Annotated in this window: 58 protein-coding genes and 1 pseudogene; 21 read left to right on the top strand and 38 right to left on the bottom strand. The window is 73.1% G+C overall.

Annotation, left to right across the window (positions count from 1 at the left end; all coding sequences use genetic code 11):
• On the top strand, window positions 1–290 hold a 290-nt coding region (locus KME75_RS10280; protein WP_219414355.1), incomplete at its 5' end, for an alkyl sulfatase dimerization domain-containing protein.
• A 193-nt stretch (window positions 291–483) separates the two neighbouring features.
• The gene (locus KME75_RS10275; RefSeq protein WP_219414354.1) at window positions 484–1,188 is read left to right on the top strand and encodes a nitroreductase family protein; all 705 of its coding nucleotides are present in this window, start codon (window positions 484–486) and stop codon (window positions 1,186–1,188) included.
• Window positions 1,189–1,192: 4 nt separating this feature from the next.
• Here KME75_RS10275 and KME75_RS10270 read toward each other — a convergent pair whose 3' ends face one another.
• On the bottom strand, window positions 1,193–1,471 hold the full coding sequence (locus KME75_RS10270; RefSeq protein ID WP_219414353.1) for a dihydrofolate reductase family protein: 279 nt from the start codon (window positions 1,469–1,471) through the stop codon (window positions 1,193–1,195).
• A gap of 119 nt (window positions 1,472–1,590) precedes the next feature.
• On the opposite strand from KME75_RS10270, the gene KME75_RS10265 reads away from it, so the two are divergent.
• Both KME75_RS10265 and KME75_RS10260 read left to right on the top strand, forming a co-directional pair.
• Complete coding sequence (locus KME75_RS10265) at window positions 1,591–2,607, top strand: methyltransferase (RefSeq protein WP_219414352.1); 1,017 nt, start codon at window positions 1,591–1,593, stop codon at window positions 2,605–2,607.
• Window positions 2,608–2,716: 109 nt separating this feature from the next.
• Complete coding sequence (locus KME75_RS10260; RefSeq protein ID WP_219414351.1) at window positions 2,717–3,079, top strand: TfoX/Sxy family protein; 363 nt, start codon at window positions 2,717–2,719, stop codon at window positions 3,077–3,079.
• 169 nt (window positions 3,080–3,248) lie between these two features.
• Here the strand turns inward: KME75_RS10260 and KME75_RS10255 are convergent, their stop codons facing one another.
• The 9 genes and pseudogenes from KME75_RS10255 to KME75_RS46675 all read right to left on the bottom strand — a co-directional run.
• Window positions 3,249–5,360 (bottom strand): iron ABC transporter permease, encoded by a 2,112-nt coding sequence (locus KME75_RS10255; RefSeq protein WP_219414350.1) that lies wholly within the window; start codon window positions 5,358–5,360, stop codon window positions 3,249–3,251.
• On the bottom strand, window positions 5,357–6,124 hold the full coding sequence (locus tag KME75_RS10250; RefSeq protein WP_246631818.1) for an iron-siderophore ABC transporter substrate-binding protein: 768 nt from the start codon (window positions 6,122–6,124) through the stop codon (window positions 5,357–5,359). Before KME75_RS10250 ends, KME75_RS10255 begins: the two co-directional genes overlap by 4 nt.
• 264 nt (window positions 6,125–6,388) lie before the next feature.
• Complete coding sequence (locus KME75_RS10245) at window positions 6,389–7,186, bottom strand: ABC transporter ATP-binding protein (protein ID WP_219414362.1); 798 nt, start codon at window positions 7,184–7,186, stop codon at window positions 6,389–6,391.
• Complete coding sequence (locus KME75_RS46680) at window positions 7,093–7,635, bottom strand: alpha/beta hydrolase (RefSeq protein ID WP_219414349.1); 543 nt, start codon at window positions 7,633–7,635, stop codon at window positions 7,093–7,095. Before KME75_RS46680 ends, KME75_RS10245 begins: the two co-directional genes overlap by 94 nt.
• 27 nt (window positions 7,636–7,662) lie before the next feature.
• Window positions 7,663–8,193: an alpha/beta hydrolase fold domain-containing protein gene (locus KME75_RS10235; protein ID WP_219414348.1), complete on the bottom strand. Its 531-nt coding sequence runs from the start codon at window positions 8,191–8,193 to the stop codon at window positions 7,663–7,665.
• 308 nt (window positions 8,194–8,501) lie between these two features.
• Window positions 8,502–9,137 carry a DUF6518 family protein gene (locus KME75_RS10230; protein WP_219414347.1) on the bottom strand — a complete coding sequence of 212 codons (636 nt, stop codon included), beginning with the start codon at window positions 9,135–9,137 and terminating at the stop codon, window positions 8,502–8,504.
• 689 nt (window positions 9,138–9,826) lie between these two features.
• Window positions 9,827–9,985, bottom strand: coding sequence for a hypothetical protein (locus tag KME75_RS10225; RefSeq protein WP_219414363.1), 159 nt, complete (start codon window positions 9,983–9,985; stop codon window positions 9,827–9,829).
• A 23-nt stretch (window positions 9,986–10,008) separates the two neighbouring features.
• Complete coding sequence (locus KME75_RS42965; RefSeq protein ID WP_246631816.1) at window positions 10,009–10,356, bottom strand: hypothetical protein; 348 nt, start codon at window positions 10,354–10,356, stop codon at window positions 10,009–10,011.
• Window positions 10,357–10,385: 29 nt separating this feature from the next.
• Window positions 10,386–10,532, bottom strand: a pseudogene (locus KME75_RS46675) (GYD domain-containing protein); the annotation flags it as partial.
• A 38-nt stretch (window positions 10,533–10,570) separates the two neighbouring features.
• Here KME75_RS46675 and KME75_RS10215 point away from each other — a divergent pair.
• The gene (locus KME75_RS10215) at window positions 10,571–10,783 is read left to right on the top strand and encodes a hypothetical protein (RefSeq protein ID WP_219414345.1); all 213 of its coding nucleotides are present in this window, start codon (window positions 10,571–10,573) and stop codon (window positions 10,781–10,783) included.
• Window positions 10,784–10,822: 39 nt separating this feature from the next.
• Here the strand turns inward: KME75_RS10215 and KME75_RS44865 are convergent, their stop codons facing one another.
• Window positions 10,823–10,957 carry a hypothetical protein gene (locus KME75_RS44865; RefSeq protein WP_281424485.1) on the bottom strand — a complete coding sequence of 45 codons (135 nt, stop codon included), beginning with the start codon at window positions 10,955–10,957 and terminating at the stop codon, window positions 10,823–10,825.
• Between the two features lie 36 nt (window positions 10,958–10,993).
• Window positions 10,994–11,218 (bottom strand): methyltransferase domain-containing protein, encoded by a 225-nt coding sequence (locus KME75_RS10210; RefSeq protein WP_219414344.1) that lies wholly within the window; start codon window positions 11,216–11,218, stop codon window positions 10,994–10,996.
• 17 nt (window positions 11,219–11,235) lie between these two features.
• On the opposite strand from KME75_RS10210, the gene KME75_RS10205 reads away from it, so the two are divergent.
• Window positions 11,236–11,928, top strand: coding sequence for an ArsR/SmtB family transcription factor (locus tag KME75_RS10205; RefSeq protein WP_219414343.1), 693 nt, complete (start codon window positions 11,236–11,238; stop codon window positions 11,926–11,928).
• A gap of 232 nt (window positions 11,929–12,160) precedes the next feature.
• On the opposite strand, the gene KME75_RS10200 is transcribed toward KME75_RS10205, so the two are convergent.
• From KME75_RS10200 to KME75_RS10180, 5 genes are all read right to left on the bottom strand, one after another.
• Complete coding sequence (locus tag KME75_RS10200; RefSeq protein WP_219414342.1) at window positions 12,161–12,727, bottom strand: GMC oxidoreductase; 567 nt, start codon at window positions 12,725–12,727, stop codon at window positions 12,161–12,163.
• Entirely contained in the window at window positions 12,724–13,854 is a 1,131-nt protein-coding gene (locus tag KME75_RS10195; RefSeq protein ID WP_219414341.1) for a GMC family oxidoreductase, read from the bottom strand. Before KME75_RS10195 ends, KME75_RS10200 begins: the two co-directional genes overlap by 4 nt.
• A gap of 331 nt (window positions 13,855–14,185) precedes the next feature.
• Window positions 14,186–16,378, bottom strand: coding sequence for a catalase/peroxidase HPI (gene katG, locus KME75_RS10190; RefSeq protein ID WP_219414340.1), 2,193 nt, complete (start codon window positions 16,376–16,378; stop codon window positions 14,186–14,188).
• A gap of 111 nt (window positions 16,379–16,489) precedes the next feature.
• Window positions 16,490–16,933, bottom strand: a complete 444-nt coding sequence (locus KME75_RS10185) for a Fur family transcriptional regulator (protein WP_219414361.1) — start codon at window positions 16,931–16,933, stop codon at window positions 16,490–16,492.
• Window positions 16,934–17,668: 735 nt separating this feature from the next.
• On the bottom strand, window positions 17,669–18,607 hold the full coding sequence (locus KME75_RS10180) for a LysR family transcriptional regulator (RefSeq protein ID WP_219414339.1): 939 nt from the start codon (window positions 18,605–18,607) through the stop codon (window positions 17,669–17,671).
• Window positions 18,608–18,688: 81 nt separating this feature from the next.
• Here KME75_RS10180 and KME75_RS10175 point away from each other — a divergent pair, with 81 nt between their 5' ends.
• Together KME75_RS10175 and KME75_RS10170 are read left to right on the top strand one after the other, a co-directional pair.
• Complete coding sequence (locus tag KME75_RS10175) at window positions 18,689–19,711, top strand: threonine ammonia-lyase (protein WP_219414338.1); 1,023 nt, start codon at window positions 18,689–18,691, stop codon at window positions 19,709–19,711.
• Window positions 19,712–19,774: 63 nt separating this feature from the next.
• Window positions 19,775–20,482, top strand: a complete 708-nt coding sequence (locus KME75_RS10170; RefSeq protein WP_308282678.1) for a Pr6Pr family membrane protein — start codon at window positions 19,775–19,777, stop codon at window positions 20,480–20,482.
• On the opposite strand, the gene KME75_RS10165 is transcribed toward KME75_RS10170, so the two are convergent.
• Genes KME75_RS10165 through KME75_RS10150 form a run of 4 tightly spaced genes read right to left on the bottom strand, consistent with a single transcriptional unit; the run spans window position 20,448 to window position 24,485 of the window.
• Window positions 20,448–20,843: a hypothetical protein gene (locus tag KME75_RS10165; protein WP_219414336.1), complete on the bottom strand. Its 396-nt coding sequence runs from the start codon at window positions 20,841–20,843 to the stop codon at window positions 20,448–20,450. The two genes, KME75_RS10170 and KME75_RS10165, sit on opposite strands and share 35 nt — an antisense overlap.
• A gap of 22 nt (window positions 20,844–20,865) precedes the next feature.
• On the bottom strand, window positions 20,866–21,867 hold the full coding sequence (locus KME75_RS10160; protein ID WP_219414335.1) for an ABC transporter ATP-binding protein: 1,002 nt from the start codon (window positions 21,865–21,867) through the stop codon (window positions 20,866–20,868).
• Window positions 21,851–23,941, bottom strand: coding sequence for a dipeptide/oligopeptide/nickel ABC transporter permease/ATP-binding protein (locus KME75_RS42960; protein ID WP_308282677.1), 2,091 nt, complete (start codon window positions 23,939–23,941; stop codon window positions 21,851–21,853). The genes KME75_RS10160 and KME75_RS42960 overlap by 17 nt, the downstream gene beginning before the upstream one ends.
• Window positions 23,928–24,485, bottom strand: a complete 558-nt coding sequence (locus KME75_RS10150; protein ID WP_219414334.1) for an ABC transporter permease — start codon at window positions 24,483–24,485, stop codon at window positions 23,928–23,930. The genes KME75_RS42960 and KME75_RS10150 overlap by 14 nt, the downstream gene beginning before the upstream one ends.
• 122 nt (window positions 24,486–24,607) lie before the next feature.
• Between KME75_RS10150 and KME75_RS10145 the strand changes: the two genes are divergently transcribed.
• Window positions 24,608–25,492, top strand: coding sequence for a helix-turn-helix transcriptional regulator (locus KME75_RS10145; RefSeq protein WP_219414333.1), 885 nt, complete (start codon window positions 24,608–24,610; stop codon window positions 25,490–25,492).
• A 49-nt stretch (window positions 25,493–25,541) separates the two neighbouring features.
• Window positions 25,542–25,736, top strand: coding sequence for a hypothetical protein (locus KME75_RS10140; protein ID WP_219414332.1), 195 nt, complete (start codon window positions 25,542–25,544; stop codon window positions 25,734–25,736).
• Window positions 25,737–25,772: 36 nt separating this feature from the next.
• On the opposite strand, the gene KME75_RS10135 is transcribed toward KME75_RS10140, so the two are convergent.
• Genes KME75_RS10135 through KME75_RS10105 form a run of 7 tightly spaced genes read right to left on the bottom strand, consistent with a single transcriptional unit; the run spans window position 25,773 to window position 33,102 of the window.
• Window positions 25,773–26,792, bottom strand: coding sequence for a LacI family DNA-binding transcriptional regulator (locus KME75_RS10135; protein WP_308282679.1), 1,020 nt, complete (start codon window positions 26,790–26,792; stop codon window positions 25,773–25,775).
• Between the two features lie 15 nt (window positions 26,793–26,807).
• Window positions 26,808–28,187: a GH1 family beta-glucosidase gene (locus KME75_RS10130; RefSeq protein ID WP_308282676.1), complete on the bottom strand. Its 1,380-nt coding sequence runs from the start codon at window positions 28,185–28,187 to the stop codon at window positions 26,808–26,810.
• Complete coding sequence (locus tag KME75_RS10125; RefSeq protein ID WP_219414331.1) at window positions 28,184–29,140, bottom strand: aldo/keto reductase; 957 nt, start codon at window positions 29,138–29,140, stop codon at window positions 28,184–28,186. Before KME75_RS10125 ends, KME75_RS10130 begins: the two co-directional genes overlap by 4 nt.
• The gene (locus KME75_RS45755) at window positions 29,137–29,958 is read right to left on the bottom strand and encodes a VOC family protein (RefSeq protein WP_219414330.1); all 822 of its coding nucleotides are present in this window, start codon (window positions 29,956–29,958) and stop codon (window positions 29,137–29,139) included. The genes KME75_RS10125 and KME75_RS45755 overlap by 4 nt, the downstream gene beginning before the upstream one ends.
• A 31-nt stretch (window positions 29,959–29,989) precedes the next feature.
• Window positions 29,990–30,883, bottom strand: coding sequence for a carbohydrate ABC transporter permease (locus tag KME75_RS10115; protein WP_219414329.1), 894 nt, complete (start codon window positions 30,881–30,883; stop codon window positions 29,990–29,992).
• The gene (locus tag KME75_RS10110) at window positions 30,873–31,805 is read right to left on the bottom strand and encodes a carbohydrate ABC transporter permease (protein ID WP_219414328.1); all 933 of its coding nucleotides are present in this window, start codon (window positions 31,803–31,805) and stop codon (window positions 30,873–30,875) included. Before KME75_RS10110 ends, KME75_RS10115 begins: the two co-directional genes overlap by 11 nt.
• 7 nt (window positions 31,806–31,812) lie before the next feature.
• Entirely contained in the window at window positions 31,813–33,102 is a 1,290-nt protein-coding gene (locus KME75_RS10105) for an ABC transporter substrate-binding protein (RefSeq protein ID WP_219414327.1), read from the bottom strand.
• A gap of 1,041 nt (window positions 33,103–34,143) precedes the next feature.
• On the opposite strand from KME75_RS10105, the gene KME75_RS42950 reads away from it, so the two are divergent.
• The 7 genes from KME75_RS42950 to KME75_RS10070 all read left to right on the top strand — a co-directional run bounded on the left by KME75_RS42950 (window position 34,144) and on the right by KME75_RS10070 (window position 40,509).
• Complete coding sequence (locus tag KME75_RS42950; protein WP_246631815.1) at window positions 34,144–34,335, top strand: hypothetical protein; 192 nt, start codon at window positions 34,144–34,146, stop codon at window positions 34,333–34,335.
• A 161-nt stretch (window positions 34,336–34,496) separates the two neighbouring features.
• Window positions 34,497–35,513: a LacI family DNA-binding transcriptional regulator gene (locus KME75_RS10095; protein ID WP_219414326.1), complete on the top strand. Its 1,017-nt coding sequence runs from the start codon at window positions 34,497–34,499 to the stop codon at window positions 35,511–35,513.
• A 73-nt stretch (window positions 35,514–35,586) separates the two neighbouring features.
• Entirely contained in the window at window positions 35,587–36,825 is a 1,239-nt protein-coding gene (locus tag KME75_RS10090) for a sugar ABC transporter substrate-binding protein (RefSeq protein WP_219414325.1), read from the top strand.
• On the top strand, window positions 36,818–37,807 hold the full coding sequence (locus KME75_RS10085) for a carbohydrate ABC transporter permease (RefSeq protein WP_219414324.1): 990 nt from the start codon (window positions 36,818–36,820) through the stop codon (window positions 37,805–37,807). The genes KME75_RS10090 and KME75_RS10085 overlap by 8 nt, the downstream gene beginning before the upstream one ends.
• Window positions 37,808–37,812: 5 nt before the next feature.
• Complete coding sequence (locus tag KME75_RS10080; RefSeq protein ID WP_219414323.1) at window positions 37,813–38,622, top strand: carbohydrate ABC transporter permease; 810 nt, start codon at window positions 37,813–37,815, stop codon at window positions 38,620–38,622.
• A gap of 38 nt (window positions 38,623–38,660) precedes the next feature.
• Window positions 38,661–39,416: a ThuA domain-containing protein gene (locus KME75_RS10075; RefSeq protein ID WP_308282675.1), complete on the top strand. Its 756-nt coding sequence runs from the start codon at window positions 38,661–38,663 to the stop codon at window positions 39,414–39,416.
• A complete protein-coding gene (locus KME75_RS10070) occupies window positions 39,409–40,509 on the top strand; it encodes a Gfo/Idh/MocA family protein (protein WP_219414321.1) in 1,101 nt (366 codons plus the stop codon). Before KME75_RS10075 ends, KME75_RS10070 begins: the two co-directional genes overlap by 8 nt.
• Before the next feature lie 94 nt (window positions 40,510–40,603).
• Here the strand turns inward: KME75_RS10070 and KME75_RS10065 are convergent, their stop codons facing one another.
• Window positions 40,604–42,169, bottom strand: a complete 1,566-nt coding sequence (locus tag KME75_RS10065; RefSeq protein WP_219414320.1) for an alpha/beta hydrolase fold domain-containing protein — start codon at window positions 42,167–42,169, stop codon at window positions 40,604–40,606.
• A 32-nt stretch (window positions 42,170–42,201) separates the two neighbouring features.
• A complete protein-coding gene (locus KME75_RS10060; RefSeq protein WP_219414319.1) occupies window positions 42,202–42,612 on the bottom strand; it encodes a four-helix bundle copper-binding protein in 411 nt (136 codons plus the stop codon).
• A 148-nt stretch (window positions 42,613–42,760) separates the two neighbouring features.
• On the opposite strand from KME75_RS10060, the gene KME75_RS10055 reads away from it, so the two are divergent.
• A complete protein-coding gene (locus tag KME75_RS10055) occupies window positions 42,761–43,747 on the top strand; it encodes an ion channel (RefSeq protein ID WP_219414318.1) in 987 nt (328 codons plus the stop codon).
• On the opposite strand, the gene KME75_RS10050 is transcribed toward KME75_RS10055, so the two are convergent.
• From KME75_RS10050 to KME75_RS10030, 5 genes are all read right to left on the bottom strand, one after another.
• Window positions 43,744–45,942 (bottom strand): glycoside hydrolase family 15 protein, encoded by a 2,199-nt coding sequence (locus tag KME75_RS10050; RefSeq protein WP_219414317.1) that lies wholly within the window; start codon window positions 45,940–45,942, stop codon window positions 43,744–43,746. The genes KME75_RS10055 and KME75_RS10050 overlap by 4 nt on opposite strands.
• Before the next feature lie 126 nt (window positions 45,943–46,068).
• Window positions 46,069–46,251 (bottom strand): hypothetical protein, encoded by a 183-nt coding sequence (locus tag KME75_RS10045; protein WP_219414316.1) that lies wholly within the window; start codon window positions 46,249–46,251, stop codon window positions 46,069–46,071.
• A complete protein-coding gene (ku, locus tag KME75_RS10040; RefSeq protein ID WP_219414315.1) occupies window positions 46,248–47,243 on the bottom strand; it encodes a non-homologous end joining protein Ku in 996 nt (331 codons plus the stop codon). The genes KME75_RS10045 and ku overlap by 4 nt, the downstream gene beginning before the upstream one ends.
• Window positions 47,244–47,295: 52 nt before the next feature.
• Window positions 47,296–48,117: a hypothetical protein gene (locus tag KME75_RS10035; RefSeq protein WP_219414314.1), complete on the bottom strand. Its 822-nt coding sequence runs from the start codon at window positions 48,115–48,117 to the stop codon at window positions 47,296–47,298.
• Between the two features lie 155 nt (window positions 48,118–48,272).
• On the bottom strand, window positions 48,273–48,668 hold the full coding sequence (locus tag KME75_RS10030) for a hypothetical protein (RefSeq protein ID WP_219414313.1): 396 nt from the start codon (window positions 48,666–48,668) through the stop codon (window positions 48,273–48,275).
• 140 nt (window positions 48,669–48,808) lie between these two features.
• Between KME75_RS10030 and KME75_RS10025 the strand changes: the two genes are divergently transcribed.
• Window positions 48,809–49,180 (top strand): Rossmann-fold NAD(P)-binding domain-containing protein, encoded by a 372-nt coding sequence (locus KME75_RS10025; protein WP_219414312.1) that lies wholly within the window; start codon window positions 48,809–48,811, stop codon window positions 49,178–49,180.
• 60 nt (window positions 49,181–49,240) lie between these two features.
• Entirely contained in the window at window positions 49,241–50,791 is a 1,551-nt protein-coding gene (hutH, locus tag KME75_RS10020; protein ID WP_219414311.1) for a histidine ammonia-lyase, read from the top strand.
• Window positions 50,792–50,795: 4 nt separating this feature from the next.
• On the opposite strand, the gene KME75_RS10015 is transcribed toward hutH, so the two are convergent.
• Genes KME75_RS10015 through KME75_RS10005 form a run of 3 tightly spaced genes read right to left on the bottom strand, consistent with a single transcriptional unit; the run spans window position 50,796 to window position 53,265 of the window.
• Window positions 50,796–51,554 (bottom strand): SDR family NAD(P)-dependent oxidoreductase, encoded by a 759-nt coding sequence (locus tag KME75_RS10015; RefSeq protein WP_219414310.1) that lies wholly within the window; start codon window positions 51,552–51,554, stop codon window positions 50,796–50,798.
• Window positions 51,555–51,563: 9 nt separating this feature from the next.
• Entirely contained in the window at window positions 51,564–52,106 is a 543-nt protein-coding gene (locus tag KME75_RS10010) for a GNAT family N-acetyltransferase (protein WP_308282674.1), read from the bottom strand.
• Window positions 52,107–52,113: 7 nt separating this feature from the next.
• A complete protein-coding gene (locus tag KME75_RS10005; protein WP_219414356.1) occupies window positions 52,114–53,265 on the bottom strand; it encodes an acyl-CoA dehydrogenase family protein in 1,152 nt (383 codons plus the stop codon).
• A gap of 53 nt (window positions 53,266–53,318) precedes the next feature.
• On the opposite strand from KME75_RS10005, the gene KME75_RS10000 reads away from it, so the two are divergent.
• A complete protein-coding gene (locus KME75_RS10000) occupies window positions 53,319–53,900 on the top strand; it encodes a TetR/AcrR family transcriptional regulator (protein ID WP_219414309.1) in 582 nt (193 codons plus the stop codon).
• Window positions 53,901–54,075 lie beyond the last annotated feature (175 nt).

The following is a 54,075-nucleotide window of genomic DNA, read 5'->3' as shown; positions in this document are numbered from 1 at the left end:
CCCGCCCCACCCCGCCGCCCGACGCCGCCGTCGCCGCGCAGGTGGCCGCCCTCGCCGGCGGCGTCGGGGCGCTGCTCGAGCGGGCCGAGGCCCTGGCCGAGGGCGGGGACCTGCGGCTGGCCTGCCAGGTGGTCGAGTGGGCGGCCGGGGCGGCGCCAGACGACCCCGAGGTGCACCGCGTGCGCGCCCGCGTCTACCGGCAGCGCAAGGACACCGAGCGGTCGCTGATGGCGAAGGGGATCTTCAGCGCGGCAGCCAAGGCGTCGGACCGGCAGTCCGGGCAGGGGTGAGGGCGCTGACTGCCCGGCGCGGGGTGGAAACCCGCTGATCAAGGCGCTGATGTCGTCCCGGATCGATCCAGGAGGGACGTTTGCGCCTTGATCGCCGGGGTCGCGGCCGCGTGGGGACGCGATTGCGTCGGCGCGCGTGGACCGTAGGCGTCGGTTGCAGCAGTCGGCGAGCGCGCCTGGCGACAATGCCTCCATGACCGACCCTCACCCCGCCACCTGGACCCCCATCCACGGCCGGCCGTACCGCCCCGTGCCCTACCGCCCGGCCCGGATGGCGCCGGAGGAGTCCCTGCGCCGCTCGGCCGAGCTGCGCCGGCAGATGGAGACCCGCCGCACCGTCCGGATGTTCTCCACCGACCCCGTCCCGGAGCAGGTGGTGCTGGACGCGATCTCGGTCGCGGCCACCGCCCCGAGCGGCGCGCACCAGCAGCCGTGGACGTTCGTGCTGGTCTCGGACGCGGAGATGCGGCAGCGGATCCGAGCCGCGGCCGAGCAGGAGGAACAGATCTCCTACGACGGCCGGCTGGGGGAGGAGTGGCTGGCCGCCCTGCGGCCGCTCGGGACGGACGCGGTCAAGGCGCATCTCACCGAGGCGCCCTACCTGATCGTGGTGTTCCAGCAGCGGTTCCAGCTCGACGACGACGGCAGCACGCACAAGCACTACTACGTGGACGAGTCGGTGGGGATCGCCGTCGGCATGCTGCTCACCGCCCTGCACCTGGCCGGGCTCGCCGCGCTCACCCACACCCCGTCGCCGATGGGGTTCCTGCGCGAGGTGCTCGGCAGGCCGCGCAACGAGAAGGCGTTCGCGGTCATCCCCGTCGGCTATCCCGCCGACGACTGCGTGGTGCCGGACCTGCGCCGCAAGTCGCTCGAGCAGGTGCTCGTCCGGCTGTGAGCCCCTACGCCGGGCTACTGGTGCGGTAGGACAGCAGGAGGATGCCCGTGGCGCTGCGCTCGACGTCGAGCAGTTCGAGCCTGCGGAGGGTGCCGTCCTCGAAGAGTCGTCGGCCGCGACCGGCGATCGCCGGCGAGATGACGAGCCGCAGCTCGTCCACGAGTCCGGCGCGCAGCAGCGACTGGGCCAGCCGGATGCTGCCGTGCACGCCGATGTCACCGCCGCTCTGCTGCTTGAGGGCGCTGACGTACTCCGCGGCGGGCGGTGGTCTCTCCCTCCACACTTCGGGAGCGCAGATCCTTCGCCGATCGGGCGTCCTGCACCACTCGCTTGCCCGATCGTCGAAACGACGCGGCCGAAGGGGGTGGCGCGGGCGCGGTCGTGACCGGCAGGGTCGGGATCATGCACGACACACCGCCGCCGGAGTTCGTGGAGCTGCTCGACGTCGTTCGCGGGTACCAACGGTCGCGGGCACTGACGGTGGCCGCCGAGCTCGGCATCGCCGACCTGCTCGCCGACGGGCCACGGCCGGCCGACGACCTCGCCGCCGCCACGGGCACCCACGCTCCGACGTTGTACCGCGTGCTGCGTGCGTTGGCGTCGATCGGTGTCTTCTCCGAGGACGCCGACCGGCGCTTCGCGCTGACGGCGATGGGCGAGTACCTGCGCCGGGACCATCCGCTCTCGGTCGACCCGGCCGCGCGCATGTTCGGCGCCGAGTACGAGTGGCGGGCGTGGGGCGAGCTGGCGCACAGCGTACGGACGGGGGAGACCGCCGCGGTCCATGCCCTGGGCACCGACGTGTGGGAGTACCGGCGCCGGCACCCCGAGCACGGGGAGATCTTCGACGCGACGATGCGGACGTTCTCGCGGGCGGACAACGCCGGGCTGCTCGCCGCCCACGACTTCGGCCGGTACGGCACGGTCGCGGACATCGGCGGCGGTACCGGAGCCGTGCTCGCGGCGGTGCTGTCGGCCCACCCGGCCACCCGGGGGATCCTGTTCGACCAGGAACAGGTCGTCGCGGACGCGGGGCCCGTGCTTCGCCGGGCAGGTGTGGCCGACCGCGTCGACGTGGTGCCCGGCGACTTCTTCGACACGATCCCCGAGGGTGCGGACGCCTACCTCCTCGTCCGCATCCTGCACGACTGGATGGACGAGGAAGCGGCGCGCATCCTGCGCGGCGTCCGCGCGGCGATGGCTCCCGGCGCCCGCGTGCTCGTCGTCGACGCCGTGGTGGGGCCGCCGAACGAGGACCCGGCCGCGAAGTCCCTCGACCTGATGATGCTCGTCTCGGTGGGCGGCCGGGAACGCACCGAGGCGGAGTGGACGACGTTGCTCACGGCCGCCGGGCTCGATCTCGTCGCAGTGACGCGGGCGACGCCGAACAAACACGTGATCGAGGCTGTCCGCGTCTGACCGCCATACCGACGGTGTCGATCCGCCACGGGCCCGTTCGTCGTCACGACGAGCGGTCGCGCCCCGGCGGGGCGACGGGGAGCCGCCACCGACGAGCGGAGGAGAACCGATGCCCACCATGCCCAAGCCCACCGACGGCGACCGCGAGTACTTCCGCGCGCTCCTCCCCGATGACGCCCGCGTCGAGGTGAAGCCGATGTTCGGCAGCCTCGGCGCGTTCGTGAACGGGAACATGTTCCTCGGCCTCTACGGCCGCGACGTCGGGGTCAAGCTCGACGACGCGGCGCGGGCCGAGTTGCTGGCCGAGCCCGGCGCCGGCCCGTTCGGTCCCGCGGAACGCCCGATGGGCGGGTACGTGGCGCTTCCGCCCGCGTGGCGTTCGGAGCCCGAGCGGGCGGCGCCATGGGTCGGTCGCGCGCTCGAGCACGTCGGTTCGCTGCCGCCGAAGCGACCGAAGGCGAAACGGGCCTGAGCCGCGCTCGCTCACCCGGCGGCGGGATCCTCCAGGCACACGACCGGGGCGGGCGGCGTTCCGGCCGTCGCCGTACGGGTGGTTCCCCTGGCCAGGTGCGGTCATCCGTCGTCCTCATCGATCACGAGTCCCGCGGAACTCGCGGGCTACCCCGGCGCGCAGGAGGTGATCAGCGCGACCCGGTCCGCGAGCGCCACAGCAGCCAGACGAAGTACGGGGTGCCGACGACGGCGGTGAGCAGCCCGGCCGGCAGCTGGGCCGGGGCGATCACGGTGCGGCCGAGGATGTCGGCGAGGCAGACGAGCAGCCCGCCCAGCAGGGCCGCCACCGGCAGCGCCCGCGCGTGCCTGCTCCCGACCAGCGCCCGCGCCGCGTGCGGGGCCACCAGCCCGACGAACGAGATCACGCCGACGGCGGCCACCGCGGTGGCGGTGAGCAGTGCCGCGAGTCCGAGCAGCAGCAGCCGGGTGGGGCCGAGCCGGATGCCGAGCACGCGCGGTGTGTCCTCGTCGAGCGCCATCACGTCCAGCTCGCCGCGCGCCCCGACGAGCACCGGCACCGTGAGCAGCAGCGCGACGGCCACCGGCAGCAGCTGCGGCAGCGTGCGCCCGTATGTCGAGCCGGAGAGCCAGGTGAGCGCCTTCGTCGAGTTCCACGGGTCGGTCAGCACGATCAGCACGGTGATCACCGCCATCGCGCCGTGCGAGACCCCGACGCCGATCAGCACGAGCCGGTCCGACGCCAGCCAGCCGCGGGCGGCGAGCCCGAACACCAGTGCGCAGGCGACCAGTGCGCCGAGGCCGGCGGCCCCGGTGATCATCCAGATCCCGGCCGCCGGGACGACCGTGATGACCAGGACCGCGCCGATGCCCGCGCCGCCGCTCACGCCCAGCAGGCCGGGCTCCGCCAGCGGGTTGCGGCAGACGGCCTGCACCGCGGTGCCCGCGACGGCGAGCGCGCCGCCGGCCAGGAGCGCGGCGAGCACCCGCGGGAACCGGGCGTCCAGCACGTAGGTGACGACCGGGCCGGAGCGGCCCGCCACCCAGTTGGCGACGTCGCCGGTGAGCAGGAGCGCGTCGCCCAGCAGCATCCCGGCCACGGCGGCGGCCACCGTCAGCGCCAGCGAGGTGCAGGCGACGAGCGTGAACGCCCGCCGGGTGCGCAGCCTGCCGGGCCGTGCGGCCGGCGCCTCGCGGACGGGGCCGGAGTCGCGGAAGCGGTAGGCGAGCGCGACGAGGACGACGGCGCCGAACACCGTGGTGATCACGCCCGTCGGGACCTCGACGCCGGCGTTGGCCCCGAGCGCGAACCGCACCAGCACGTCGGCACCGAGGACGACGAGCACGCCGGCCACCGCGGAGACCGGCACCAGCGCGCGGTGCCGGTGCAGGCCCGGCACCCGCGACGCGACGAGCCGCACCAGCGCCGGTGCGCAGAGCCCGACGAACGCGACCGGCCCCGCGACGGTGACGGCCGCCGCGGACAACAGCACCGCGAGCAGGACGACGAGCAGCCGCGTGCGGCGCACCGGCATGCCGAGCACGGCGGCGGTGTCGTCGCCGAGCCCGAGGATGTCCAGGCGGCGGGCGAGCAGGAGCAGGCCCGCGACGGCCAGCAGCACGACCGGCCCCATCCGGGTCACGGCGTCCAGGCCGATCTGCCCGAGTGCGCCGCTGCCCCAGGCGTAGAGGCCGGTGGTCTCCTGGGCGAAGAGCAGCAGCAGGACGGTGACCAGCGCGTAGAGCGCCAGCGAGATCGCCGATCCGGCCAGCACGAGCCGGGTCGGCCCCGCGCCGGCCCCGGACGAGAGCGCGAGCACCAGCCCGGCGGCCAGCAGCCCGCCGAGGAACGCGAGCGCGCCCGAGGCGAAGATCGGGAGCGAGATCCCGAACGCGGCCGCCGTCACCACCGCGAGGAAGGCACCGGCGTTCACGCCGAGCGTGTCGGGGGAGGCGAGGGTGTTGCGCGCGATCGACTGCAGCGCCGCCCCGGCCGCGCCCAGCGCGACGCCGACCAGCACGCCGGCGAGCAGCCGCGGGATCCGGGAGGCGATCACCACGGCGGCGGCCTGGTCGGTGCCGCCGCCGAGCGCGAGCCGCCACAGGTCGGCGGCGTCGACGTCGGCCGTGCCCTGGGTGACGTGCACGGCGGCGAGCAGGACGACCGCCAGTGCGCCGGCGAGCGCGACGAGGGCGAGCCGCCCCTTGGCGACCGGTTCGGCCAATGCCACGGCAGGCGCCACCGGGGGCGCCTGCCGGGCGGTCGGGTGGACCTGGGTCATCCCGCGGGCGGCGCGGTGAGCGCCGCGACGACGGCGTCGACGTACCGGGTCATCGAGCTCGGCCCGCCGAACATCCAGATGCCGTCCGGCAGCCGGTGCACGTTGCCGTTCTGCACGAACGGCAGCGACTGCCACACCGCATTGCCCGCCAACGCGTCGCCGAACGGGTCGGGGCCCTCGGCGTCGTTGGTGTAGTAGAAGAACTCGACGTCGCCCAGCACGGTCAGGCTCTCCACGTCGGTGGACGCGAGCCCGTAGGCGGGGTCGCCCGGCTCCGGCCAGGCGTTGGTAAGCCCGAGCTGCTCGGTGACGTCGGAGACCAGCGAGCCCTCGGCGAACGGGCGGATCGAGAGCTGGCTGCCGTCGAGGTAGGCGTCGGCGAAGGCGAACGGGCGCCCCGCCAGGTCGGCGGCGGCGACGGCCTCCGCGCCCTCGGCGAGCTTCGCGTCGAACGCGGCGAGCTGCTCCTGCGCCTCCGCCTCCTTCCCGGTGGCCGTCGCGACGAGCTGCAGGTTCTCCCGCATCTGCCCCATGCCCTTCGCGGTGTCGGCCGGTGTCACGAGCAGCACCGGGGCGAACGCCTCGATCTGCGACACCGCCGCGGCGGGCAGGTCCTCGGTGGCGAGCACGAGGTCGGGCCGCAGCGCGGCGATCGCGTCGATGCTCGGCTCGCCGCGCACCCCGACGTCGGTGACCGAGTCGTCGAGCGGCTCGGCCTGCACCCAGTTGCCGTAGCCCTCGACGTCGGCGACCCCGACCGGCATCACCCCGAGCGAGACGAGGTGCTCGACGACGTTCCACTCCAGACCGACCGTCCGGGTCGCCGCGCCGTCGAGGACGATCTCGGTGCCGCGCGCGTCGGTGAGCGTGATCTGCTCGCCGGACGGGGCCGCGCCCTCCGGGGCGGCCGCCGGCTCGGTGGGTACCGCACGCGCCGAGCAGCAGCGCGGCCGCCACCCCGATCGCCGCGATGATCCTGAGCCGTCTCATGGTGCTTCTCCTGGTGGTCGGGGTTCTCGGGTGCCGTCTCAGCGACGGACGGTGTGCCTGCCGACGGCGCGTGTGCGCAGGCCGCCGGTGTGGGGGTCGTGGTCGACCTCGACGCGGATTCCGTAGACCTCGGTGAGCAGCTCGGCCGTCAGCACCTCCGCGGGGCGCCCGCACGCCCGGACCCGCCCGTCCGCCAGCAACGCGACCTCGTCGGCAACGGCGGCGGCGTGGTCGAGGTCGTGCAGGACGACGCCGACCGCGACCAGCCGCTCGTCGGCGAGCTCACGGACCAGGTCGAGGATCTCCACCTGGTAGCGCAGGTCGAGGTGGTTGGTCGGCTCGTCCAGCAGCAGCACGCCGGTGTCCTGGGCGAGGCAGGTGGCGAGCCAGACGCGCTGCAGTTGGCCGCCGGACAGCTCGTCGACGGCGCGGTCGGCCAGCTCCTGCACGCGGGTGGCGACCATCGCGGTGGTGACGGCGGCGGGCCCGTCCGGGTCGTCGCCCCGCCAGCGGCCGCGGTGGGGGTGGCGGCCGAACCCGACGACCTCGCGGACGCTGAGCCCCGTCGGCGTCGGCCTGCTCTGCGCGAGCAGCGTGACCCGGCGGGCGAAGTCGCGGCTCATGAGCGCGAGGGCGTCGAGGTCGGCATCCCCGTCGGCGAGCCGGACCCCGCCGCCCATCGGCGGGTGCAGCCGCGCGAGTGCCCGCAGCAGGGTGGACTTGCCGCTCCCGTTGGGCCCGATCAGCGCGGTGACGCGCCCGGGGACCAGTCCCACGCTCGCGCCGTGGACGACGGCGGTGCCGTGGTACCCCAGCCGGAGGTCGAGCCCTCGCAGACTGTGGGAGGTCTCACCGGCTGTGCGCACGGCGCAGGATAGCCACGCCTGGGTGAGTGAAGGCAAGCCTCACTTCCGGGAAGGTGGGTGACCCACACCGCAATGCGCTCCAGGAAAGTGCTGGCCGTGGCGAGGTGGTCCGCCACGGGGAACAGCACGGCGGCGTGGAACGCGTGCGGCATCTCCTCGTAGACGTCGAGCTGCAGGGCGACGCCCGCCGCGGCGGCGGCCTCGGCGAACCGTCGGGTGTCGCGGAGGAGCACCTCGTCGCCGCCCACGGCCAGCAGGAGCGGCGGGAGGCCGCGGAGGTCGCCGTGGAAGGGTGACTGCGGCGCCTGGTCGGGCCGTGCGCCCGCGAGGTACTGCTCGTCGCAGTCGGGGGGCTCCGCCCCGACGCCCCCCGAAACTGCATCGACCGCCTTCGGCGGGCCGGCCTCATCCCCGAGCACGCTCGGGGCCCATCACGGCCGGGTCGATCACGTCGTTGCCGGCCTCCGGCGGGGCCTCGGCGGCGAAGTCGGTGACCGGCGACACCGCCACGGCCCCGCCGGCAGCGGGTCGCCCGCCGCGGCCAGGACCAGCAGCGCGGAGAGCGCGAGGGTGCCGCCCGCCGACTCCCCGGCGAACAGGATGCGGCTCGCCGGGACGCCCTGCTCGAGAAGGCTCCGATGGACCGCCACGACGTCCTCGACCGCCGCCGGGAACGGGTGCGCCGGGGCCAGCCGGTAGTCGACGGCGAAGGCGGGGCGGCCGGTGGCGAGCGACAGCCGGTGGGCCATGATCCGCTCCATCGGCGGGTTGCTGTGGGCGAACCCGCCGCCGTGGACGTAGAGCGTGACGCCGGTGTCGGTCACCGGTCGCGGTCCCGGGCGCGCGCGCACCCAGGTGCCGGGGACGCCCCCGGTGCGGTCGAGGGGCGTCGACAGGTCGGCGTCGGCGTCGAGGACGGGTGGGTTCGTGAACACCGCCATCTGGGAGTTGCGCACCGCGGTGCTTTCTCCGGGCATGGCGGGAATGTGCGTGAGCTGCATGAGGAATGCCTTTCGGGCCGCGATGTGGGCGCGGTGCGGAATGCGGGAAAATGCACGGGGAGTTCGCCGGCAACCGGTGCCGGTGCCAGGAGAGGCGGCGCCCCCGCGCAGGTCAGCGAGGCGACGCGCCGCGAGGTGTCAGATCGTTCCCATGCAGCGTGGAATCACGGCACACCCTCGGGTAGCTGTGCCGCCCACTCGCCGCCGTCCACCTGGCGCCGTCACGCGACACCGCGCCATTCGATCCCCGGGACGGACGGTTGCCAAGCAGCGGCGGCTCGAGGTCAGCCGAACAACGCGAGCAGGTCCCGGCTGTAGACGACCACGAACGCGGCGGCGGTGACCGCCGCGACCGCGACCGACAGCGCGACGGCCCGGAGGTGGCGCAGCCGGCGCGCGCCCACCCACACCAGGACGAGCACCCCGGCGAGGATCGAGCCCCACCAGTACGGCGGGTACGTAGTGTCGGCGATGTAGAGGAGCCCGTAGGCGCCCTCGCCGACGAGCAGGCCGGCCATCCCGCCGGCCCCGACGGCCGCCGCCGTGGCGGTGCCGGCCCGCACGGCGTGCGCCGCCAGTCCGATGAAGGGGCCCACCACCACCGCGGCGAGGCCCCAGAACACGATCATCCTCGTCGACGAGGCGTCACCGCGCACCGCCGCGGCGAGGACGTAGCCGGCGAGGAGTGCCAGCAGCGACAGCGGGCCGACGACCACCGCAGCGGTTCTGCGGGGGGCCGCCGTGGCGAGCGCGAAGGCCACGAGGCTCCACGAACCCGCCGAGTTCGCGACCGAGCGCAGGGCGTCGGGGAGCCACTCCTGGCCGTATGCGGTGAGTGCGCCGAGCAGCAGGCCGCACACGGCGGCTACCGCCGGTACGAGCACGGCGGCCGCGCGCTGGCCGGACAGGAGATGCAGCACCCCCGGAACCGTAGTGCGGCCGGGACGTCAGGCCGTCGGTGCCCATCGGTCCGGCGTCCCCGCGAACTGACGTCGTGAGATGTGCGTCCGCGTGCTCGCGGCCGCAGGAATTTCCCTCTCGCAGCGATCACAAACGGCGTGATCGCCGTGCGATGTGTGTCCGTGAAGTCAGGACCGCGGAAACCGCAACCTCGTGAAGATCATGCCCGTCGGGACGGGTCGTCGCGAACTGATCGTCGTGAGATGCGCGTCCGCGTGCTCGCGGCCGCAGGAACTGCTCTCTGGCAGCGATCACCGACGGGGCGAACCCCGCCCGGCCACCGTCGTCGAGGTGACCCGGACCTCGTGGGGCAAGGCGGACCGCGCCACTCTCGCCGTCGCGAGTGGTGGCCCCGCCGTGCCGGTGACCACGCCTCGGAAGGATCTCGACGTCGGGGACACCGTAGAGGCGATCGTCGACCCACGGGCGCCGCAGCGGGCCGCCCTGGCGGGCGACGGCTGGCCCTGGCGACAGGTGCTGATACCCCTGTGGGGGCTCCCGTTGGTGGCCCTGTTCGGCGCGCGGTACGGACGCCGGCGAAAGAGCAAGCCACCGCACCCGCCTGCCGGGCGTTCGAGCCCCGGCTCGGCGCGCCCGGAATGGGGACGGTCTCGCGTTCGGGGTGCTGGGGAAGATCGGCGATCCAGGCTCAGCGAGCGGCGTGGAGCCAGGGTTGCTTGAGGTCGAAGAATTCCGGCTCTCCGATGCTGAGCTTGTTCATCTCTTCCATCTGTGCCGCCAGCTCAGGTGGCACTTCCTTGCGTTCGCCTTCGCGGGCGTCGGCCTCGGAGGTGAAGTAGATGGCCATGGTGTAGGCGCCGCCTTCGTGTCCTACGGCCACACTGCCGAGAATGTCGGGCCGGAACTCTGCCCACCGTCCTGTGACATGAGTTCGCTAGCACGTTCCGGGTCGGTGCTGCGGCCGTGCATGACCTGGACGAAGCCTGCCTGGTCGGGGTCACCGCTGAGGTCGACCGTGACGTCGCTGCTGTCGCGGAAGGTGACCTCACCTTCGAGCAGCTTGGCGGTTTCGGACCACCAGCGGTCTTGCTCGGGCCGGTCGCTGTTTCGGCGGGCCGCCTCCTCGGACTCGAACCGGGCCAACGCGATGAACCGGCCGTCGTCGGTGATCCCGCCGGTGGATCCGAGCCAGCCGGTGGCGCGACATCCCGCGCCCACCGGTATTCGCGTCCACGGTAGGCGTCGTACTCGCCGAACGCGTACCAGAAGCCGTGCAACTTCCCGCCGACCGCCTCGATGTACGTGCGGGCCGCGTCGCGTCGATCCTCCGGCTTCTGCGCCAGCCTTGCCCAGGTTTCGGGTGTGTAGCTGAATCGGGTCAGATAGAGCGCCACGCCGACCGCCGGCCCCTCGTGTAGCTCGGCCCCGACCTGTGACGAGAGTAGACCCGGAACGGCAGCTGATGGAGACCTGCGCGGACTTTCCGCTGGGCACCACGGACGCGCCGATCGTCGCGCTCGCACAGCGCTTGTCGAGCTCCGCCCCAGCCCGCGCGGCCGCGCCTGCTTCGGCGGAGATCGTGCAGGGCGACGCCGGCATCACGACCGCTGGCCCCGGCGCCGCACCCGCCGACGTGCTGCTGTAGGTGCGCGTCCCCGACGGGAGCGGGTCCCGGAACCGTCGCTCACCTCGACAGCCGCGCGAGGAACGGATAGCCGAAGACGTCGAAGGTCCGCGCCTTGGCCTCGCCTGAGGCACCGGCGAAGGTGTCGCACGGGGGCCCGATCACGATGTCGATGAACCCGCTCTGCTCGAGCATCGTCTGCCAGCCCGCACGGGGCAGCCCGCCGGCAATTCAACCGGTCCAGAGGTTGATGTCCCGCATCGCTTCGACCGGGACCGGCCTGCCGTTGGCGATGTCGGCGAACTGCAACCATCCGTCGGGGCGCAGCACGCGGCGGATCTCGGCGAACACGGCCGCCTTGTCCGCGCAGAGGTTGATCACGCCGTTGGAGATCACGACGTCGGCCCAGCCGTCGGGTACCGGGAGCGCCTCGGCAAACCCGTCGCGGATCTCCACCTGCCAACGATCTCCGTATGGGTGATCGCGCCGCGAAGGACGCGCTGTTCTCGGCGTTCGCCGAGGTGGCGGCGGCGCTCGGGTCCGGGCGCCGCGCCGAGATCGTCGATCTTCTCGCGCAGGGCGAGCGTTCGGTCGAGGAGATCGCCGAGCAGATCGCCCAGACCGTCGCCAACACCTCCCATCACCTGCGCACCCTCGCTCGCGCGGGGCTGGTCACCACCCGCCGGGACGGCACCCGCATCTACTACGCGCTCGCCGGCGAGCGTGTCGAGCACCTGTGGGCGGCGATCCGGACGGTGGGGGAGCAGCACGCCGGCGGCCTCGACCGGCTCGCGCGGGCGTATCTCGGCGACCGCTCGGAGCTGGAGGCCGTCGACCGGCACACCCTCCTCCGGCGGATGCGCCGCGGTGACGTGGTCGTGCTCGATGTCCGGCCGGCAGCCGAGTTCGCGGCAGGCCACATCGCCGGCGCCCGCTCGCTCCCGATCACCGAGCTGCGCAGGCGGATTCGCACGCTGCCCGACGACGTCGAGATCGTCGCGTACTGCCGCGGCCCGTACTGCGTGTACGCCGACGACGCCGTCCGCCAGCTGCGCGGCGAGGGCTTTCACGCCCTGCGGCTGGAGGAGGGGTTCCCGGAGTGGCGGCAGGAGGGCCTGCCGGTCGCGTCTGGTGCCGGGGACGTCCCGGACCCGCAACGGAGCTGACCCGGTCATCCCCCTGCCAGACGGCCAGCTTCGCGGCCAGGGGTGTGGGTCGCGACAAGGCCTTCACGGCCGCCGAGGTGGATCTCGCCGAAGCTCGGCGTGTCGGGCCGCGTGTCCGCCGTTCTCCTGACCCGGCGAACGGGCGTGCTTCCGGCCGAGTAGCCCGGCGGGAACCTGCTCGCGGGTTCGGGGCACCGCGTCCGGGTCGTCGTGATGCAGAACGCCGGAGTCGTCATATCGGCAGCGCTGCCGCCACCTGCGCGGCCAGGGTGAGGCCCGTGAGCACCGGGTTCGCCGAGCCCACCGTCGGGAAGATGGACTGGTCGCACGCGTAGGCGTTGGAGACGTGGTGGAACCGGCCGGTGGGGTCGGTGATCGACATGTTCGGGTCATCGCCCATCCAGAGAGTGCCGGCCTCGTGGTAGGTCGTCCCCAGCCCGCGGTGCCATTCGGGGAACGGCCGGTCCAGCGGGGGCGGGTCGGCGCGCCACTGGCCGTCCCACAGGTACTGGATGCGATCCGGCGCACCCGCGACGTCCTGGGCGAGCCGGAGCGCGGCGGCGTCCATGGCCGCCCAGGTCGCGAGATCCTCGGGGCGGGCGACGAGATGCACGTAGGCGCGCGGCACGCCGAACTCGTCGTCCTCGAAGGGGCTGAGGTCAATCCAGCTGCGGGCCGGGTCGGGCACCGGGGTCGTGCGATCGCCCACCATCTCGCCGATGCCACGAAGGGTGACCGGCACCCAGTCGGGGTCGACGGCGGTGGTGTGCGCGGCGAGCTCCTCGATGTCGGGGATCATGCGGAACAGCAGGTCGTCGGAGTCCTTCCGGCTGGTTGACGCGGTGAGCTGCAGGTGGAACCGCCCGGCCGGGGCCTGGCCGCGTACGAGCATCGCGGCGGTCTGCACCGGGCCGGGGAGCTGGGCAGGGCCGACCGGGCGATGCGCACGGCGAAGTCGGTGCGGACGTGCGCCATGAGGTTGCGGCCCATCAGCGGTGTCGGGAACGAGTGCAGCGCGAGCCGGGTCGACTCGATCGCGCTGGCGGCGAGCACCACCTGACAGCCGGGGGCGATGCCGAGGAACTTGCGGGCGCCCGCGACATCCAGCTCGATCGTGTGGACGGTGCCGCCGCTGGTGTGGAGCGCGACGACGTGTGCTCTCGGCGCGAGGAAGAGCTTGCGAGCGGTGTCCGAACGGTGGGATGCGCGCACGTCGCGGCGGATGGCGTCGGCGAGCAGCGGGAGGCTCGAGTACTTGTCGAAGCTGAAGAGCCCCGAGACCGGCGCGGCGCCCTGCACCGCGAGCGGCAGAGCCTCGACGCCGGTGAGTCCCGGCACCCCCGCCGCGGCCGCCGTGACGGCCGGCAGGAGCGCGGCCTGCAGGTCACCGAAGATGAAGTCGGTGGCGGGGACGACGCCCGTCTCGCTCTCGACGAGGCTGTAGTGCGTTGCGAGCCAGGCCCGGGTGGCGGCGGGCCAGGCCGCGAGGTCGGAGGCGGTGAGCCGCGGGCACCAGCCACCCCAGTAGATCGATTTGCCGCCGAGGCAGTAGGCCAGCCCGGGAAACTCCACGTTGCCCCGCCACGGGATGCCCCAGACGAGCTCGCGCGCTGTGCCCGGGTCGGCGCTGGGCATGATCGGCGACGGCACGTTCAGCCCCATCGCCCCGAGGTTCTGCACGTGTTCACCGACGAGCAGGCTGCCGGCGTCGAGGACGAGCACGCGCGCGTCGGGGTGCACCCGGCGGATCTGCACCGCGCAGTAGGCGCCGTAGGCCCCCGCGCCGATGACGACGGCGGAGAACAGCCCGCTGCTCGTGGCCTCCTCCCAGGTGTTGGCGACGAACCGGCCGAGCGCGTCCGTGGCGAAGCTCGTCGACTGAACGGCGACGTGGTCCTCGGCAGGCACCAACCGGGGCAATGGCACGTCCGGAGATGCTCCCGGGCCGGGCGGCCGCTGAACAGGTCCGAACGACGGCATCGGGACGGCGGGATCACGTCCGGTCGGGACCCGGACGCGCTGGCCCGCTACCTCAACGCGTGATCGGCGGGATGCGGGTCGCGGGTCAGGGTGGCGCCGACCACGCAGTCCTGCAGGCCATCGCCGACACCGCCATGGACGCGCTCACGAGCTGACCCACGCCGCTGGCCGGCGCCGCTTCCGTACGGCCGGCCGAGTGGGGCGGGATCACGGCACCCGCCGTCGTGCTGCTGTCCGGTGCCAGGACGGCTGGCCGTCCTGGCACCGAACGTCGGAATCAGGCGAGGTCGAACCGGTCGAGGTTCATGACCTTGTTCCAGGCGGCGACGAAGTCGCGGACGAACTTCTCCTTCGCGTCGTCGCTCGCGTAGACCTCCGCGAGTGCCCGCAGCACGGAGTTCGACCCGAAGACGAGGTCGACGGCGGTCGCCGTCCACTTGACCTCGCCCGTGGCGCGGTCCCGACCCTCGTACACGTTCTCCGACTCGGAGACCTTCCACTCGGTGCCCATGTCGAGCAGGTTCGTGAAGAAGTCGTTGGTCAACGTCTCGGGCCGGTCGGTGAAGACGCGGTGCGGGGACTGCCCGAAGTTGGTGCCCAAGGCCCGCATGCCGCCGACCAGAACCGTCATCTCAGGAGCGCTCAGGTTCAGCATGTACGCCCGATCCACCAGCAGGGTCTCCGGCGGCAGCTTCACCCCGGCCCGCAGGTAGTTGCGGAACCCGTCCGCCCTCGGCTCCAGCACGGCGAACGACTCCACGTCGGTCTGCTCCTGCGAGGCGTCGGTGCGCCCCGGCGTGAACGGGACCGTGATGTCGTGCCCGGCGTCCTTCGCCGCCTTCTCGACGGCCGCGCACCCGGCCAGGACGATCAGGTCGGCGAGCGAGACCAACTTCGCGCCGGACTGCGAGCTGTTGAACTCCTGCTGGATCTGCTCGAGGGTCTCCAGCACCGTGCCCAGTTCGGCCGGGTTGTTGACCTCCCAGTCCTTCTGCGGCGCGAGGCGGATCCGCGCCCCGTTGGCCCCGCCGCGCTTGTCGGTGCCGCGGAAGCTGGCCGCCGACGCCCAGGCGGTGGAGACGAGCTGGGAGACGGACAGTCCCGAGGCGAGGACCCTCTCCTTGAGGGCGGCGATGTCCGCGTCGCCGATCAGCTCGTGGTCCACCGCGGGGACGGGGTCCTGCCAGATCTGCGGCTCCGGAACCCACGGGCCGAGGTAGCGCGAGACGGGTCCCATGTCGCGGTGCAGCAGCTTGTACCAGGCCTTGGCGAACGCGTCCGCGAGCTGGTCCGGGTTCTCGAGGAAGCGCTTGGTGATCGGCCCGTAGATCGGGTCGACCTTCAGCGCGATGTCCGAGGTCAGCATCATCGGGGCGTGCCGCTTCGACGGGTCGTGGGCATCCGGCACCGTGCCCTGGGCCTCGGAATTCTTCGGCGTCCACTGCTTCGCGCCTGCCGGGCTCTCCGTCAGCTCCCAGTCGTACTTGTAGAGGTTCTCCAGGTACCCGTTGTCCCACTTCGTCGGCTCGGTGGTCCAGGCGCCCTCGAGCCCGCTGGTGAGCGCGTGGAGGCCCACGCCGGTGCCGTACGTGTTCTTCCAGCCGAGGCCCTGGTGCTCGACCGGGCAGCCCTCGGGCTCCGAGCCGATGTACTCCGAACTGACCGCGCCGTGGCACTTGCCGAACGTGTGGCCGCCGACGATGAGTGCGACGGTCTCCTCGTCGTTCATCGCCATCCGGCCGAACGTGTCCCGGATGTCACGGGCCGACGCGAGCGGGTCCGGGTTGCCGTTGGGCCCCTCCGGGTTCACGTAGATCAGACCCAGCTGCACGGCGCCGAAAGGTTCGGCGAGCTCTCGGTCGCCGCTGTAGCGCTCGTCCCCGAGCCACGTGTCCTCGGGTCCCCAGAAGATCTCCTCGGGCGTCCAGACGTCCTCCCGCCCGAAGGCGAAGCCGAACGTCGGAAGCCCCATGTCCTCGATGGCCACGTTGCCGGCGAGGACCAGCAGGTCGGCCCAGGAGATCTTCCGGCCGTACTTCTGCTTGACCGGCCAGAGCAACCGGCGCGCCTTGTCGAGGCTCGCGTTGTCGGGCCAGCTGTTGAGCGGGGCGAAGCGCTGGGCGCCCTGGCCGCCACCGCCTCGACCGTCGTGGATGCGGTACGTCCCCGCGGCGTGCCAGCTCATCCGGATGAAGAGTGGCCCGTAGTGGCCGTAGTCGGCCGGCCACCAGTCCTGCGAGGTCCTCATCACCTCGACGAGGTCGCGCTTCAGTGCGTCGACGTCGAGGGTCTTGAACTCCTCGGCGTAGTCGAAGTCCTCGCCCATCGGGTTGGACCGGGGCGAGTGCTGTTGGAGGACCTGCAGGTCCAGCTGGTTCGGCCACCAGTCCTGGTTCGTGCGGGGCCGAGTCACCTTGGGGGTGGGGGAGGGGATTGCCGGGTTCTCGCTCTCGCTGATGCTCTCAGACACGTCGGTCCTTCTCCTGAATCGCAGTTTCTTGGATGGCTGGTAGCTACTGACGTTGTGCGCTCGATCCGAGGCTGTGTTGCTCTGCTGGTGGCGAGCACCTCGTGTCTGTGATCAGCCGCCGGACGCGGCGGACGTTGCCGCGACACAGTCGGGACATCGGCCCCAGTAGATGACCTCGGCTTCGTCGATGTCGTAGCCCGAGTCGTCGGAGGCCGTCAGGCAGGGGGCGTTGCCGACCGCGCAGTCGACATCGGTGATGGCGCCGCACGACCGGCACACGACGTGGTGGTGGTTGTCCCCGACCCGCGCCTCGTAGCGCGCGACGGAACCGGGCGGCTGGATGCGCCGCACCAGACGCGCGGCAGTCAGCGCGCGCAGCACGTCGTAGACGGCCTGGTGGGACACCTCACCGAGATCCTCGCGCACGAGGCCGATGATCGAGTCCGTGTCGGCGTGCGGATGGTCGTGCACCGCGGACATCACCGCTACCCGCGGGCGTGTCACGCGCAGAGCGGCCTTGCGCAACATGCGCTCGAAGTCCGACGTCGTTGGCACGCGCCGAAGTGTGGCGCAGTTACTGGAACCAATCAAGTATCGGGCGTCGGTCTCGACCGGTCCAGATAGCGATCTACGCCGCGCTCGCACGTTGTCTGTCCCCGGAGCGGGACAGCCGCTGCATGCGCCGTCAGTAGTGCCGCGGCCGAAGAGGCCCGCGATCGGCCCGAACAGCAACGTGAACCCGGCCGCCGGCAACGCGAACACCGCGACGACCCGCGGCAGCGCGGACACTCGAGACCGACGCCGGCGGGCCAGGTGTCGTCGATGACCATGTCGAAGACGTTGGCGGACGGGTCCTGGCTTCGGGGCCGCGGTCAACGTATGTGCATGTCGTGCTGTGTCAGGCGTGATCGCCGCGAGATGTGTGTCCGTGCAGTCACGACCGCGGAAGCCGCAATCTCGTGAGGATCATGGCCCGGCGGTTGCTCGGTCCCCGTCGGTCCGGCGTCCCTGCGAACTGATCGTCGTGAGATGTGCGTCCGCGCGCTCACGGCCTCAGGAAGTGCACGCTCGCAGCGATCACTCGCCCCATGATCGCCGTGACATGTGTGTCCGTGCAGTCAGGACCGCGGAAACCGCAACCTCGTGAGGATCATGGCCCGTCGGTTGCTCGGTCCCCGTCGGACCGGCGTCCCCGCGAACTGATCGTCGTGAGATGCGTGTCCGCGTGCTCACCGCTGCGAGATCCGCATCTCCGCACCCGCCACCGCGCGGATTGCACTCTCGCGGCGATCACCCACCCGCCTCGGCCGATGACCGGGGCACGGTCTCGTCGGAGCGGGGCCAGCGCGGGGCCCGGGTCGTCTCGCGCAGGGCGTCCAGGAACGCCTGGGCCGGGAGTGGGGCGGGGCGGCCGAACGTGGCGGCGAGGATGCGCCGCCCGTCGCCGGGGATCCGGTCGATGCGCACGTCCGGGTCGCGGGCGGCGACGAGGGCGAGGCCGGGGAGCGTGCTGACGCCGAGCCCGGTGGCGACGAGTGCCTGCACGGCGACGTAGTCGTCCATCTCGAACTCGATGGACGGCGCGAAACCCGCGCGGGCGCACGCCGCCACCAGGTGCGCCCGGCAGCGCTCGCATCCGGCGATCCAGCGCTCGTCGCGGTAGGTCGAGAGTTCGGAGCGCCGGCCGGGCCAGTCTCGGTCGCGCGGCGTGACGGCGTAGAGCGGTTCGTCGAGCAGCGGCGCCGTCACGATCCCGCGGGTCGGCGGCGGGGCATCGCCGTGCTCGAACGCGAGTGCGACGTCGATCTCGCCGCGCTGCAGCGCGAGCAGTGCCGCGGGCGGCTCGGCCTCGGTCAGCGCGACCTCGACGCCGGGGTGTGTCACCGCCATCCGCGCGATCGCCCGCGGGGCGAGCGTGGCGAGCGCCGACGGGAAGGCGGCGAGCCGGACGCGGCCCGCGCGCAGCCCCGCGTGCTGGGCGATCTCCGTGCGCGCGGCCTCCACCCGCCCGAGGATCTCCTCGGCGCGCTCGACGAGCAGGCGGCCGGCCTCGGTCAGCCGGACCCCGCGCCCGGCCCGCTGCAGGAGAGGGACGCCGACCTCGGCCTCCAGCCGGGCCAGGTGGTGGCTGACCGAGGGCTGGGCGTAGTGCAGCGCCTCGGCGGCCGCGGTCACCGAGCCCTCGCGGGCGACCGCGACCAGCACGCGCAGGCGCGTCAGATCGAGCATCCGGGAACCATAGACGCGGTCTCTGGTTCTGCGGAGAACGTGTATTGGACCTATCGATCCGGCGCTGCCACCGTCGATCGCATGCGCCTCCCGACCATCACCGACACCCTGCGGGCCCGTCGTCTCCTCGCCGCGCACCTGGCCCCGACGCCCCTGCGGGTGCACCCCTGGGCGGACGGGGTCACCCTGCACGTGAAGCGGGAGGACGTGCAGCCGGTCGGGGCGTTCAAGGTCCGCGGCGGCCTGACCCTGCTGGCCGGGATGAGCCCGGCCGAGCGGGCCCGCGGCGTGCTCGGGTACTCGACGGGCAACCACGCCCAGTCGCTGGCCTACGCCGCCGCCCGGTTCGGGGCACCGTGCACGATCGTCATGCCCGAGCGGCCCAACCCCGCCAAGGCCGCTGCCGTCCGGGCGCTCGGGGCAGAGCTCGTCGAGCACGGCGCCGCGCTCGAGCAGGCGAGCGCCCACGCTGCGGAGCTCGCCGCGCGCACCGGGAAGCGGCTGGTCAGCGCGGGGGACGAGCCCGAGCTGGTCGCCGGGGTCGCCACGGCCTACCTGGAGCTGTTCGAGCAGGCCCCGGACCTCGACGCCGTCGTCGTCCCCGTGGGTGGCGGGAGCGGGGCGGCGGCCGCGTGCCTGGTGGCCGCGGCGGTGGCGCCGGGCTGCCGGGTGGTGGCGGTCCAGTCCGCGGCGTCCCCGGCGGCCCACGACTCGTGGCGCGGCGGGGAGCCCGTCGCCCGGCCGAACCGGATCATCGCCGAGGGCCTGGCCACCGGCACCGGCTTCGCGCTGCCGCAGGAGATCATGCGGGCCCACCTGGCCGACTTCCTGCTCGTCGACCACGCCGGCATCACTCGTGCACAGTGGACGATGCTGCGCGACCTGCACGTCCTCGCCGAGGGCGCCGGCGCCGCGGCGCTGGCCGCCGTGCTGACGCATCCGGAGCGGTTCGCCGGGCAGCGGGTGGCGGTGATGTGCACCGGCGGCAACGCGGGGGAGGCCGAGATCCGGCGGGTCGTGGACGTCGGCCGGACGCGGCCCCCGCGCACCGTCACCGGGGCGGGCGACGGGCGTGCCCCGCGGGTGGCACGAGCCCTACCGTAAACCCACGGCCCGGGTGACGTCCCGGCGCCCGGAGAGGGGCGGCCCGGGATGGGGAAGTCGGCGGTGTCATCGCCCCAGCGCGACACGACGGTGCGCGGGTACGCGTGGAGCCGGGCATGGCACGCGACGCTCGCCGTTGTCGTGCTCGTCGCCCTCGTCATCCAGGTCACCCTCGTGATCACCGGTGGCACGGACGTCAACTCCGGCCGGAGCACCCAGCACCTCGACGTGGGCACGAGGCTGCTGCGGCTGTTCAGCTACTTCACGATCCAGAGCAACCTGATCGTGCTGGTCGCAGCCGTGAGCCTGGCGCTGCGTTCCGGCCGCGACGGCCGCCTCTGGCGGGTCGTCCGGTTGGATGCGCTGCTCGGCATCGTGATCACCGGGATCGTGTACGCCACCGTGCTCGCCAACCTGATGGAGCACGAGGGCGCCGCCGCGTGGGCCAACGCCGGGTTCCACTACGTCTCGCCGTGGCTCACCCTCCTCGGATGGCTGCTGTTCGGTCCGCGCCCGCGGATCGACCGGGCCACGATGGCGTGGGCGCTCGCCTGGCCGCTGGCGTGGATCGCGTACACGTTCGCCCACGGCGCGGTCTCCGGCTGGTACCCCTATCCCTTCCTCGACGTGACCGCGCTCGGCTACGCGGCCGCCCTGCGCAACACGGCGGTCGTCGTGCTCGTCGCCCTCGTGCTCGTCGCGGTCCTGAAGGTCGCCGACGGCCGGCTCGGCGTCGTCACACGTCGCAGAGCTGCGTCCGGAGCGCCCTGAGGACCCACCGCTCCCACCGCTGCGGCGACCAGCCGCGGTCCCGGACGAACAGCAGGAACAGCTCCGGGCCGAGCAGCCCGTACAGCACGTCGGCGGCCCCCTCCGGTGAGACGTCCGCGGAGGCGCCCGGTTTGGCCATCAGGGAACGCGCGGCGGCGGACTGCACGGTGAAGCGCGGGTCCTCGTCGTACTGCCAGAGCTCGGCGACGTCGGGGTCGGTCGCGGCCGCGGCGGCGACGACCTCGGTGATCGGCGCGACCCGTTCGAGCACCTTCCGCGTCCCGGCGACGTGCGCCCGCAGGTGCGCCTCCGCGGTCTCGGCCGCCAGCGCGTCGCGGAACCACGGGCGGTCCAGCGGCATCCGCCACCTCGGCCACCGCTGATCACCGCGGTGCGTCCTCCGTCACCGGGAAGTGGCACGCGAGCCAGTGGGCGGTCCCCACCTGCCGCATCTCCGGTTCCTCCCGGGCGCACCGGTCCTCGGCGCGGGGGCACCGGGTGCGGAACCGGCACCCGCTCGGCGGGTGGATCGGGGACGGGGGCTCGCGGTTGATCGCCGGGTCGGCCGCGGCCCGCCCCGGTGCGCCCTTGGGGATGGAGGCGAGCAGCGCCCGGGTGTACGGGTGGGCGGGCCGGGCGAAGAGCGCGTCGCTCGAAGCGAGCTCGCAGGTCTTGCCCAGGTACATCACGAGGATCCGGTCGCTGATGTTCTTCACCACGGCCAGGTCGTGCGCGATGAACACCAGCGTGAGGTCGTAGCGCTGTTTGAGGTCCTCGAGCAGGTTGAGGATCTGCGCCTGCACCGACACGTCCAGCGCCGACACCGGCTCGTCGCAGATGATCACCTCGGGGTCGAGGACGAGGGCGCGGGCGATGCAGATCCGCTGGCACTGCCCGCCGGAGAACTCGTGGGGGCGCCTGCCCTCCACGGCCGCCGGGTCGAGGCCCACCGCCACGAGCATCTCGTCGATGCGGTCGGCGCCGTTGCCGTTGCCCCACACGCGCAGACCCTCGCCGACGATCCGGCGCACGTCGCGACGGGGGTTGAGCGACGAGATCGGGTCCTGGAAGATCATCTGGAGGAGCCGGCGGGTCCGCCGGAGCCGATCGCCGCGCAGGGCGGTGAGCTCGGTCCCGTCGAGCCGCACGGATCCCGCCGTCGGCCGGGGCAGCTGCATGATCGCCCGGCCGGTCGTGGACTTGCCGCAGCCCGACTCGCCGACGATGCCCAGCGTCTCCCCGCGGGCCACGTCGAAGCTCACGCCGGACACGGCGTGCACGGTGCCTCGGCGCCCGGCGGGGAACTCGACGGCGAGGTCCTCCACGCGCAACCGCACGTCCGCTCCGCTGCGCAGATGCGCGGTTCCGCTACCGGCCACGGTCATCCCCCGCCACGATCTCGCGAGGCTGGATTTCGCGGGTCTGGGGCCGGCCGCGCCGCATGTTCTCGGCCAGCGCCGCCCGGCCGGCGTCGGTCCCGACGGGGAACCAGCAGGCGTAGGCGTGCCCGGGGTCGTCCGCCGCGATCAGTGGGGGTTCCTCGGTCATGCAGCGCTCCTGGGCGTAGGGGCAGCGGGGGTGGAACCGGCACCCGGTGGGCAGGTCGGCGAGGTCGGGCGGGCGGCCCTCGACCACCCGCAGTCGCGTGTGGCTCGGATCGGCCGGATCGGGGATGGCCTGCAGGAGCGCCTCGGTGTAGGGCATGCGCGTACGGGTGAACAGCGCCTCGGTGGGCCCGCGCTCCACCACCTTCCCCGCGTACATCACGATCACCTCGTCGGCCCACTGCGCCACCACGGCGAGGTCGTGGCTGATCAGCAGCATCGCCATGTGCCGCTCCTGCCGCTGGGCGTGCAGCAGCCGCAGGATCTGGTCCTGCACGGTCACGTCGAGCGCGGTGGTGGGCTCGTCCGCGAACAGCAGCACGGGGTCGCACGACAGGGCCAGCGCGATCGTCACCCGCTGCCGCATGCCGCCCGAGAGCTGGTGCGGGTACTGCCGCAGCCGCCGGTCCGGCTCGGGCACCTGCACCGCCACGAGCAGCTCGCGCGCCCTGGCCAGCGCGTCGCGCTTGCTCATGCCGCGATGCACCTGCAGCGGTTCGGCCAGCTGGGTGCCGATGGTGCGCACCGGGTTGAGCGCGGTCATCGGGTCCTGGAACACCGCGCCCATCTGCGTACCCAGCACGTCGCGCAGCTCGTCGGCGTCCCGCCCGGACAGGTCCTGCCCGTCGAAGACCACTCGCCCGCTGCGGTCGGTGTTCTGCGACGGCAGCAGCCCGAGGACGGAACGCACGAGCATCGTCTTGCCCGAGCCCGACTCGCCGACGACGCCGACCGTCCGGTCGCGCTCCAGGGTGAGCGACACCCCGTCGACCGCGCGGACGTGGCCGCGCTCGGTGCGGAACGCGGTGCGCAGGTCGACCACCTCGAGCAGGCGCGGCCCACCACCGGTGTGCGTGGCGCCGGCCGCGTCCTCGACGGGAGCCGGGGCGGGACGCTCCACCCGGCGGCGCCGCGGAACGCCCAGGCCGCTCTCGCGGACGTCGCCCAGCTCGCGCAGCCGGTCGCCGACCAGGTTGAAGGCGAGCACCGTGAGGAACATGGCCGCGACGGGGGCAAGGGTCAGATGCGGGTCGGTCCCCAGGTCGTAGCGGCCCTCGTTGATCATCCCGCGCCAGGACGGGGTGGGCGGGGGAACGGACAGGCCCAGGAACGCGAGGCTGCCCTCGGCCACCACCACGACGGCCATCGCGATGAACGCGAAGGATGCGACGGGCAGCAGGACGTTGGGCACGATCTCCCGCCAGATGACATCGCGGCTCCGGGCGCCGAGTGCCCGCGCGGCGACCACGAACTCGCGCTCGGCGTAGGTCAGCGTGGCGCCCCGCACCACGCGGGTCCACGCCGGCACGCCCAGCGCGCCGAGCACGAGCAGGACGTTGAGGAAGCTGGCTCCGGCCATGGCGACCACCGCGAGCGCGAGGATCAGCGCGGGGAACGCCAGCGCGATGTCGCTCACCGCCATGATGACCGCCTCGGGCTTGCCCCGGTGGTAGCCGGCGAGCAGGCCGAGCGGCCCGCCGACGGCGAAGCAGATGGCGAGCGCCCCGATCCCGATGCCCAGCGACACCCTGGCCCCGTACACCACGCGGCTCAGCAGGTCGCGGCCCAGCCCGTCGGTGCCGAGGGGATGGGACCAGCTCGGTCCCGAGTCGGGCGGGCCGACGAAGGTCGCGTCGACGCCGTGCAGCGGCAGCAGGTCGGCGGTGGCGGCCGCCAGCACGACGAGCGCGATCCACGCCGCCGCGAGCCAGAAGCCGATCCCGAGCCGACGCCGCCTGCGCGACGGGCGTGCGGCTCGCCCGAGCCGCCACGGGAGACGGCTGGTCGCGGCGGGGAGACTCGCGGCGGCGGGCGTGACCGGCGCCCGGTCCGTCGCGGTGTCAGGTGGCAGCACGGCGGATCCTCGGGTCGATGGCGGCGTAGATCAGGTCGACCAGGAAGTTCACGACGACGTATCCGAGCGAGACGAGCACGACGCCGCCCTGCACCACGAGGTAGTCGCGGGAGAAGATCGCGTCGACGATGAGCCTGCCGACCCCCGGCAGCGCGAACAGCGTCTCGACGATCACCGACCCGCCGATCAGCGCGCCGAAGCTCAGCCCGACCACGGTGACCAGGGAGACCGCCGAGGGGCGCAGCGCGTGGCGCCACAGGATGCGCCGCGACGACAGGCCCCTGGCCCGCGCCAGCGCGATGTAGTCCTCCTGCAGCGTGGCGATCAGGTCGGTGCGCAGGAGCCTGGCGTACACCGCGACCTCGCTGATCGCGAGGGTGACGGCGGGCAGGATCATCGACTCGAGGTTCTCGACCGGGTCCTCGGTGAACGGGGTGTAGCCGGTGGCCGGCAGCAGGTCGGCGAGCACGGCGAAGACGAGGATCAGCAGCACCCCGGACACGAAGACCGGCGTGGACAGCAGCCCGAACGTGGTGGTGGTCAACGCCCGGTCCAGCAGGCTGCCGGCCCGGCGGGCGGCGACCAGCCAGCGCCAGCGCGATCACCTGGGCGAGCAGCAGGTGGTAGCGCCCGCGCTCGGCGCTGGAGACGATCCGCTCCGAGGCCGTGCGCCTGGAGTTCAGCGGGCTCACCAACAATCTGACGTGGATGCGGTTCATCGAGGTGCGGATCCTGCTGGAGCAGGGACACCACGCCGGCGCGGGCCGGCTCCTCGACGGGGTCGAGCCCGCGGAAGGGGCGGTGTACGCGGCCGTCCGGGAGTGCGTGCGCGGGCGCATCGCGCTGGCCGGCAAGGACCACACCGTCGCGCTGGACACCCTGCGCAGGCAACGCGACATCGGGCTCGCGAACGGGTGGTGCGAGGTGACCCAGTGCGCCCTCGAGGTGCTCACCTCCTGTCTGCGCGAGGTCGGGGACCACCGGGAGGCGCGACGGGCGGCCGAGCAACTCACCGAGCTGGCGGCAACGGTCGGTACCCCGAAGATCCGCCGATCGGCTCACCTCGCGATGGCGCTCGCGGACCGGCGGCCACAGCACGCGCAGGACGTGCTCGACGAGGCGACCGCGGAGGGGCTGCCGTTCGTCGCGGCGAAGGCGCACCACGTCCTCGCCACGCTGGGGCAGGACCGGGCGGAGCACCTGCACCGGGCGTCGACGCTGTTCGGCGACCTCGGCGCGCCGGTGTGGCAGAAGCTCGTGCTGGCGCAGGCGCGGGAGGCGGGCCTGGCGCTGGGCCGGGCACCCCGCCCGCCCGGCGGCGCGGACGAACTGACCGAGACCGAGCGGCAGCTCGTGCAGCTCGTGCACGACGGGCTGAGCAACCGCGAGATCTCCCAGGTGCTGCACTACAGCCGCAAGACCGTGGAGGCCTACCTCAGCAGGCTGTACCGCAAGACGGGGTGCCGCTCACGGGTCGACCTGGTGGTCGCACTCGAACGGGGCGGTTTGCTGCCCGCGCGAGCCAGTAGGGAGGGCGCGGGCACACGATAGGGACGCTCCCACATCCGCTGCGGGTGCCACCGGCCGTACCGTCCCCCGCGTGGAAGTCGTTGTCCGGTTCGATCCCCTGCCCGACCCCGGCGACGGGGGACAGGTGCACGGCACCGTCGGCGTGGCGGGCGAGGGGCAGCAGAGCGCGCCCTTCACCGGATGGCTCCAGTTGTTGAGCCACCTGGAGGCCCTGAGCGGCTGCGCCCCGGCGGAGCAGGCCGACGCACCGCCGAGCAGCAGGTGAGCCGGGCGCCGCGCCAACCGGTCGGGAGGCGCGGACTCACGCCGTCGCGCGCACCACGAGCTGCGTCGGCATGAGCACCCGCTGCCTGCCCGGCCTGCCCTCGATGGCGTCGACCATCAGCGTGGCGAGCTTGCGGCCCATCTCGACGGACGGTTGGGCCACGGTCGTGAGCGGGGGGCGGTGCCGCGCGCTGTCCGGGTCGTCGCCGAACCCGATCATCGCGACGTCGCGTGGCACGCGGACCCCGGCGGTCCGCAGGGCCCGCAGTGCGCCGACGGCGCTGAGGTCGGACGCGGCGATGACGGCGTCGATCGGCACCGGGCGGCCTAGCAGCTCGCCCATGGCCCGCTCGCCGCCCTCCTCGGTGTAGTCGCTGTCGACGACGAGCCGCTCGTCGACCGGAAGGCCGACCTGTTTGAGCCCGCGGCGGTAACCGGCGAGCCGGTCGGTGGCCGAGCGCATCTCCCGCACCCCGGTGATCATCGCGATGCGGCGCCGGCCCTTCGCGTACAGGTACTCCACGGCCTGGACGATCCCGCCGGTGTTGTCGGCGTCGACGTAGCGGCAGCCGGTGACGTCGAACGGCTTGCCCATGAACACCACCGGGACGCCCGTCTCGTGCAGCAGCCGCCCGAGGGGGTCACCGCGTTGCGGGGCGATGAGCATGACGCCGTCGACGTGCCGGCTCGCCACGTAGTTGCGCAGCCACTGCCGGTCGTCGCTCGAACGCGCCACCACCAGGATGAAGTGGAACGGCGTGGTGGACAGGTGCGCGGTGACGCCCTGGATCATCCCGGCGAAGAACGGCTCACCGAAGACGTGGCCCTGGTCCTCGGGGATCACGACGCCCACGGTGTCCGAACGGCTGGTCACCAGCTGCCGGGCGGCCAGGTTGGGCACGTACCCCGTGGCGGCGACGGCCTCGCGGACGGTGCGTTCGAGCTCCGCGCTCACCGGGGTGGAGCCGCGGACCACCCGCGAGACCGTGGACGGGGACACCCCCGCCCGCTGCGCGACCTCGGCGAGCGTGGGGCGGGGGGCCCGGTCGTAGGTGATGGTGAGCCTCCGGTCTCAGGCGGGCAGGCCGTTGCGCCGCGCCACCTCGGCGAACCAGCGCCCGCTGTCCTTGATCGTGCGCTGCTGGGTGGCGGAGTCGACGTGGACGATGCCGAACCGCCGGTCGTAGCCCCACGCCCACTCGAAGTTGTCCATCAGCGACCACACGAAGTACCCGCGCAGGTCGACCCCGTCGGCGATCGCGCGGTGGGCCGCCCGGAAGTGGCCGTCCAGGTAGTCGATGCGCTGCTGGTCGTGCACGCGCCCGTCCGGGCCCACGGCGTCGGGGTACGCGGCGCCGTTCTCGGTGACGTACATCGGCGGGGCGGCGTAGTCGCGCGCGACGCGGGTGAGGATGTCGTAGAGGCCCTGGTCGTCGATCTCCCAGCCCATCGCGGTGACCGGCTTCCCGGTCCGGATCTTCTCGATGTCGGCGGCGCCGACCCACGCATCGTTCGGCGTGTAGTCGGAGTCTGGGCGGGCGGCACGCACCACGTGCCGGCTGTAGTAGTTGACGCCGAGCACGTCCAGCGGCAGCGCGATCTGCTTGTCGTCGCCGTCGCGCAGGTGCTCGCCGCCCGCGATCGGGACGAGGTCGGCGAGCAGGTCGTCGGGGTAGCGGCCGGCGAGGATCGGGTCGAGGTACAGCCGGTTGCTCTGCCCGTCGACGCGCCGGGCGGCGTCGAGGTCGGCGGGGTCGTCGGTGGCCGCCTCGGTGGGGTAGAGGTTGAGCGTGATCCCGTAGCGCAGGTCGGGCCGCGCCGAGCGCATCGCCTCGACGGCGAGGCCGTGCCCGAGCATCAGGTGGTGCGCGGCCCGCACGGCGGCCGCGGGGTCCTGGATCCCGGGGGCGTGGTGGCCCGACGCGTAGCCCAGGAACGCCGAGCACCACGGCTCGTTCAGCGTGGTCCAGTCCGCCACCCGGTCGGCGAGACGGGCGTGCACGGCCGCGGCGTAGTCGGCGAACCGCAGCGCGGTGTCGCGCACCGGCCAGCCGCCCGCGTCCTCCAGCGCCTGGGGGAGGTCCCAGTGGTAGAGCGTGACCCACGGGCGGATCCCGGCGGTCAGCAGCTCGTCGACGAGCCGGTCGTAGAACGCGACGCCCTCGGGGTTGAGCTCGCCGCGCCCGTTCGGCTGCAGACGTGGCCAGGCCAGGGAGAACCGGTAGGTGTCGACGTTCAGCTCGCGCATCAGGGCGACGTCGTCGGCGTAGCGATGGTAGTGGTCGCAGGCGACGTCGCCGGTGTCGCCGCTGCGCGTGCGACCGGGGGTGTGGGCGAAGGTGTCCCAGATGGAGCGGCCGCGGCCGCCCTCGGCGACGGCGCCCTCGATCTGGTAGCTCGCCGTGGCGGTTCCCCAGGCGAAGCCCTCCGGGAACGTGATCGCGTCGGTCACGCCGTGGATCCTTCCAGCCAGTGGTCGGGGGTCGGAAGCAGGCGCTCCAGCTCGGGCCAGAGCGCCGGGGGGATGTCCATGGTCGCCTGCCGCACCACCTCGTCCACGCGTTCCGGGCGGGAGAAGCCGACGACGGTGGAGGAGATGCGCTCGTCCCGCATCGAGAACTGCAGGGCGGCCGCGGCGAGCGGAACGCCGTGCCGGGCGCACGCGTCCTCCATGCCGCGCACCGCGGCCAGCACCTCGGGGTGGGCCTCCCGGTAGGCGTACTTGCCCGTCGCCGCCGCGCCCTTGGCGAGGATCCCGCCGCCGAAGCACGCCGCGTTGACGACCGCCACCCCCCGCTCGACGGCGCCGGTGAGCAGCGCGTCGGCCGAGCGGTCGAGCAGCGTGTACCGGTTGTGGGTGAGCAGCACCTCGAACGCCCCGGTGCCGAGGTAGCGGTCCATCAGCGCGACGGGACCACCCGCCACGCCGAGGTGCTCGGCGAGCCCCTCGTCGCGGATCCGCAGCAGTTCCTCGACGGGCCCGCCCGCGGCCATGCCCTCGTCGAAGGAGATGTGCTCGGGGTCGTGCAGGTACAGCAGCGGGACGCGGTCCAGACCGAGCCGCTCGAGGCTCTCCTCCAGCGAGCGACGGACGCGGGCGCCGGAGAAGTCGCCGGAGGCGTCGCGATCGACCTTGGTGGCGAGCACGAACCCGTCCGGCAGCCCGCCCGCCTGCGCGACGGCCGCCCCGATCCGCCGCTCGCTCTCGCCGCCGCTGTAGCCGTTGGACGTGTCCAGGAACGCGATCGGCCCGGCGAGAACGCGGGCCGCCGTGGCGATGCCGCGCTCGGCCGGGGTGTCGTAGCCGAAGACCTGCGGCATCCCGCCGATCCCGCTGCCGCCCGCGCACACCGCGGAGACCGTGAGACCGGTCTTCCCGAGCGGGCGCAGCCAGTCGTCGTTCACTGCACGCCCTCCACCAGGACGGGCAGGCCGTCGCGGTCGACGAGCAGGCACGGGTTCGCCGCGTCGCGCTTCGCGCCCGCTTCGGCCAGCCGGTCGGCGACCGCGTCCGGGTCCTCCTCGGTGACGCCGATGCCGCGGAAGCCGAGCAGGTCGGCGTCGGGCCGCCACGGCGGGTCCTGCTTCTCGGCGCCGTAGGTGAACACCTCCAGCACGGTGCCGGCGGCGTGCAGGTAGGTGATCTCGAAGCCGCGGGGGTCCTGCGGCTGGAAGAGCCGCCCGGCGACGCCGAACCCGAGGGCCGAGCGGTAGAAGCCCAGCGTGTCCTGCAGCTCGTCGACCGTGACGGCGACGTGGTCGAAGCGCGGTGCCGCCGGCACCGGCTGCGCACGCTCGGCCGTCACCAGCTCCTCGTCCCACACCTCGTCGTACTGCAGGTCGCCCTGGATGAACTCGAGCAGCACGCCGTCGGGGTCGTAGAAGAAGGCGATGCGCACGCCGCCGGCGGCGTCGAGCGGTTCGAGGTGGAACCGGACGCCCTCGGCGTGCAGCCGCTCCACCCGCGCGTCGAGGTCCACCACCTTGAGCCCGATGTGCCGGAAGCCGCGCTGCAGGTCGTCGCCGATCCAGGCGCTCGCCCGGCCGCCGGGGACCTCGGACAGGCGCAGCACGGTGGGTCCGGCCGACAGCCACGCCTGCCGTGGGCCGTCCTGCTCGGGCGCGGGCACCGGGGTCAGGTCGAGCAGCCGGGTGTAGAAGTCGACCGAACGGTCGAGGTCGCTCACGTTGAGCGTGACGAAGCGGATCGGGGAGACGGGCACGGTGGGCCTTTCGTTAGTTCTTCACGGCACTTCAGTTCTTCACAGCACCGAGCGTCATGCCGGCGACGAACTGCCGCTGCATCCGCACGTAGACGACGATCACGGGGATCACGGCCATCGTCAACGCGGCGGTGAGCACCGGCCAGTTCGTGGCGTACTGGCCGGTGAGGGTGAACAGGATCGGCTGCAGCGGCAGCTTCTCGGGACTCTGGATGACGGTGTTGGCGTAGAGGAACTCGTTCCACGTCGAGAGCGACTGGAAGATCACGACGGTGGCGATGCCGGGTCGGGCCAGGGGCAGCATCACCCGCCAGAACACGGTGAACTCGCCTGCGCCGTCGGCGCGCGCTGCCTCGATGAGCTCCTTCGGCAGCGTCTCGAAGAACGCGCGCATGAGGAACATCGCGAACGGGGTGGAGCTGCCGATGTAGAGCAGCACGAGTCCGTAGCGGGAGTCGAGCAGCCCCAGGTTCCGCAGCTGCAGGTACAGCGGGATGATCAGGGCGGACGCCGGCATCATCAGCGTGGACAGCAGCAGGAAGTAGATCGTGTTGCGCAGCGGGAACCGCAGCATCGCGAACGCGTAGCCCGACAGCGTGGCGAGAAACAGGGTGCCCGCCACGGTGACCACGGTGATCACCACGCTGTTGAGGAAGTGGCTGCCGAAGCCGATGCTGTTCCAGGCCTCGCCGTAGGCATCGAGCGAGTACTCCTCCGGCAGGAACGACCCGCCGAACACGGTGTTGCTCGGACGGAGCGACGTCAGCACCATCCACGTGAACGGGAAGATCGTCATCGCAGCGAGCACCAGCAGCACCACGAAGCCTGCGGACCGGGAGGCGACGCCGGGGCGTCCGGTCCGGGGCTGTGGTGGCGGGGTCCGGACCACCGGTGCGCTCGGGCGGATCTCGGTGTCAGCGGACATGTGCGGTCGCCCTCCGGTTGACGGCGAACTGGACGACGGCCGCCACCAGGCACAGCGCCATCACGACGATGCTGATGGCCGTGGCGTAGCCGATCTGCGGGATCGACCCGGACAGGCTGCCGAAGGCCAGGCTGTAGAGGTAGGTGCCGAGCACCTCGGAGCTGTGGTTCGGCCCGCCCTGGGTCATGACGTAGACGATGTCGAACGTCTTGAACCCGTTGATGAGGTTCAGCGCCACGACCACGCCGGTGACCGTGCGCAGCATCGGCACGGTGACGTGGCGCAGCCGCTGCCACGCGTTCGCGCCGTCGACCCGGGCCGCCTCGTACAGGGTCGGATCGATGCCCTGCAGCCCGGCGAAGAAGATCAGCATGTAGAGGCCGAGCGACTGCCACAGCGAGACCACGACGATCGCCGGGACGACGAGGTTCGGGTCGCCGAGCCACTGCTGCTGCCACGACTCGAGGCCCAGGTCGCCGAGCACGGCGTTGAGCGTGCCGAGGTTGGGGTCGTAGATCAGCTGCCACAGCACGCCGGTGACGACCAGCGAGATGATCCCCGGCAGGAACAGGATCGTGCGGAAGACGACGCCCGCCCGCCGCCACCCCGCGTTGATCAGGATGGCGACGAGCATCGGCAGCACGGTCTGCAGCACCGTGGTGACGGCGGTGAACACCACGGTGATCACCAGCGCGGTGCGGAAGACGTCGTCGCCCGCCATCCGCGCGTAGTTCTCGATCCCGGTGAAGCGCGGGACGCCGAAGCCGCTCCACGAGGTGAGGCTCAGGTACACCGAGTGCGCGATCGGCCAGCCGACGAACGCGACGAACAGCGCGGCGGTGGGCAGCACGAACAGGTAGCCGACGCGCCGCTCGGTCCGGCGCAGCGGCGACGCCGGCGGTCGGGCGCGCGTGACGGTCATGGCCACGTCAGCCCCCTGCCGACTCGACCGCCGCCTGCATGGCCGACGCCGTCTCGGCCGGCGTCATGGAACCGTCGATCAGCGCGGCGAGCGGGTCGGCCGCGGCGGCGGAGCCCGGCCCGAACAGGATGTGCGGGCAGCCGTTGCCCTCCAGCAGCCACGACGTCATCTGCTGGAGCACCGGGTCGCTCACCTGCTCGGCCGCCGACTTGGTGGACGGCATGCTGTTGGAGTCGTTCATCGCCTTGGCGTAGCGCTCGGTGTCGTAGAGGAAGCGGATGAACTCCAGTGCCGCCTCCTTGTTCGGGCTCGTCTCGCTGACGGCCAGGCCGGCGCCCGCCTGGTTGGCGCACCAGTGCTTCCCGCCCGGTGTCATCGCGGGCGTCTCCATCACCTTGTAGGTCTGGAGGAACTCCGGCGGAGCGCTCTTCACGAAGTCCTGGGGCACCCACGAGCCCATGAACAACATCGCGGCCTCGCCCGTGTAGAGCAGCTGCTCGGCCTGGTTGGTCTGGGTGGCGTTGATGCCCTCCTGGAACGCGCCGCCCCGCACGAGCTCGTCGAGCACGCCGAGGCCTTCGACGACCACCGGGTGCTCCCAGGTGACGCCGTCGAGCTTGTCGAGCCGCAGCATGAACGTCGGGTCGTCGGTGAGCTGGGTGAGCATCGGCAGGAACAGGTCCAGCCCGTTGGTGCCCGGGTTGTTCGCGAACACGGTGCCGATCTTGCCCGTGCGCTCCTTGACCGCGAGCGATGCGGCGAGCAGGTCGTCCCAGGTCTCGGGCTCGGTGACGCCCGCCTGCTGGAGCAGCGCCGGGTTGTAGAAGATGCCGAACGTCTGCGCCATCCAGCCCAGCGCGTACTGCTTGCCGTTGTCGGTGTACTCCTGGTTGGCCGACTCGAAGAAGTCGGCGGTGAAGTCCGGGCCCAGGTCCTTGCCGAGGTCTGCCGAGATGCCCGCGTTGCCGTACTGCAGGGCCAGCACGTGCGGCGCGAAGATCTCCGGCGGGTCGCCGCCCGCCACGGCGGCCTGCAGGGCGGGGAGATAGGCGTTGGTGTCGCCGAACATCCGGTTCTCCACCGTGATGTTCGGGTGGGCGGCCTCGAACTCGCTGATCAGCTGCGGGAAGATCTCCTGCTGCTGGGTGTACCAGGTCCACATGCGGACGGTCGCCTTGCCGCCGCCGCCGGAACCACCACCGCTGCCGCCGCAGCCGGCGAGCAACGAGGCGGCGCCGAGGCCGGCGATGCCGCCGGCCGTCGCCCTCAGGATCGTGCGACGCGATACAAGGCTCATGCGTGCCTCCTGGCAACAGGGAACGGAGCGGGCGGCCCGGCTGAGGCGACCCGTCGTGCTCAGGCATCGGATGGGTGACCGGAAGGTGACGGGAGTGTTCCGCGCCATGACAGCGCTGTCAAGCCCTCCCGCCGTAGGAAGCTTTCCCCAGTCGCCCAGCTGTTGACAGCGCTGTCACGCACGCCGGAACTGCAGCAAGGTGGCTTTACTGCCACTGGGCGGCAGCAAAGCCACCTTGCTGCGACCGGGCGGGCAGCGCGGCGAGCCGGCGTACTCCGCAGGAGGTAGCGCGGGAGCCTCCGCCGAGGGGACGCGCACCGTGCGGGCGCGGACTTACCGTCGCCGCATGGATCTGGTCCGGGGCTTCTGGGACGGCGCGCGGCCGGTGGAGCGCGTCGCGTACGTGATCGGGTCGGTGCTGCTCGGCAGCGGCCTGGTGCACGTCGGGGTGCTGGTCGGGTCGGGCGGCTCGTGGGAGGGGCCGGTGTCGCTACGCAAAGCGGTCACGTTCGGGCTCTCCTTCGGGCTGACCCTGGTGACGGTCGCCTGGGCCACGTCGTTCCTCACCGTGCGGCCGCGCGTGCGGGCCCTCCTGCTCGGCGTGTTCACGGCCGTGTCCGTGCTGGAGACCGCCCTGGTCAGCATGCAGGCGTGGCGCGGGGGTGCCGTCGCACTTCAACTTCGCGACGAGCATCGACTCGGCCGTGTCGATGACGCTGGCCGCCGGCGGCGGCGTGATCATCCTGACCGTGCTGGCGTTCGCCGGTGCCGCGCTCGCCGGCGCCGGGGAGGTCCCGCCGAGCATGCGGCTGGCGCTTCGGGCCGGCCTGTTCGGTTTGCTGGTGGCGCTGGCGGTCGGTGCCGTGATGATCGCGCGCGGGGTGACGGCGGTGCGCGCCGGGAACCCGCAGCTCGCCTACGACACGGCGGGGGCGCTCAAGCCGGCGCACGCGGTGGCGATGCACGCGATCCTGGTGCTGCCCGCCCTCGCCCGGCTGCTCGGCGCCGTACCCCTGGAGCGAGCGGCGGCGGGTCCGGCTGGTGGGGCTCGCGACGGCGGCGTACGCAGTGCTCCTCGCGGTCGTGATCATCGAGTCGGCCGTGGGCTGGTCGCCGCTCGCCGCGCCGGCGATCCCGACGGCGACATCGGCGGCTGCGCTGGCCGTGCTGGTCGCCTGCGGCACCGTCGCCCTCGCCGGGGTGCGTCGCGAACCGGTCGGTCCGCGTCCCTGAGAAGTGGCAGGTGTCCGGGGCGGTTCGGGGTGGCCGGATCCGTCTTTCCTGTCATTCGGCACGCGGCGGATCGCCGGCGGGGTCTTGCGCGCCGGGGTGAGCAGTGGCTACCGTCCCGGCCCAATCGATGCGTATCGACGCGCGACCGAGGAGGTGGGCAGATGGTCACCAGCCGGGACGTCGCCCGCCTCGCCGGGGTCTCGCAGAGCACGGTCTCCTACGTGATGAGCGGCCGCCGCTCGATCTCGGCGGAGACCCGCCGGCGCGTCGAGGCCGCGATCGAGCAGCTGACCTACCAGCCCAACGCCGGCGCCAGGGCCCTTGCCAGCCAGCGCACGCAGGTGATCGGCCTGGTCGTGCCGTTCGCCCCCGGCGCCGACACCTCCGGGCTGCTGCCGTTCATCGAGTCGATCGCCAACTGCGCCCGCGCCGAGGACTACGACGTCCTGCTGGTCACCGCCGACGAGGGATCGGCCGGGCTGAGCCGCCTGGCGGGCCGTTCGCTCTGCGACGCGATCGTGATGATGGACATCGAGGCCGAGGACGCGCGCATCCCCGTCGCAGCGGCGCTCGGCGTCCCGGTGATCCTCATCGGCGTCCCGGACGACCCGGCCGGCCTGCCGTGCGTCGACCTCGACTTCCCGCGGGCGGGCCGGATGGCCGCCGCCGAGCTCGCCGCCATCGGACACGACCGGGTCGTCGTCATCGGGCACTCGGCCGAGGTGATCGCCCGCGACGTGAACTTCGTCCGGCGGTTCCAGCGGGGGTTCGCCGCGGAGGCGGCCGAGCGGGGCATCCACCACGAGATCGTCGCCCCGGTGGCGCCGGGCCGCGCGGGCGCCGAGGCGGCGCTCGAGGAGGCGTTGGCGCGCGGGGGCGACCGGCCGGCGCTCGTCGTCCCGAACTCGCAGGCGATCCCGGCGCTGCTGCACGGGATCGGCCGGCGCGGGCTCGTCCCGGGCCGGGACCTGTCACTGATCGGGCTGTGCACCGACGACGCGGCGGAGGCCGGCGAGCCGCCCGTCACGAACGTGTCGCTCGAACCGCGGGACGTCTCGCGGCGGGCGATGCAGACCCTGTTCCGGCTGCTGGACCGCAGCCGGGAACCTGCCGTGCCGACCGTCGAGCTGGTGGAACCCCGGCTGGCCCGGCGGCGGACGACCATCCCGACCGGCTGACCGACCGGCCTCCCGGCGCGTTCCGGCAGGCCCGCAATCGATACGTATCGACAGCACGACGAGAGGAGCGGACGTGGCTCGACGAGGAGCGGTTCTGCGCAGGACCCGGCTGGCGATCGCCCTGGCGCTGACGGCGCCACTGGCGCTGACCGCGTGTGGCGGGGGCGGTGGCGAGGCGAGCTCGGGGGAGGTGACGAGCCTCCGCGTGCTCGACTACTACAACAACGAGCCCGACAACACGGTCTACCAGACGACGCTCGAGGAGTGCGGCCGGCAGATCGGGGTGACGATCGAGCGGGAGAGCATCCCGGGCGACACCCTCATCGCCAAGGTGCTGCAGCAGGCGTCGTCGCGCACGCTGCCGGACGTCCTCATGCTCGACAACCCGGACCTCCAGCAGATCGCGGCCACCGGCGCGCTCGCGCCGATCGCCGACTTCGGGCTGTCGGCGGAGGGGTACGCCGAGGGCGTCGTCAACGCGTCGACCTACGAGGGCGAGGTCTACGGCCTGCAGCCGGTCACCAACACGATCGGCCTGTTCTACAACGAGGCCATGCTGGCCGAGGCCGGCGTGGCGCCGCCGACCACGTGGGAGGAGCTGAAGACCGCGGCCGCGGCCCTCACCCAGGGCGACCGGTACGGCGTCGCCTTCTCCGCGGCCGCGACCTACGAGGGGACGTGGCAGTTCCTGCCGTTCATGTGGAGCAACGGTGGCGACGAGACCGACCTGGCCAGCCCCCAGGTGGCCGAGGCCCTGCAGCTGTGGGTCGATCTCGTGAACTCGGGCTCGGCGTCGCGGTCGGTGCTGAACTGGGGCCAGTCGGACGTCAACGAGCAGTTCATGGCGGGCAACGCCGCGATGATGGTCAACGGCCCGTGGCAGTTCCCGGTGCTCGCCGAGAACGCCCCCGACCTGGGGTACGGCGTCGTCCCGATCCCGGTGCCGCAGGCGGGTGACACGCTCGTCGCGCCGCTGGGCGGGGAGACGTGGACGATCCCGCGGGCCGGTGACGAGGCACGGCAGACCAAGGCCGCGCAGATCGTCGAGTGCCTGAACACCGACGAGAACCAGATGGCGCTGGCGACGCAGCGGACCACCGTGCCCACGAAGACGGCGCTGCGCGAGGAGTTCGTGGCGCAGGTGCCGGAGATGGCCGCGTTCACCGAGGCGGTGCAGACGGCCAGGGCGCGCACCGGCAAGCTCGGCGAGGAGTGGCCGGCGGCCGCCACCAAGATCTACACGGCGGTGCAGACCGCGATCACCGGCGGCGCCAGCCCGCAGGACGCGCTGCGGCAGGCCCAGGATGGCTGAGACCCGGACCGCGCCGACCGCGACCCGGGTGGCACCGGCCGCGGCGCCGGGTCCGCGGCCGGGCAGCCCACCGCCCGCGCGGGAGCGGTGGTGGTCGCCCCGGGGCCGGGAGCGGCTGCTGCAGCTCGGGTTCCTGCTCCCCGCCGTGGCGTACCTGCTGCTGTTCTTCGGCTACCCGGTCGTGCAGAACGCGACGATGTCGTTCCAGGAGTACACGACGTCGACCTTCTACACGGGCGAGGCGCCCTGGGTGGGGCTCGACAACTACGTGGCCGTGCTGACGTCGGACCTGTTCGACCAGGCCCTGCTCAACACGGTGCTGTTCACCGTCGGGTCGATCGCGGGGCAGTTCGTGATCGGGCTCGCGATCGCGGTGTTCTTCCAGAAGCGGTTCCCGCTGAGCGGCCTGCTGCGCTCGTTGCTGCTGCTGCCGTGGCTGATCCCGCTGATCGTCTCCGGCGCCGTGTGGCGCTGGATCCTCGACCAGGACAACGGCGCGCTCAACCGCTTCCTCGGCGACCTCGGCCTGGTGTCGGGCAACCCGGGGTGGCTCACGAGCACGTCGCTCGCCCTGATCGCGGTGATCGGGGTGAACATCTGGATTGGCATCCCGTTCAACACGACGATCCTCTACGGCGGGCTGCAGGACATCCCGCAGGAGCTCTACGAGGCCGCCGCCGTGGACGGCGCCACCGGGTGGCGTGCGTTCCGGCACGTGACGTGGCCGCTGCTGCGGCCGGTGGTGAACGTCGTGCTGGTGCTCGGCGTCGTCTACACGATCAAGGTGCTGGACATCATCCTCGGGCTCACCGGCGGGGGCCCGGCGAACGCGACGCAGACCATCGCGACGCAGTCCTACCACCTGTCCTTCCGCGAGTTCGACTTCGGCCAGGGCGCCGCGCTCGGCAACGTCCTGATCGTCATCTCGCTCGTGTTCGCCCTTCTCTACCTGCGCGCCAACCGGCGCGCGCGAGAGGTGTGAGGCCGATGACCACAGCCAGGACGTGGGGGAACACCGCCGTCGGCGTGCTGATCCTCGCCGTGATGCTGTTCCCGGTCTACTGGATGCTCAACGTCTCGCTGCAGCCCAGCGGCTCGGCGGTGGAGACGCCGTGGTTCCCGCTCGACCTGAGCTTCGACGGGTACGCCACCGCACTGCGCGAGCAGGGGCGGCACCTGCTGACCAGCCTCGTCGTCTCGGCGGGCAGCGTGGTGTTCAGCCTGCTCATCGCCACCCCGGCCGCGTACGCGCTCGCCCACTTCAAGGTGCGCGGGGCGAACCTGGTGCTGTTCGGGATCCTGATCAGCCAGATGATCCCGGGCATCGTCGTGGCCAACGCCCTCTACAGCGCCTACAACGACCTGGGCCTGCTCAATTCCATCCCGGGCCTGATCCTGGCCGACTCCACCGCGGGCATCCCGTTCGCGATCCTCATCATCCGGGCCTTCATGGGCCGGATCCCGATGGAGGTCGTCGAGGCGGCCCGGGTGGACGGCGCCGGCCAGCTCCGGGCATTCGTCTCGATCGTCCTGCCGATGAGCCGCAACGCGCTGGTCACCGGCGCGCTGTTCACGTTCCTGTTCACCTGGAGCGACTTCCTCTTCGCGCTGACGCTGACCACGACCGAGGACGTCCGCCCGGTCACCCTCGGGCTCTACCAGTACATCGGGACGTACGTGAACGACTGGAGCGCGGTGATGGCCACCGCCGTGCTCGCCTCGATCCCGGCCGTGGTGCTCCTGCTGGTGGCCCAGCGCTACGTCGCCGCGGGCGTCACCGGCGGCGCCGTCAAATGACCGACCACAACGAAAGGCCTGCTGTGAATCCGATTCGCGTGACCGTGTGGGGCGAGAACCGCCACGAGCAGATCGAGGAGCACGTGGCGAAGATCTACCCGCAGGGCATGCACACGACGATCGCCGAGGGCATCGCCGAGAACCTCGGCGACGGCTGCGTGGTGCGCACCGCGACGCTCGACGACCCCGAGCACGGGCTCACCGAGGAGGTGCTCGCCGAGACCGACGTGCTCACCTGGTGGGGGCACGCCGCCCACGGCGAGGTGTCCGACGAGGTCGTGGAGCGGGTGCACCGGCACGTGCTGTCGGGGATGGGCCTGGTCGTGCTGCACTCCGGGCACTGGTCGAAGATCTTCATGAAGCTGATGGGGACGAGCTGCACGCTGCGCTGGCGCAGTGAGCACGACCGCGAGCTCATCTGGACGGTGAACCCCACACACCCGATCGCGCAGGGCGTGCCGCACCCGCTGATCATCGACGAGGACGAGATGTACGGGGAGTTCTTCGACATCCCGGCCCCCGACGAGGTCGTGTTCATCAGCTCGTTCTCCGGCGGAGAGGTGTTCCGCAGTGGCTGCACGTTCCGCCGCGGTCACGGCAAGATCTTCTACTTCCGCCCCGGCGACCAGGACTACCCGACCTACCACCACAAGGATGTGCGCCGGGTGATCGCCAACGGCGTGCAGTGGGTGCGCAGCGACCGGCCGGAGCGGGCCCTGCCGGAGCTGCTGCGCTACGAGACCGAGGACTTCTTCCGCGGCAGGAGCTACACGGGGCCGATCGACGATGAGTGATCGGTTGCGGATCGTCGTGGTCGGCGCGGGCGGGATGGGGCGCGCCTGGCTGACCGCCGTGGAGGCCTCGGCCGACACCGACCTGGTGGCCGTCGCCGACCTGGACCTCGACGTGGCGCGCACGGCCGCCGGCGCCGTCGGACGGCCGGACCTGCCGGTCGGGACCGACGCGGTGGCGCTCGCCGCGCAGACGGGCGCGCACGCGGTCGTCAACGTGACGGTGCCGGCGGCGCACCACCCCGTCGCGACGGCGGCGCTGTTCGCGGGCCTGCCGGTGCTGGGGGAGAAGCCGGTGGCCGACACGGTGGCGAAGGCGCTGTCGCTGGCGGCCGCGTCGCAGGTGACGGGGCAGCTGTTCATGGTGAGCCAGTCGAGGCGGTGGAACCCGCAGTTGTTCGCGCTGCGCGACATGGTGGAGGACCTCGGTGCGATCGGGACCTTGACCACCGAGTTCTTCCGCGCCCCGCACTTCGGCGGGTTCCGCGAGGAGATGGCGCACCCGCTGCTGGTGGACATGGCGATCCACGCGTTCGACTCGGCCCGGTTCCTGCTCGGCGCCGAGCCGGTGTCGGTCTACTGCGAGGCCTACAACCCGCCCTGGAGCTGGTACGACGGGGCCGCCGCCGCCAGCGCCGTCTTCGCCATGGAGGGCGGGATCCGCTACGCCTACACCGGCAGCTGGTGCAGCCCGGGCGCGGACACCTCGTGGAACGGGGCGTGGCGCGTCAGCGGCGAGAAGGGCACCGCGCTGTGGGACGGTGACCACGAGCCCGGGCTGCACGCCGACGTCGACGCCGCGGCGCGGCCGCGCTCGCCGCACTCCGGGATCGATGGCGCGCTGCACGTGTTCGTCGACGCGCTGCGCACCGGCGCCGTCCCGATGGGGGAGGTGCACGAGAACGTCCTGAGCCTCGCGATGGTGGAGGCCGCCGTCCGGTCCGCTGAGACCGGGGAGCGGGTGCTGCTCGACGACGTGCTCGCCGATGCGCACGCCGAGGCGCTGCGCGACGAGACGTGCCCGGAGGTCCGGGACGCCCTCGCCGCCTGGCCGTCGGTGCGGGAGGTGCTCACGACCCGGCCCGCGGCGCACTGACGAGCGGCTCCCGGATTGCAGCAAAGCCACTTTCATGCAACCACGTTGCAGGAAAGTGGCTTTGCTGCGGCGGGGAGTGGCCCCCCGGCGCCCGTCAGTGCGCGGCGGCGGGCGCGGTGAAGCTCCGCCGCAGGTGTTCGGCGGCCTCGGTCTGGGCCTGCGCGGCCTTGTCGAGCACCGCGGCGGCCCCGAAGAACTCGTGCATCACCCCGTCGTAGCGGCTGGCGGTGACGGGCACGCCCGCCTGCTCGAGGTGCCGGGCGAACTCCTCACCCTGGTCGCGCAGCGGGTCGCGCTCGTCGGTGATCACGAGGGTGGGCGGCATCCCGGCGAGCCGGTCGGTGGGCACGGACAGCAGGTTCACGCGCGGGTCCGAACCGGCGTCCGGCACGCCCTCGAACGCGTGCATCGCCATCCAGGACAGCAGCGGCCGGTTCAGCGGCCGGGCGTCGGCGGCGTCGACCATCGAGTCGCCGAACTGCTCGCCCGTCGTCAACGGGTACACGAGCACCTGCGCGGTGGGCAGGGGCTCACCCATCGCGGCGAGCTGCAGGCAGGTGGCGGCGGCCATGTTCCCGCCGACGGACTCGCCGCCGATCGCGATGCGCGCCGGGTCGCCGCCGAGGGCCTCGGCGTTGTCACGGACCCACCGGTAGGTCGCGAGCACGTCGTCGTGCGCCGCCGGGAACACGTGCTCGGGCGCGCGGCGGTACTCCGGCGACACGACGATCGCGCCCGTCCTGTTGGCGATCCCGCGGCAGGAGGCGTCGTAGGTGTCGACGGTGAACAGCACCCAGCCGCCGCCGTGGATCCACAGCACGATCGGCAGCGGCCCGCCGCCGGCGCCCTCCGGGGTGTAGACGCGCACGCCGATGCGTCCGCCGGGCCCGTCGATGCTCATGTCCTGCACGGACGCGACGGGTTCGGGGTCGGTGGGCCTGCCGTCGTCCTCGAGCACCTTCCGCACGGCGTCCGCGGGCGTCGGCTGGCGGCGGGCCTGGTCGGGCTCGAGGATCTCGAACGGCTGCGGCTCCATCGCGGCGAAGGCGTCGAGGATGCGCTGGGCCTGCGGGTCCAGCGCACCGGACGGGTCCGTCGCGAGGTGCTTCATCCGGCCGGTCGCCTTGTCGCGCACCATGTCCACGGCCTTCGCGCCGGCGTCGAGCAGCTTGTGGCCGGTCTCCCCGGACGGGGCGTTGGGGTGGGCGTAGGTCGGGACGGCGCGCTTCGCGGCGAGGAACTCCTTGCCCAGCTCGGCCAGCCGCTGCGGTCCGACGGCCCGGCGGAACGCGGGGAGGAACTCGCCCTCCTCCTCGGCGACGTGCCGGCGGACCGACCCGATGAGGTTCGCGAGCGCGTCCTCGAACTCGGGCTCGCCCGGGTCGGTGTTCTGCAGCGTGACCAGCAGCTCCTTGACCTGCTGATGATCTTTGCGGCTGTCCTCGGCCTCGTACGCCTCGCCCGCCTCGGCCATCGCCGGGTAGAGCACTCGTTCCTCGGCGTCGGCGTGCAGCGCGAGCTCGAACGCGACCTGGTCCACCAGCACCCGCCGGTCGCCGCGGCGGGCCTCGAGGTGCTGGAACTGGCGTTCGACGACCGCGTGATCGTCGGCGATGAGGTGGTCGATGTCGCCGGGCAGGGTCGGGTACGGCAGCGCCACGGGTGGGCTCCCTCGTCGGATCGCGGAATCGGTCAGCCGAGCGCGGAGATCAGGTTCCGGCAGGCCTGCTCACAGCGCCGGCACGCCTCCGCGCACACCTGGCAGTGCTGCATGCCCATCTCGCCGTGGCGGCTGCACTCGTCGCCGCAGGACTTGCACGCCATCGCGCAGGCGTCGAGCACGGCGCGGGTGAGGTTGGCGTCGTAGCCGGTGTGGCGCGAGAGCACGCGGGCCGTGGTCCCGCAGAGGTCGGCGCAGTCGGCGTTGGTGCGGATGCACTTCGTCAGCTCGGCCACGTTCTGCTCGCTGAGGCACGCATCGGCACACGCCGTGCACGCCTGCGCGCAGGCCAGGCACGCGTCGATGCACTCGGCCAGTGCAGCGCGGTCGACACCGCCGAGGTCGGCCGGGTAGGTCTCCAGCATCTGGGCTGTCGCGGTCATCGTGGTCTCCGTCGTGGTCGGGGCTCCGTCCTCGGCGGCTACCCGGCGATCCGGCCCGTTATCCAGGCCGTGGTGCGCCGTTTGCGGCGAGGCGGTCCGGGTAGCTGGACGTGGGACGACGCCGACCGGACGAAGGGACGCACACCGCGTGGGATACCTCGGGCCGGTCATCGGACTCGTGGTGCTGGCCCTCACGGCCGTCGACGTCGTCATGACGGCGTTCGGCCCCGGCCGGGGTCGCGGCCCACTGCTGGGTCCGGTGGATCGGACGGTCTCGTGGATCACGCTGCGGGTCCGCTCGCGGCGCGTCATCGTCTGGGCCGGTCCGCTGCTCGCGGCCCTGACCACCCCGATCTGGCTCGCCGCCGTCTGGGTGGGTTGGGCGCTGGTCTTCCAGCTGTCCGGGTCCGTGGTCACCGCGACCACCCGGCAACCCACGGGCGGCTGGGAGAAGGCGTACTTCGCGGGCGAAACCCTCATCACCCTCGGCAGCGGTGAGTACGTGCCCGGCGGGCCGGGCTGGCAGGCGCTCGCCGTGCTTGCCGCCGCGTCCGGCTTCATCGTGGTGACGCTGGGGCTCAGCTACCTGACCAGCCTGCTGTCGGCCGTGCTCAAGCGCCGGTCGGCGGCGTCCCGGATCCGGTCGCTCGGGGCGGGCCCCGTCCGGATCTGCCTCGCCGGCTGGAACGGCCACGACATGCAGCGCCTCGACGCCGAGCTGGGATCGCTCAGCAGCGCGCTCACCGAGGTGTCCCAGCAGCAGCTCGCCCACCCCACGCTGCGGCACTTCCACAGCGCCGACCGCAACAGCGCCTTCGGTCCCGCCCTGGCCGGGCTGGACGAGGCACTCACGATCATCGGTTGTGCCCTGCCCGCCGGGTGCGGGCCGAACCCCGTCGCGGTGGCCCAGGTGCGCTCCGCCATCGAGGCGCTGCTGCAGGAGGAGGCCCCCGGAGAGGGCCGCGAGCCGCCGCCGCCCGACCTCGGGCCGCTGCGCGACGCCGGGCTGCCCGTCGCCGACGACGCGCGGTTCCGGGCCGAGCTGCGGCGGCTCGGGCGGCGCCGGCGCGAGCTGCGGCTGCTCGTGGAGCACGACGGATGGACCTGGGCGGACGTCGACCGCGACTCCTCCTAGCAGTCCTCGCCCAGGAACTCGCAGGCGACGACCGCGGGTCGCTCCACGGGCTTCCCGGCGTCGATCGACCAAGCCAGCCGCACCAGCTGGGCGTGCGACCACGTGAGCGGCGTCGCCGAGAAGGTGCCCTCGCCGGTCGGGAAGCCCTGCTGCCCGGACGGCGGGTGGTCGCCCCACACCTGTTCGGCGATCATCAGTCCGTCGTTGGCCGCGGCCGCCATCGCGTGCAGGCGCGCCTGCGGGTCGCCGGTGCCGGCGAGCAGCTCGTACTCCCCGCGCTCGCCGGCGAAGATCGGCCAGACCCGCCCGATCGTCAGCTGGCTGTTCTCCTCGTTGATCCGCCACGGGCCGCCGGTGGCGTCCTCGCCGTAGCCGTCGTCGGTGAACCGGTGCCAGAACCGCCCGTTCGGCGTGTCGACGCCGAGCTCGCGATCGACCACCTCGACCGTCTTGCGGATCACCGGGTCGTCGGCGGGCTTCACGCCCAGCCGCAGCAGCTCGAGGAAGCTCGGGTCGACCACCGCGCGCTGGTCGAACGTGGCACCGCCGTCGCCGACGTTGTAGGTGGTGGCGGCGTTCGGGTCGCCGTCCTTCGTGAGCCGCAGGTAGTAGGGCTCGGCGGCGAGCGGCCCGGTCGTGGTGACCGTCCACTCGTCCACCCGCGCCGCCCACTCGCGCGCGGTCGCGAGCCAGCGCGTCGCGGACGCCGTGTCCCCGACCCGCTCGGCCAGGTCGGCGGCGCAGACCAGGCCGGCGACCGCGGCCGCGATCGTCCCGGGGGAGTAGCCGCTCTGGTTCTCCCAGCGCTCCTGCGGTGACCACGGCGCGGGCTGCTCGCCCGAGTACCCGACCAGGAAGTCGGCCGACCGCGCGACCCGCTCGTAGGACGCCGGGTCGGTCCGGTCGAGCTGCCAGGCCAGCACCAGCGGCAGCGCGACCTCGTCGAGCTGGAGGCTCTCCCACACCCGGTTGCCCTCGACGTCGGAGTTCTGCGGGAACGACCCGTCGGGGAGCTGCTGGCGGAACAGCAGGAAGTCCAGCGCCCGGTCGGCGGCCGCCCGGTCGCCCGCGGCGATCAGCGCGGTGGCGTGCTGGTAGAGGTCCCGCGACCACACCAGGTGGTAGGCCTTCGACGGCGAGGACAGGTCGGGGACCTCCTGCCCCCACACCCACGGCATGCTCGGCGAGGCGATGAACGCGCCGGGGTTGCGCTTGTCCTCGGACGCGGCGTTGACGACGACCGAGGCCCAGTAGGCGTCGGCGACCGCGGAGGCGCTCCCGGGCACTCCGTTGAGCCCGTCGACGTAGGCGTGCCAGCCCGCGGCGTAGGCGTCGGCGACGGCGGCGAAGCCGGTGCGGAGGCTGCCCTGGGCGGCGGCGGTGGCCGCCGCCGGGTCGGAGCCGAAGCCGAGGGCGAGGAGGGCCGCCCGCTCCGCGCCGATGCCGGTGACGCCCGCGAGCCGGGCCCCGAGCACGACGTTGCCGGTCGCCGCCTCGGCGTAGGTGGCGTCGAGCCGGCCGTCGGCCAGGAGGTCGGTGCGCGGGTCGCTGGTGCCCAGGAAGCCCGCGGTCGCCTCGGCGAGGCCGGTGTCGGCGGTGACCGCCAGCGCGGCCGCCTCGTCCCATGCGGTGAGTGCGCGGCCGTCGGCGGCGGCCCGGTCGTCGTCGCCCGAGTTCGACAGCGCGGGGTCCACGATCGCGTGGACGCGGTAGGGCCGGCCGTCGAGCGACTCGAACGCGACGTCGACCAGCACGACGTCCCGCACCGGGTCCGTGACGTACCGGCGGACCATCCGCCAGCGGTCGGTGGGGGAGGTGTCGACCTGCTCGTAGGCGGGGACGCGGGCATCCGGAACGCGGGTCGTGCTGCGTGCCGCGCCCGTCCGCTCGACGAAGCCGGCGCCGTCGGTCACCACGAACTCGACGTTCCGCAGCGCGGGCGTCCCGAGGTCGGGGTAGTAGATCTCGCTCAGCTCGCCGGGCCGGAGCGTGAACCACACCTCGCTCCCGGCCGTCCGCGCGGTGCCGAACCCGTGCTTGTCGGCCGGGGTCCAGGTCGCCTTCTCGCCCGGGGCGCCGGGGGCTCCCGGAGCCGGCGGGGCGGTGACCGGGTCCGCGGCCGCCGGTGCCGCGACCAGCAGCGCGGCAGCGGTGACGAGTCCCGTCACGAGCGTGGTGATCCGGGCGAGCGACATCGGCGTCCTCCGGCGGCGTGGGCGGCCAGCGGGAGTACCCGAAGGAGTGAACGCGCCAACCCTCGTCCGGGAGCCGGGGTGGCGTCCGCCGGTCCCCGGTGCGGCGGACGCGTCAGCCGGTCACGCCTACGCGCACCCGCACGTCCGGCGCACCTCCGTGCACTCCACCACCAGGTCGTGGCGGTCGAGCTCGAGGACGCGGCAGGACAGCTCCGTGCACTCCACGGTGCCGTTCTCGTGCCGGACCAGCGTGCCGTGGCAGTGCTCGGCGGTGCGCTCGCACTCCGGGCAGGTGGTGGTGCTGCTCATGACGCCTTCCGTCGCTTCCCGTCGGAGCCGGACGCCTGCGCCACCGCGCGTTCCAGCTCGTCGCGGTTCATCTTCGACCGGCCCTTGACGCCCAGCTCGCGGGCCATCTCGGTGAGCTCGGCCTTGCTGGCCTGCGACAGGTCCGGTGCGTCGCGCTCCGCCGGCGGCTCGGCCTTGCGGCGGCCGGTGTCGCGCTTCTTCTTCCCGCGCCCGCCGCCGCGCGCCTCGGCGACGCTGCGCTCCAGCGCGGCGATGAGGTCGGTCATGGCCGTCGGCTCCGGCGGCTCGGCCTCGGTGACGATCTCGCGGCCGCGCCGCTTGTCCTCGATGAGCTTCTCGACGCGTTCGCTGTAGGTGTCGCGGAAGTCCTCGGGCTGCCACGGGCCGCTCATCGACTCGATGAGCCCGGTCGCCATGTCCAGCTCCTTGCCCTTTGCGCGGGAGCCGCCGGGGAGGTTGTCCAGCCGCGCCGGGTCGCGGATCTCGTCGGCGAAGAACAGCGTTTCCAGCGCGAGCAGGTCCTCGTCGGCGCGGATCGCGGTGAGGTACTCCTTGCCGCGCATGACGAACGTGGCGATGCCGGCGCGGTTGGTGCGCTCCATGGCCTCGCGCAGCAGCGCGTACGGGCGGCCGTACTGCTCGTCGGTGGGCGCCAGCCAGTACGTCTTCTGGTAGTAGATCGGGTCGATCTCGTCCAGGTCGACGAACGTGGTGATGTCGATCGTGCGCGATCGGCCGGGCGCGATGTCGGCCAGCTCGTCGGGCTCGACGATCACGAAGTCGCCGCCGCCCACGTCCTTGCCCTTGACGATGTCGGAGTACTCGACCTCCTTGCCGGTCCGCTCGTTGATCCGCTTGTACCGGATGCGGTCCGCGGTGCCGCGCTGGAACTGGTTGAAGTGGATCGTGTGGTCCTCGGTCGCGCTGAACAGCCCGACCGGGATCGACACCAGCCCGAAGCTGATCGACCCCGTCCAGATCGCCCGTGCCATCGCCTGCCTCCTCCTGCTTCACCGGCAGCAGTACCCGATCCGTCGCGATCACTCACCGGTCGAGCCTGCGCTCCAGGTCGTGCACCCGCCGCTGGGCCTCCCGGGCCGCGCGGTCGGCGGCGTCGAGGTCGCGCTGCGCCGTCCGGACCCGGCGCCGGGCGTCGTGCTCGGCCCGCTCGGCCTCCTCCAGCCGCGACCGCAGCTCCTGCAGCGCGGACCCCGCCTCGTCGGCGGCCCGCTCGGCGTCGCCCAGCCCGCGCTCCGCATCGTCGCGGGCGCTGTCGGCGTCGGCGGCCTCCGCGCGCGCCCGGTCGAGATCGCGGCGCAGCCGCTCGTCGCGGTCCGAGCGGTCGTCGCTGCGCCGCTGCGGCGGCGGGCTCGGCGGCTCGGTCGTCAGCGGGCCGGTGTCGGACGGGTCGAGCGCGGCGGTGAGCCGGCCCCCGGCGACGGCCTGCGCGGCGGCGCTGCTGTTCACCGCCGCGGTGAACGTGTCCTCCAGCTCCCGGACGGTCGCCTCGCTCGCCTTGTGCCCCGCGGAGCGGCCGATCGCCCTGGCCTGCTGGACGAGGCCGTGCACGAGCTCGTGGCGCTGCCGCGACAGCCGTCGCAGCTCGTCGCCCTCCAGCTGCTCCTGCGCTGCCCGCAGGCCGTCGCCGAGCTCTACGAGCGCCCGCACCTCGTCGGGTTGCTCCCTGGCCAGCAGGTTCACCAGCCACGCGGCCGTCGACGGGCGCCGCAGCTCGCGGATCTGCTCGGCGAGCTCGCGCTCGCCCTCCTCCCGCGCCCGCTTCGCGGCGGCGTTGCGCGCAGCCGTGAACTCGTCGCGGGGCAGGGAGTACAGCTCGTCGGCGACCGAGTCGAGGTCCGCGGGCACCGGCGGGACTGCCCGCTCGTCCCACGGCGGAAACGTCGGGGGTGGCGGGATTCGACGCGAGTGGGGCCTCGTCGTCCCCGCGGCCGCTCGTCTCGCGCAGTCTTCGGGCTCGACGCCGGCGGCTGCCGCGCGGGGCCCACCCGCACGCCGCCCCGCTACGCCTCGGGCGCCCCGTCCAGCCGCTCCGTCAGATACCCGACGAGCACCCGGCGCAGCTCGCGCCCGTACCACTCCCGCTCGACGGGCTCGCCCGCCGTGACGAGCGGCATCAGCGCCTTGACCAGCTGGATCGTCACGACGGTGACGTGCTGCAGGTCCGCGGGTGGCAGCTGCGGGGCGCGGGTGGCGAGCACGCCGGCCACCCGGTCGAGCAGTGCCCGGTGCAGCGGCGCCGTGGCCTCGGTGAGGGCCGGTGGCATGTCGGTGCGCCCGGCGAGCGCCTTGAACGCCCGGTGCTCCCGGTTGAACCGCACGAGCGGGGCGAGCACCCGCTCCACCAGGCCATCGAGGGGGAGTGCGGCGGCGTCGCCGTCGAACGCGTCGGTGTGCACCTCGGCGAGCGCGGCCGCGTACCGCTCGGCGAGCGCCCGGGCGATCTCGTCCTTGTTCCGGAAGAACTGGTAGAGCGAGCCCGGCGACGCCGCCGACGGCGGCCGGGCCGCGCCGCTACACGACGTCGAGGCTCTGCAACGTGCTCACGGCCTACGAGCTCGCCCGCCGGATCCCGCCCGGGGTGACCGTGAACGCGTTCGACCCCGGCCTGATGCCCGGCTCCGGCCTCGCGCGCGACCACCCCTGGTGGCAGGCACTCGCCTGGCGGTACCTGCTGCCCGTGCTCACCCTGCTCCCGACGGGCGTGCACACCCCGCGGCGGTCGGCCCGCATGCTCGCCCCGCTCGTCACCGATCCGGCGCTCGCGGCCGTGACCGGCCGATACTTCTCGACCGGCCGCGAGATGCGGTCCTCGGCGGAGTCGTACGACCGGGCGAAGGCCGCCGAGCTGTGGCGCTCGAGCGCCGATCTGGTGGGCCTCGACACCGCCGTCGGTGGGCACAGAGGGTGACCGGGCGAGCCGCCTGAGTGGCCGTCGCGGGCGCCTGGGCGGCGGGTGTCGGATGGCGCGATGCCGGATGCGCCCCACGTCGTCGTCGGAACGGGCCCGCTCACCCCGGACGAGGTCGTCGCCGTGGCCCGTCAGGGGGCGCGGGTGGCGCTCGCCGAGGACGCGCTCGACGAGATCCGCGCGGGGCGGAAGGTCGTCGTCGCGCTCGCCGACGACGTCGACCCGCACTACGGGATCTCCACCGGGTTCGGCGCGCTCGCCTCGCGGCAGATCCCGGTGGACCGGCGGGCGCAGCTGCAGCGCAACCTCGTCCGGTCGCACGCCGCCGGGTCAGGGCCGGAGGTCGAGCGGGAGGTGGTGCGGGCGCTGATCGTGCTGCGCCTGTCGACGCTCGCGACGGGACGCACGGGCGTCCGCGTCGGCACCGCCCTCGCCTGCGCCGACCTGCTCAACGCCGGGATCACGCCGGTGGTGCCGGAGCACGGGTCGATCGGGTGCTCCGGCGACCTGGCCCCGCTCGCGCACTGCGCGCTCGCGCTCATGGGCGAGGGGGAGGTCCGGGACGCGGGCGGGACGCGGCGCCCCGCGGTGGAGGCGCTCGTCGCCGCGGGCATCGCCCCCGTCGAGCCGGTCGAGAAGGAGGGGCTGGCGCTGGTCAACGGCACCGACGGGATGCTCGGGATGCTGGTGCTCGCCTGCCACGACCTGCGCCTGCTGCTGCGCACCGCCGACGTCGCCGCCGCGATGAGCGTGGAGGCGCTGCTGGGCACCGACGCGGTGTTCGCTGCCGGCCTGCAGACGTTGCGGCCGCATCCCGGGCAGGCCGACGCTGCTGCGAACCTGCGGGCCGTGCTCGCCGGATCGCCGATCGTGCTGCGCCACCGCGAACCCGGGTGGGGCCGCGTGCAGGACGCGTACTCGCTGCGGTGCGCCCCGCAGGTGCACGGGGCCGCGCGGGACACGCTCGCGCACGCCGCCGCGGTCGCGGAACGCGAGCTCGCCGCCGTGATCGACAACCCGGTCGTCACCGCGGACGCGCGGGTGGAGAGCAACGGCAACTTCCATGGTGCGCCGCTCGGCTACGCGCTCGACTTCCTCGCGATCGCCGCGGCGGACGTCGCGTCCATGAGCGAGCGACGCACCGATCGCATGCTCGACGTCGCCCGCAGTCACGGGCTGCCGGCGTTCCTCGCCGACGACCCCGGCGTCGACTCCGGGCACATGATCGCCCAGTACACCCAGGCCGGGATCGTCGCCGAGCTCAAGCGGCTCGCGACCCCTGCCTCGGTGGACTCGATCCCGTCGAGCTCGTTGCAGGAGGACCACGTGTCGATGGGCTGGTCGGCCGCGCGCAAGCTGCGCCTCGCGATCGACGGCTTCACCCGCGTCGTCGCGATCGAGCTGCTCACCGCGGCCCGCGCCCTCGACCTGCGCGCCCCCCTCGTGCCGGGCCCGGCGACCGCCGCCGTGCGCCGCCTCCTGCGGGACGTGGTGCCCGGGCCGGGCGGCGGCGACCGCCACCTCGCCCCGGAGATCGAGACCGCCGTGCGCCTCGTGGCGTCGGGTGCGGCGCTGGCGGCGGCCGAGTCGGCGACGGGTCCGCTGCGGTAGCGGATCAGCGGGGCGCCATCCGCAGTGCCCCGTCCATCCGGATCGTCTCGCCGTTGAGGTAGTCGTGCTCGACGACCATCGTCACGAGTCGGGCGTACTCCTGCGGCTGTGCGAGCCGCTGCGGGAACGGCACCCCGGCGCTCAGGCCGGCGCGGATCTCCTCGCTGAAGCCCGCCATCATCGGCGTGTCGACGATCCCGGGTGCGACCGTCACGACCCGGATCCCGTACTGGGCGAGGTCACGCGCGGCGCCGACCGTCATTCCGGCGACGCCGGCCTTCGACGCCGAGTACGCGATCTGCCCGACCTGGCCCTCGAACGCGGCGATCGACGCGGTGTTGACGACGACGCCGCGCCCGGCGTCCCCGACCGGCTCCTGGCGCGCCATCACCTCCGCGCCGAGGCGCATCACGTTGAACGTGCCCAGCAGGTTGACCTTCAGCACCGTGTGGAACAGGTCCAGGTCGTGCGGGCCCTTGCGGGACAGGATCCGTGCGGCCGGGGCGATCCCCGCACAGTTGACGACGACCCGCAGCGGCGCGCCGGCCTCCTCGGCCCGGGCGAGCGCGCGGCGAACTGGTGCCTCCTCGGTGACGTCGGCGGGCAGCAGCGTGACGCCGGCGGGCGCGTCCGCCTTCTCGACGGCGCTCGGCAGGTCCAGCCCGTACACGGCGGCGCCACGCTCGGCGAGTGCCTCCGCCGTGGCGGCGCCGAGGCCGGAGGCGGCGCCGGTGACGAGGGCGGCGGTACCGGTGATGTCCACGATCTCTCCTCAGGAACGGTGTTCGACCCCGGCGGTCGGGCGGCCCGCCGCCGCGAGCGTGCGCAGCGGCTCGCCGTCGAGCCGCATGACCTCGATCTCGTCGAGGCCGCGGGCGTGCAGGCGTCGGTAGAAGCGCAGCGCCGGGTCGTTGGTGCGCAGCACCCACCACTCGAGCCGGGCGCAGCCCCGCTGGACGGCGAGGTCCGCGAGGTGGGCGAGCAGCAGCCGTCCCAACCCGCTGCCGCGGTGCTCGGCGCGGACGTAGAGGTCCTCGAGGTGCAGACCCGGCCTGCCCACGATCGTGCTGTAGGTGGGGTAGTAGAGGGCGAAGGCCGCCGGTTCGCCGTCGACCGTCGCGACAACGGCCTCCGCCACCGGCCGCGGGCCGAACAGCGCCTCGGCCACGTCCTGTTGCTGCGCGGTGACCGCGCCGGGGAACTCCTCGGCCTCGGCGAGCTCGACGATGAAGCGGTGCAGGACCTCGGCGTCGGCCGGCTCGGCCGGGCGGATCACCGGGTCAGCCGGCGACAACGACAGTTGTGGATCACTCACTTCGGCATCATGCCCGAGCCGCGCCGGCCAGCGATCGCGCGATCACCAGCCGCTGGATCTGGTTGGTGCCCTCGAAGATCTGCATGATCTTGGCCTCGCGCATGTAGCGCTCCACGGGGAAGTCGCGGGTGTAGCCGTAGCCGCCGAACACCTGCACGGCGTCGGTGGTGACCTTCATCGCCGCGTCCGTGGCCACCAGCTTCGCGACGCTGGCCTGGCGGCCGTAGTCGCGGCCCGCGTCGCGCCTGCGGGCGGCGTCGAGGTAGGTGGCGCGGGCGGCGTCGACCGCAGCGGCCATATCGGCGAGCAGGAAGCCGAGCCCCTGGTGGTCGATGATCCGCTTGCCGAACGCGGTGCGCTCGTGCGCATAGGCGACGGCGGCGTCGAGCGCGGACTGGGCCAAACCGGTGGCGACGGCGGCGATGCCGAGCCGGCCGGAGTCGAGCGCGGAGAACGCGATCTGCAGGCCCTGGCCCTCCCGCCCGATCAGCCGGTCGGCCTCGAGCACGGCGCCGTCCCAGTGCGCGGTGACGGTCGGGATTGCGTGCAGGCCCATCTTCTCCTCGGGCCGCCCGAACGACAGGCCGTCGGCGCTGCCGGGGGCGAGAAAGCAGGAGATACCGTTCGAGCCCTCGCCGGTGCGGGCGAACAGCGCGTAGAAGTCGGCGATACCGCCGTGGGTGATCCAGGCCTTGGTGCCGGTGATCCGGTAGCCGGCGTCGACGCGCTCGGCCTTGCAGATGAGCGCCGCCGCGTCGGAGCCGGCCTGCGGCTCGGAGAGGCTGTAGGCGCCGACGAGCTTGCCGGCGAGCATCCGCGGCAGCCAGCGCTCCCGCTGCTCGGCGCTGCCGTGGCTGGCGAGCGGGAAGCAGGACAGGCCGTGCACGCTCACGGCCACCGCGACGGCCGCCCAGCGCGCCGCCAGCTCCTCGAGGACCTGCAGGTAGACCTCGTACGGCTGGCCACCGCCCCCGAACTCCTCCGGATAGGGCAGCCCGAGCAGGCCGGCCGCGCCAAGCGTCGCGAACAGGCCGTCCGGGTAGGTCTCGGCGCGCTCGTGGGCCTCGACGCGGGGGGCGAGCTCCTTGTCGGCCAGCTCGCGGGTGAGCGCGAGCAGGTCCTCGGCCTCTTGCGTGGGAAGCAGGCGGTCGACGGGCATCGTCACCCCTAACGGTACTGACTTGGGAACTACAGTACCGCTACCATAACCGAATGCCTCCCGTGCGCCGTGGTGCGGTCCGTCGCATCCAGCTGTTCGACGAGCTCGTGGCGCTGCTGCTCGCCGAGGGCTTCTCCCAGTTCACGCTCGACGACCTCGCCGCGCGGCTGCACTGCTCGAAGCGCACCCTCTACGCGCTGGCCGGCAGCAAGGAGCAGCTGGTCCGGGCTGCGGTCGTGCACTTCTTCCGGGGCGCGACCGAGCGCGTCGAGGCCGCGCTGTCGGCGACCGACACCGCCGCCGACCGGGTGGGCCGCTACCTGCGGGCCGTCGCGACCGAGCTGGGCCCGGTGTCGGCACGGTTCTTCGACGACGTCGCGGCCTTCCCGCCGGCCGCGGAGGTCTACGAGCGCAATACCCGCGCCGCGGCCCGGCGGGTGCAGCAGCTCGTCGACGAGGGCGTGGCCGCCGGGGCGTTCCGGGACGTGCACACCGGCTTCGTCGCCGACGTCGTCACGGCCGTGATGGTGCGGATCCAGCAGCGTCAGGTGGCCGCGGCGATCGGCCTGGACGACGCCGAGGCCTACGCCCGGCTGGCCGAGCTGCTCCTGCACGGCCTGAACCGCCCGTCGTAGCCCGACTTGCGCACTCGGACGCCCCGACTCGCGCACCCGTACCGCCCGACTCGCGCGCACGGATCGCGCGACTCGCGCGCACGAATCGCCCGACTCGCGCGCACGAATCGGCCGACTCGCGCACCCGAACCGCCCGACTCGCGGGAACGAGGGCCCGTTCCCGCGAGTCGGGGTC

This window comes from Pseudonocardia nigra (assembly GCF_019396355.1).
Taxonomy (GTDB): Bacteria; Actinomycetota; Actinomycetes; order Mycobacteriales; family Pseudonocardiaceae; genus Pseudonocardia; species Pseudonocardia nigra.
The sequence above is the reverse complement of the archived record's forward strand: the minus strand, read 5'-3'. Positions and strand labels throughout refer to the sequence as shown.

Bases quoted from the DNA above. Each gene is read 5' to 3' on its own strand.
- KME75_RS10275 (WP_219414354.1), top strand. From the start codon at position 484: ATGACCGACCCTCACCCCGCCACCTGGACCCCCATCCACGGCCGGCCG.
- KME75_RS10265 (WP_219414352.1), top strand. From the start codon at position 1,591: ATGCACGACACACCGCCGCCGGAGTTCGTGGAGCTGCTCGACGTCGTT.
- KME75_RS10260 (WP_219414351.1), top strand. From the start codon at position 2,717: ATGCCCACCATGCCCAAGCCCACCGACGGCGACCGCGAGTACTTCCGC.
- KME75_RS10255 (WP_219414350.1), bottom strand. From the start codon at position 5,360: ATGACCCAGGTCCACCCGACCGCCCGGCAGGCGCCCCCGGTGGCGCCT.
- KME75_RS10250 (WP_246631818.1), bottom strand. From the start codon at position 6,124: ATGCCGGTCGGGGTCGCCGACGTCGAGGGCTACGGCAACTGGGTGCAG.
- KME75_RS10235 (WP_219414348.1), bottom strand. From the start codon at position 8,193: ATGCCCGGAGAAAGCACCGCGGTGCGCAACTCCCAGATGGCGGTGTTC.
- KME75_RS10225 (WP_219414363.1), bottom strand. From the start codon at position 9,985: ATGGCCATCTACTTCACCTCCGAGGCCGACGCCCGCGAAGGCGAACGC.
- KME75_RS44865 (WP_281424485.1), bottom strand. From the start codon at position 10,957: ATGCTCGAGCAGAGCGGGTTCATCGACATCGTGATCGGGCCCCCGTGC.
- KME75_RS10205 (WP_219414343.1), top strand. From the start codon at position 11,236: ATGGGTGATCGCGCCGCGAAGGACGCGCTGTTCTCGGCGTTCGCCGAG.
- KME75_RS10200 (WP_219414342.1), bottom strand. From the start codon at position 12,727: ATGATCCCCGACATCGAGGAGCTCGCCGCGCACACCACCGCCGTCGAC.
- KME75_RS10180 (WP_219414339.1), bottom strand. From the start codon at position 18,607: ATGCTCGATCTGACGCGCCTGCGCGTGCTGGTCGCGGTCGCCCGCGAG.
- KME75_RS10175 (WP_219414338.1), top strand. From the start codon at position 18,689: ATGCGCCTCCCGACCATCACCGACACCCTGCGGGCCCGTCGTCTCCTC.
- KME75_RS10165 (WP_219414336.1), bottom strand. From the start codon at position 20,843: ATGCCGCTGGACCGCCCGTGGTTCCGCGACGCGCTGGCGGCCGAGACC.
- KME75_RS10160 (WP_219414335.1), bottom strand. From the start codon at position 21,867: ATGACCGTGGCCGGTAGCGGAACCGCGCATCTGCGCAGCGGAGCGGAC.
- KME75_RS10115 (WP_219414329.1), bottom strand. From the start codon at position 30,883: ATGTCCGCTGACACCGAGATCCGCCCGAGCGCACCGGTGGTCCGGACC.
- KME75_RS10110 (WP_219414328.1), bottom strand. From the start codon at position 31,805: ATGACCGTCACGCGCGCCCGACCGCCGGCGTCGCCGCTGCGCCGGACC.
- KME75_RS10105 (WP_219414327.1), bottom strand. From the start codon at position 33,102: ATGAGCCTTGTATCGCGTCGCACGATCCTGAGGGCGACGGCCGGCGGC.
- KME75_RS10095 (WP_219414326.1), top strand. From the start codon at position 34,497: ATGGTCACCAGCCGGGACGTCGCCCGCCTCGCCGGGGTCTCGCAGAGC.
- KME75_RS10085 (WP_219414324.1), top strand. From the start codon at position 36,818: ATGGCTGAGACCCGGACCGCGCCGACCGCGACCCGGGTGGCACCGGCC.
- KME75_RS10080 (WP_219414323.1), top strand. From the start codon at position 37,813: ATGACCACAGCCAGGACGTGGGGGAACACCGCCGTCGGCGTGCTGATC.
- KME75_RS10070 (WP_219414321.1), top strand. From the start codon at position 39,409: ATGAGTGATCGGTTGCGGATCGTCGTGGTCGGCGCGGGCGGGATGGGG.
- KME75_RS10060 (WP_219414319.1), bottom strand. From the start codon at position 42,612: ATGACCGCGACAGCCCAGATGCTGGAGACCTACCCGGCCGACCTCGGC.
- KME75_RS10050 (WP_219414317.1), bottom strand. From the start codon at position 45,942: ATGTCGCTCGCCCGGATCACCACGCTCGTGACGGGACTCGTCACCGCT.
- KME75_RS10045 (WP_219414316.1), bottom strand. From the start codon at position 46,251: ATGAGCAGCACCACCACCTGCCCGGAGTGCGAGCGCACCGCCGAGCAC.
- ku (WP_219414315.1), bottom strand. From the start codon at position 47,243: ATGGCACGGGCGATCTGGACGGGGTCGATCAGCTTCGGGCTGGTGTCG.
- hutH (WP_219414311.1), top strand. From the start codon at position 49,241: ATGCCGGATGCGCCCCACGTCGTCGTCGGAACGGGCCCGCTCACCCCG.
- KME75_RS10005 (WP_219414356.1), bottom strand. From the start codon at position 53,265: ATGCCCGTCGACCGCCTGCTTCCCACGCAAGAGGCCGAGGACCTGCTC.
- KME75_RS10000 (WP_219414309.1), top strand. From the start codon at position 53,319: ATGCCTCCCGTGCGCCGTGGTGCGGTCCGTCGCATCCAGCTGTTCGAC.